At 45.0% G+C, this 56,430-nt stretch carries 62 protein-coding genes and 2 riboswitches (2 of these 64 running past the window's edge); of the genes, 35 read left to right on the plus strand and 27 right to left on the minus strand.

The window, feature by feature from the left end; all coding sequences use genetic code 11:
• From M1J35_RS08790 to M1J35_RS08810, 5 genes are all read left to right on the plus strand, one after another.
• Positions 1-287, plus strand: partial view of a response regulator gene (locus tag M1J35_RS08790; protein WP_254653438.1) — the end only. The gene continues 409 nt to the left of window position 1, outside the view; the window shows 287 of its 696 coding nt (coding positions 410-696); its start codon lies off the left edge, out of view; the stop codon is at positions 285-287.
• Positions 288-540: 253 nt separating this feature from the next.
• A complete protein-coding gene (locus tag M1J35_RS08795; protein ID WP_254653439.1) occupies positions 541-1,518 on the plus strand; it encodes a tripartite tricarboxylate transporter substrate binding protein in 978 nt (325 codons plus the stop codon).
• Between the two features lie 69 nt (positions 1,519-1,587).
• A complete protein-coding gene (locus tag M1J35_RS08800) occupies positions 1,588-2,034 on the plus strand; it encodes a tripartite tricarboxylate transporter TctB family protein (RefSeq protein ID WP_254653440.1) in 447 nt (148 codons plus the stop codon).
• 12 nt (positions 2,035-2,046) lie between these two features.
• Positions 2,047-3,561 (plus strand): tripartite tricarboxylate transporter permease, encoded by a 1,515-nt coding sequence (locus M1J35_RS08805; RefSeq protein ID WP_254653441.1) that lies wholly within the window; start codon positions 2,047-2,049, stop codon positions 3,559-3,561.
• Positions 3,562-3,771: 210 nt separating this feature from the next.
• Entirely contained in the window at positions 3,772-5,133 is a 1,362-nt protein-coding gene (locus M1J35_RS08810) for an SLC13 family permease (RefSeq protein WP_254653442.1), read from the plus strand.
• Positions 5,134-5,189: 56 nt separating this feature from the next.
• Here M1J35_RS08810 and M1J35_RS08815 read toward each other — a convergent pair whose 3' ends face one another.
• Positions 5,190-5,663, minus strand: coding sequence for an acyl-CoA thioesterase (locus M1J35_RS08815; RefSeq protein WP_254653443.1), 474 nt, complete (start codon positions 5,661-5,663; stop codon positions 5,190-5,192).
• A 152-nt stretch (positions 5,664-5,815) separates the two neighbouring features.
• A riboswitch (cobalamin riboswitch) is annotated at positions 5,816-6,007 on the minus strand.
• Positions 6,008-6,240: 233 nt separating this feature from the next.
• Here M1J35_RS08815 and M1J35_RS08820 point away from each other — a divergent pair.
• Complete coding sequence (locus M1J35_RS08820) at positions 6,241-7,755, plus strand: flotillin family protein (protein ID WP_254653444.1); 1,515 nt, start codon at positions 6,241-6,243, stop codon at positions 7,753-7,755.
• A 166-nt stretch (positions 7,756-7,921) separates the two neighbouring features.
• On the opposite strand, the gene ade is transcribed toward M1J35_RS08820, so the two are convergent.
• Positions 7,922-9,667, minus strand: a complete 1,746-nt coding sequence (gene ade / locus M1J35_RS08825) for an adenine deaminase (RefSeq protein WP_254653445.1) — start codon at positions 9,665-9,667, stop codon at positions 7,922-7,924.
• 78 nt (positions 9,668-9,745) lie between these two features.
• A riboswitch (purine riboswitch) is annotated at positions 9,746-9,847 on the minus strand.
• Positions 9,848-9,947: 100 nt separating this feature from the next.
• Between ade and M1J35_RS08830 the strand changes: the two genes are divergently transcribed.
• From M1J35_RS08830 to M1J35_RS08865, 8 genes are all read left to right on the plus strand, one after another.
• Positions 9,948-10,418 carry a DinB family protein gene (locus tag M1J35_RS08830; protein ID WP_254653446.1) on the plus strand — a complete coding sequence of 157 codons (471 nt, stop codon included), beginning with the start codon at positions 9,948-9,950 and terminating at the stop codon, positions 10,416-10,418.
• A gap of 136 nt (positions 10,419-10,554) precedes the next feature.
• Positions 10,555-11,346: a DUF4397 domain-containing protein gene (locus M1J35_RS08835; RefSeq protein ID WP_254653447.1), complete on the plus strand. Its 792-nt coding sequence runs from the start codon at positions 10,555-10,557 to the stop codon at positions 11,344-11,346.
• Complete coding sequence (locus M1J35_RS08840; protein ID WP_254653448.1) at positions 11,346-11,960, plus strand: class F sortase; 615 nt, start codon at positions 11,346-11,348, stop codon at positions 11,958-11,960. Before M1J35_RS08835 ends, M1J35_RS08840 begins: the two co-directional genes overlap by 1 nt.
• Before the next feature lie 129 nt (positions 11,961-12,089).
• Entirely contained in the window at positions 12,090-13,478 is a 1,389-nt protein-coding gene (locus M1J35_RS08845) for a bifunctional metallophosphatase/5'-nucleotidase (protein ID WP_254653449.1), read from the plus strand.
• 137 nt (positions 13,479-13,615) lie between these two features.
• Positions 13,616-14,578: an alpha/beta hydrolase gene (locus tag M1J35_RS08850; protein WP_254653450.1), complete on the plus strand. Its 963-nt coding sequence runs from the start codon at positions 13,616-13,618 to the stop codon at positions 14,576-14,578.
• A gap of 14 nt (positions 14,579-14,592) precedes the next feature.
• Entirely contained in the window at positions 14,593-15,687 is a 1,095-nt protein-coding gene (locus M1J35_RS08855) for a threonine aldolase family protein (protein WP_254653451.1), read from the plus strand.
• Positions 15,688-15,903: 216 nt separating this feature from the next.
• A complete protein-coding gene (locus tag M1J35_RS08860; RefSeq protein ID WP_254653452.1) occupies positions 15,904-17,301 on the plus strand; it encodes an FAD-binding oxidoreductase in 1,398 nt (465 codons plus the stop codon).
• Positions 17,298-18,278: a bile acid:sodium symporter family protein gene (locus M1J35_RS08865; RefSeq protein ID WP_254653453.1), complete on the plus strand. Its 981-nt coding sequence runs from the start codon at positions 17,298-17,300 to the stop codon at positions 18,276-18,278. The genes M1J35_RS08860 and M1J35_RS08865 overlap by 4 nt, the downstream gene beginning before the upstream one ends.
• A gap of 182 nt (positions 18,279-18,460) precedes the next feature.
• Here M1J35_RS08865 and M1J35_RS08870 read toward each other — a convergent pair whose 3' ends face one another.
• From M1J35_RS08870 to M1J35_RS08885, 4 genes are all read right to left on the minus strand, one after another.
• A complete protein-coding gene (locus M1J35_RS08870) occupies positions 18,461-19,489 on the minus strand; it encodes a FecCD family ABC transporter permease (RefSeq protein WP_254653454.1) in 1,029 nt (342 codons plus the stop codon).
• Complete coding sequence (locus M1J35_RS08875) at positions 19,486-20,493, minus strand: FecCD family ABC transporter permease (protein WP_254653720.1); 1,008 nt, start codon at positions 20,491-20,493, stop codon at positions 19,486-19,488. The genes M1J35_RS08870 and M1J35_RS08875 overlap by 4 nt, the downstream gene beginning before the upstream one ends.
• A 69-nt stretch (positions 20,494-20,562) precedes the next feature.
• Positions 20,563-21,489 carry an iron-hydroxamate ABC transporter substrate-binding protein gene (locus M1J35_RS08880; protein ID WP_254653455.1) on the minus strand — a complete coding sequence of 309 codons (927 nt, stop codon included), beginning with the start codon at positions 21,487-21,489 and terminating at the stop codon, positions 20,563-20,565.
• Complete coding sequence (locus tag M1J35_RS08885) at positions 21,440-22,285, minus strand: ABC transporter ATP-binding protein (RefSeq protein ID WP_254653456.1); 846 nt, start codon at positions 22,283-22,285, stop codon at positions 21,440-21,442. The genes M1J35_RS08880 and M1J35_RS08885 overlap by 50 nt, the downstream gene beginning before the upstream one ends.
• Before the next feature lie 182 nt (positions 22,286-22,467).
• Here M1J35_RS08885 and M1J35_RS08890 point away from each other — a divergent pair, with 182 nt between their 5' ends.
• A complete protein-coding gene (locus tag M1J35_RS08890) occupies positions 22,468-23,517 on the plus strand; it encodes an NAD(P)/FAD-dependent oxidoreductase (RefSeq protein ID WP_254653457.1) in 1,050 nt (349 codons plus the stop codon).
• Between the two features lie 33 nt (positions 23,518-23,550).
• On the opposite strand, the gene M1J35_RS08895 is transcribed toward M1J35_RS08890, so the two are convergent.
• The 3 genes from M1J35_RS08895 to M1J35_RS08905 form a co-directional block, all read right to left on the minus strand.
• Positions 23,551-24,255, minus strand: a complete 705-nt coding sequence (locus tag M1J35_RS08895; protein WP_254653458.1) for a DUF421 domain-containing protein — start codon at positions 24,253-24,255, stop codon at positions 23,551-23,553.
• 99 nt (positions 24,256-24,354) lie between these two features.
• Positions 24,355-25,077: a TerC family protein gene (locus M1J35_RS08900; protein WP_254653459.1), complete on the minus strand. Its 723-nt coding sequence runs from the start codon at positions 25,075-25,077 to the stop codon at positions 24,355-24,357.
• 226 nt (positions 25,078-25,303) lie between these two features.
• Positions 25,304-25,588, minus strand: coding sequence for a hypothetical protein (locus M1J35_RS08905; RefSeq protein WP_254653460.1), 285 nt, complete (start codon positions 25,586-25,588; stop codon positions 25,304-25,306).
• Between the two features lie 166 nt (positions 25,589-25,754).
• Here M1J35_RS08905 and M1J35_RS08910 point away from each other — a divergent pair, with 166 nt between their 5' ends.
• A complete protein-coding gene (locus tag M1J35_RS08910; RefSeq protein WP_254653461.1) occupies positions 25,755-26,162 on the plus strand; it encodes a potassium channel family protein in 408 nt (135 codons plus the stop codon).
• A 66-nt stretch (positions 26,163-26,228) separates the two neighbouring features.
• On the opposite strand, the gene M1J35_RS08915 is transcribed toward M1J35_RS08910, so the two are convergent.
• Both M1J35_RS08915 and M1J35_RS08920 read right to left on the minus strand, forming a co-directional pair.
• Complete coding sequence (locus tag M1J35_RS08915; protein ID WP_254653721.1) at positions 26,229-26,666, minus strand: hypothetical protein; 438 nt, start codon at positions 26,664-26,666, stop codon at positions 26,229-26,231.
• Positions 26,667-26,685: 19 nt separating this feature from the next.
• The gene (locus tag M1J35_RS08920; RefSeq protein WP_254653462.1) at positions 26,686-27,024 is read right to left on the minus strand and encodes an ASCH domain-containing protein; all 339 of its coding nucleotides are present in this window, start codon (positions 27,022-27,024) and stop codon (positions 26,686-26,688) included.
• Between the two features lie 186 nt (positions 27,025-27,210).
• Here M1J35_RS08920 and M1J35_RS08925 point away from each other — a divergent pair, with 186 nt between their 5' ends.
• The 5 genes from M1J35_RS08925 to M1J35_RS08945 all read left to right on the plus strand — a co-directional run bounded on the left by M1J35_RS08925 (position 27,211) and on the right by M1J35_RS08945 (position 30,400).
• Positions 27,211-28,149, plus strand: a complete 939-nt coding sequence (locus M1J35_RS08925; protein ID WP_254653463.1) for a DMT family transporter — start codon at positions 27,211-27,213, stop codon at positions 28,147-28,149.
• Between the two features lie 77 nt (positions 28,150-28,226).
• Positions 28,227-28,745 (plus strand): ferritin, encoded by a 519-nt coding sequence (locus tag M1J35_RS08930; protein ID WP_224521129.1) that lies wholly within the window; start codon positions 28,227-28,229, stop codon positions 28,743-28,745.
• 127 nt (positions 28,746-28,872) lie between these two features.
• Positions 28,873-29,409 (plus strand): DUF3189 family protein, encoded by a 537-nt coding sequence (locus tag M1J35_RS08935; RefSeq protein WP_224520661.1) that lies wholly within the window; start codon positions 28,873-28,875, stop codon positions 29,407-29,409.
• Between the two features lie 96 nt (positions 29,410-29,505).
• A complete protein-coding gene (locus tag M1J35_RS08940; protein ID WP_224520660.1) occupies positions 29,506-29,649 on the plus strand; it encodes a hypothetical protein in 144 nt (47 codons plus the stop codon).
• A gap of 115 nt (positions 29,650-29,764) precedes the next feature.
• Positions 29,765-30,400 (plus strand): FMN-dependent NADH-azoreductase, encoded by a 636-nt coding sequence (locus tag M1J35_RS08945; RefSeq protein ID WP_224520659.1) that lies wholly within the window; start codon positions 29,765-29,767, stop codon positions 30,398-30,400.
• Positions 30,401-30,451: 51 nt separating this feature from the next.
• Here the strand turns inward: M1J35_RS08945 and M1J35_RS08950 are convergent, their stop codons facing one another.
• The 4 genes from M1J35_RS08950 to M1J35_RS08965 all read right to left on the minus strand — a co-directional run bounded on the left by M1J35_RS08950 (position 30,452) and on the right by M1J35_RS08965 (position 34,674).
• Positions 30,452-31,726 (minus strand): MFS transporter, encoded by a 1,275-nt coding sequence (locus tag M1J35_RS08950; RefSeq protein WP_254653464.1) that lies wholly within the window; start codon positions 31,724-31,726, stop codon positions 30,452-30,454.
• 31 nt (positions 31,727-31,757) lie between these two features.
• Positions 31,758-33,053 carry an alkaline phosphatase family protein gene (locus M1J35_RS08955; RefSeq protein ID WP_254653465.1) on the minus strand — a complete coding sequence of 432 codons (1,296 nt, stop codon included), beginning with the start codon at positions 33,051-33,053 and terminating at the stop codon, positions 31,758-31,760.
• A 167-nt stretch (positions 33,054-33,220) separates the two neighbouring features.
• Positions 33,221-34,012, minus strand: a complete 792-nt coding sequence (locus M1J35_RS08960; RefSeq protein ID WP_224520656.1) for a polymer-forming cytoskeletal protein — start codon at positions 34,010-34,012, stop codon at positions 33,221-33,223.
• A 26-nt stretch (positions 34,013-34,038) separates the two neighbouring features.
• Positions 34,039-34,674, minus strand: coding sequence for a DUF4004 family protein (locus M1J35_RS08965; RefSeq protein ID WP_254653466.1), 636 nt, complete (start codon positions 34,672-34,674; stop codon positions 34,039-34,041).
• A 208-nt stretch (positions 34,675-34,882) separates the two neighbouring features.
• Between M1J35_RS08965 and M1J35_RS08970 the strand changes: the two genes are divergently transcribed.
• The 3 genes from M1J35_RS08970 (at position 34,883) to M1J35_RS08980 (ending at position 40,235) form a co-directional block, all read left to right on the plus strand.
• Complete coding sequence (locus M1J35_RS08970; RefSeq protein WP_224520654.1) at positions 34,883-36,934, plus strand: catalase; 2,052 nt, start codon at positions 34,883-34,885, stop codon at positions 36,932-36,934.
• Positions 36,935-37,372: 438 nt separating this feature from the next.
• The gene (locus M1J35_RS08975; protein WP_224520653.1) at positions 37,373-37,801 is read left to right on the plus strand and encodes a hypothetical protein; all 429 of its coding nucleotides are present in this window, start codon (positions 37,373-37,375) and stop codon (positions 37,799-37,801) included.
• A 295-nt stretch (positions 37,802-38,096) separates the two neighbouring features.
• Entirely contained in the window at positions 38,097-40,235 is a 2,139-nt protein-coding gene (locus M1J35_RS08980; RefSeq protein WP_254653467.1) for an ATP-dependent Clp protease ATP-binding subunit, read from the plus strand.
• Between the two features lie 146 nt (positions 40,236-40,381).
• On the opposite strand, the gene M1J35_RS08985 is transcribed toward M1J35_RS08980, so the two are convergent.
• Both M1J35_RS08985 and M1J35_RS08990 read right to left on the minus strand, forming a co-directional pair.
• Positions 40,382-40,894: a CBO0543 family protein gene (locus tag M1J35_RS08985; RefSeq protein WP_254653468.1), complete on the minus strand. Its 513-nt coding sequence runs from the start codon at positions 40,892-40,894 to the stop codon at positions 40,382-40,384.
• Positions 40,895-41,008: 114 nt separating this feature from the next.
• Positions 41,009-41,782, minus strand: coding sequence for a Cof-type HAD-IIB family hydrolase (locus M1J35_RS08990; protein WP_254653469.1), 774 nt, complete (start codon positions 41,780-41,782; stop codon positions 41,009-41,011).
• 134 nt (positions 41,783-41,916) lie between these two features.
• On the opposite strand from M1J35_RS08990, the gene M1J35_RS08995 reads away from it, so the two are divergent.
• Entirely contained in the window at positions 41,917-42,228 is a 312-nt protein-coding gene (locus M1J35_RS08995; protein WP_229593603.1) for an MGMT family protein, read from the plus strand.
• An 11-nt stretch (positions 42,229-42,239) separates the two neighbouring features.
• Here the strand turns inward: M1J35_RS08995 and M1J35_RS09000 are convergent, their stop codons facing one another.
• Positions 42,240-42,419, minus strand: coding sequence for a hypothetical protein (locus tag M1J35_RS09000; protein WP_254653470.1), 180 nt, complete (start codon positions 42,417-42,419; stop codon positions 42,240-42,242).
• Between the two features lie 232 nt (positions 42,420-42,651).
• Between M1J35_RS09000 and M1J35_RS09005 the strand changes: the two genes are divergently transcribed.
• Positions 42,652-43,446 carry a cyanophycinase gene (locus M1J35_RS09005; protein ID WP_254653471.1) on the plus strand — a complete coding sequence of 265 codons (795 nt, stop codon included), beginning with the start codon at positions 42,652-42,654 and terminating at the stop codon, positions 43,444-43,446.
• 15 nt (positions 43,447-43,461) lie between these two features.
• Entirely contained in the window at positions 43,462-46,092 is a 2,631-nt protein-coding gene (cphA, locus tag M1J35_RS09010) for a cyanophycin synthetase (protein ID WP_254653472.1), read from the plus strand.
• A gap of 81 nt (positions 46,093-46,173) precedes the next feature.
• On the opposite strand, the gene M1J35_RS09015 is transcribed toward cphA, so the two are convergent.
• A complete protein-coding gene (locus M1J35_RS09015) occupies positions 46,174-47,766 on the minus strand; it encodes an ABC1 kinase family protein (protein ID WP_254653473.1) in 1,593 nt (530 codons plus the stop codon).
• 134 nt (positions 47,767-47,900) lie between these two features.
• Positions 47,901-48,413: a TetR/AcrR family transcriptional regulator gene (locus tag M1J35_RS09020; RefSeq protein WP_254653474.1), complete on the minus strand. Its 513-nt coding sequence runs from the start codon at positions 48,411-48,413 to the stop codon at positions 47,901-47,903.
• A gap of 96 nt (positions 48,414-48,509) precedes the next feature.
• On the opposite strand from M1J35_RS09020, the gene M1J35_RS09025 reads away from it, so the two are divergent.
• Together M1J35_RS09025 and M1J35_RS09030 are read left to right on the plus strand one after the other, a co-directional pair.
• Positions 48,510-48,851, plus strand: coding sequence for a VOC family protein (locus M1J35_RS09025; protein ID WP_254653475.1), 342 nt, complete (start codon positions 48,510-48,512; stop codon positions 48,849-48,851).
• Positions 48,852-49,186: 335 nt separating this feature from the next.
• A complete protein-coding gene (locus M1J35_RS09030) occupies positions 49,187-49,687 on the plus strand; it encodes a DoxX family protein (RefSeq protein WP_254653476.1) in 501 nt (166 codons plus the stop codon).
• A gap of 94 nt (positions 49,688-49,781) precedes the next feature.
• Here M1J35_RS09030 and M1J35_RS09035 read toward each other — a convergent pair whose 3' ends face one another.
• The 3 genes from M1J35_RS09035 to M1J35_RS09045 all read right to left on the minus strand — a co-directional run bounded on the left by M1J35_RS09035 (position 49,782) and on the right by M1J35_RS09045 (position 51,173).
• Positions 49,782-49,967, minus strand: coding sequence for a YfhD family protein (locus tag M1J35_RS09035; RefSeq protein ID WP_060673389.1), 186 nt, complete (start codon positions 49,965-49,967; stop codon positions 49,782-49,784).
• A 103-nt stretch (positions 49,968-50,070) separates the two neighbouring features.
• On the minus strand, positions 50,071-50,196 hold the full coding sequence (locus M1J35_RS09040; protein ID WP_079531092.1) for a YfhE family protein: 126 nt from the start codon (positions 50,194-50,196) through the stop codon (positions 50,071-50,073).
• Positions 50,197-50,267: 71 nt separating this feature from the next.
• Positions 50,268-51,173, minus strand: a complete 906-nt coding sequence (locus tag M1J35_RS09045; RefSeq protein ID WP_254653722.1) for a TIGR01777 family oxidoreductase — start codon at positions 51,171-51,173, stop codon at positions 50,268-50,270.
• Between the two features lie 91 nt (positions 51,174-51,264).
• Here M1J35_RS09045 and recX point away from each other — a divergent pair, with 91 nt between their 5' ends.
• Positions 51,265-52,071, plus strand: coding sequence for a recombination regulator RecX (recX, locus tag M1J35_RS09050; RefSeq protein ID WP_224520641.1), 807 nt, complete (start codon positions 51,265-51,267; stop codon positions 52,069-52,071).
• A gap of 40 nt (positions 52,072-52,111) precedes the next feature.
• Positions 52,112-52,525 carry a hypothetical protein gene (locus M1J35_RS09055; protein WP_254653477.1) on the plus strand — a complete coding sequence of 138 codons (414 nt, stop codon included), beginning with the start codon at positions 52,112-52,114 and terminating at the stop codon, positions 52,523-52,525.
• Between the two features lie 41 nt (positions 52,526-52,566).
• Here M1J35_RS09055 and M1J35_RS09060 read toward each other — a convergent pair whose 3' ends face one another.
• Positions 52,567-53,238, minus strand: a complete 672-nt coding sequence (locus M1J35_RS09060) for an SDR family NAD(P)-dependent oxidoreductase (protein ID WP_254653478.1) — start codon at positions 53,236-53,238, stop codon at positions 52,567-52,569.
• A 101-nt stretch (positions 53,239-53,339) separates the two neighbouring features.
• On the opposite strand from M1J35_RS09060, the gene M1J35_RS09065 reads away from it, so the two are divergent.
• On the plus strand, positions 53,340-53,666 hold the full coding sequence (locus M1J35_RS09065; protein WP_061810819.1) for a YfhH family protein: 327 nt from the start codon (positions 53,340-53,342) through the stop codon (positions 53,664-53,666).
• A 37-nt stretch (positions 53,667-53,703) separates the two neighbouring features.
• Here the strand turns inward: M1J35_RS09065 and M1J35_RS09070 are convergent, their stop codons facing one another.
• Together M1J35_RS09070 and M1J35_RS09075 are read right to left on the minus strand one after the other, a co-directional pair.
• Positions 53,704-53,862 (minus strand): YpzG family protein, encoded by a 159-nt coding sequence (locus M1J35_RS09070; protein WP_079531087.1) that lies wholly within the window; start codon positions 53,860-53,862, stop codon positions 53,704-53,706.
• 31 nt (positions 53,863-53,893) lie between these two features.
• A complete protein-coding gene (locus M1J35_RS09075; RefSeq protein ID WP_034762570.1) occupies positions 53,894-54,058 on the minus strand; it encodes a small, acid-soluble spore protein K in 165 nt (54 codons plus the stop codon).
• Between the two features lie 151 nt (positions 54,059-54,209).
• On the opposite strand from M1J35_RS09075, the gene M1J35_RS09080 reads away from it, so the two are divergent.
• Positions 54,210-54,485, plus strand: a complete 276-nt coding sequence (locus M1J35_RS09080; protein ID WP_254653479.1) for a YfhJ family protein — start codon at positions 54,210-54,212, stop codon at positions 54,483-54,485.
• A 38-nt stretch (positions 54,486-54,523) separates the two neighbouring features.
• Here the strand turns inward: M1J35_RS09080 and M1J35_RS09085 are convergent, their stop codons facing one another.
• Complete coding sequence (locus M1J35_RS09085; protein ID WP_254653480.1) at positions 54,524-55,510, minus strand: metal-dependent hydrolase; 987 nt, start codon at positions 55,508-55,510, stop codon at positions 54,524-54,526.
• Between the two features lie 87 nt (positions 55,511-55,597).
• Here M1J35_RS09085 and M1J35_RS09090 point away from each other — a divergent pair, with 87 nt between their 5' ends.
• The gene (locus M1J35_RS09090; protein ID WP_254653481.1) at positions 55,598-55,906 is read left to right on the plus strand and encodes a hypothetical protein; all 309 of its coding nucleotides are present in this window, start codon (positions 55,598-55,600) and stop codon (positions 55,904-55,906) included.
• A gap of 49 nt (positions 55,907-55,955) precedes the next feature.
• On the plus strand, positions 55,956-56,430 hold the start of the coding sequence (gene mutY, locus M1J35_RS09095) for an A/G-specific adenine glycosylase (protein ID WP_254653482.1). It continues 632 nt past the right edge of the window; the window shows 475 of its 1,107 coding nt (coding positions 1-475); the start codon lies at positions 55,956-55,958; its stop codon lies beyond the right edge, outside the window.

A 56,430-nucleotide genomic window follows, 5' to 3' on the forward strand; every position in this document is an offset into this window, starting at 1 on the left:
ACCAATTCTTTGGGAAGGAAAAAAAGAAACCTGCCGAAAAAAGATACGATCTTCCGCCGGGCATCGATTATTTGACTCTTCATAAAGTGACATCCATCCTGCAAGAGGAAAAAGAAGGGATCACCTCAGAAAGAGTCGGCGAAAAGATGGGGGCATCCCGGACAACCGCACGGAGATATCTCGAATATCTGGTGGGGATAAAAGATGCCACTGTCGAGCATGTCTATGGGATCGTCGGACGTCCCGAAAGAAGATACCGAATTGGAAGTGAGAATGCAGTGAAATAGTTTCCGAGAGAGATTGTGTCTGCCACATCGATTTAAGTGATCACTTAAATCGATGTGGCAGACTTCTTTATTTGCAGAAGGCCAGAAACCGGTGAACAAAATGAACAAAATCCCCACAAGTTTTTTAAAACATAATATTTTGGAAACGTTTACATAAACTCATTCGGCAACTAGGATTAAATTAACGTATTTCACCGTTTTAACAGGGGATGTTTCTGGTGAGTACAAACAAGATAAAAGGGGTGCAGAAAAAATGAAAAGGTTTGGCTTCGTATTGATTATTTGTGTAATGACGTTAATGACAGCTTGTTCCAGCTCTGCTTCGGGAGATAAGGAATTTCCGTCAAAGAATATTGAAATCATTGCACCGGCTTCTCCGGGCGGAGGCTGGGATTTAACAGCTCGTTCTGTCCAGAAGGTTTTGCGTGACAACGACATTGTGGATAAAAACATCAATGTCATCAACAAACCGGGCGGAGGCGGAGAAGCGGGATGGAAGTATCTTGAGAAGAAGGATGCCCATCATCTTGCAATCAATTCAAGTCTGGTACTGACAAATAAATTATTGGGACAAAGCGATCTATCCTACGAACAATTTACGCCGATTGCGACACTGGCAACAGAGTGGCAAGCTCTTACAGTCCCTGTGGATTCAAAGTATGAAACGGCAAATGAATTGCTGGAACAAATGAAGAAAGACCCTAAATCAATTAAAATAGGGGTCGGTCCTGGACTTGGGAACGATGACCACCTGTCGATTGTACAGGCCGCAAGTGAGAAGGGGATCGATCCTACTAATCTTGACTTTCTTGTCTATGAAGGCGGCGGCGACGTCGTGACGGCACTGCTCGGGGGACATGTGGATGCAGTAACGACTTCCCTTTCAGAAGTGAAAGAGCAACACTTGGCAGGGAAGCTTAAAATTCTTGCGGTATCCTCTGAAAAAAGGCTTGAAGGGCTGGATGACGTTCCAACCTGGACGGAAGAAGGAGTGGACATGGTGTTCCCTCACTGGAGAGGCATCATGGGTCCTGGGGATATGACAGAAGATGAAATCGCCTATTGGGATGAAAAAATCGGCGAAATGGTCAAAACGGATGAATGGAAGAAGATGCTTGAAAACAATGACTGGGATGATTTTTATAAGGACAGCAAGGAAACAAAGGAATTCATGAAGGAACAGGAAAAATTATATTCCGATCTAGTGGAGAACTCCGGGTTGAAAAAGTAAAGTAAGTGACGGTTGGGAGACGAATGAGTGTCGCCCACCGGTCTACTCTCTTAAAGGAGGTTGAAGTGCATGAGAGCAATCAAACTCGGGATGCCGATTTTTTTAATTCTTTTAAGCTTCTTTTTTTTAATAGCATCCATCAATTTGCCCAAGGCAAATCTCGGGAATCCAAACGGTCCGCTCTATTTTCCTGTCGGTTTAAGTGTATTCATGCTGGTATTCAGTGCGGTTTACTTATTTCAGGAGTGGAAGAGCCTGCATATCCATAATGAAGAAATAAAGCTCATGCTAAAAGGGAGAACACCGAAATTGATTGCCCTGACTGTTTTATACGGAGCTGTTTATGCGTTCATATTTGAACGGATTGGATTCTTATTTTCTACTATATTATTTTTGGGCGCTTTATTATTTACGGTCAACGGAAAAAAAATTGTCGTCAACGTGTTGGTGGCGATCAGTTTTTCTTTTCTATCATGGTATGCATTCAGCATTTTATTAGGAGTCAGTCTTCCATAGGAGGTGCACTAGATGGATTTTAGCAACTTTATGCAGGGATTAACGACTGCATTGGAACCAATAAATATAATGTGGGTTGTCATCGGAGGATTTCTTGGGACGATCGTCGGCATGCTCCCCGGACTGGGACCGGCAACAGCCGTGGCCGTCTTAATCCCGATTACATTTGGCATGGAGCCCGTCAGTGCCATCATACTGATGGCTGCCATCTATTACGGGGCGATGTATGGTGGGTCGAGGAGTTCGATTCTATTAAATACACCAGGTGACGGTTCAGCCATTGCTGCCACATTCGACGGGTATCCGATGGCTCAGAAGGGTGAGGCAGGACAGGCCATGGCCATATCGGCAGTCGCGTCTTTCATCGGCGGGATGATGGCCGTCATCGGATTTATCTTCCTTGCCGAGCCGCTTGCAAGCTTTGCCCTGAAATTCGGTCCTGCTGAATACTTTTTATTAATGCTGCTGACTCTTTCGGCGATTGTTGCTTTATCGGTAGGGAAAATGGTGAAGGGCTTCATCGCGATGTTCCTTGGGCTGATGCTCAGTACGGTGGGCATTGATACTCAGAGCGGCGTCTATCGATTCACCTTCGGAAGCTCGCATTTAAGTGAAGGAATCGATTTTCTAATCGTGATCATCGGTGTATATGCAGTCGGGGAAGTCCTTTACAATTATTTGACGATCGATCAGGAGAAAAAAGAGAAAAAGAAAGTCGGTAAGATCTGGTTTACGAAAAAGCAGTGGAAACGCTCATTATGGCCGATTTTAAGAAGCGGACCACTTGGATTTGTGGTTGGTGTCCTTCCGGGAGCCGGGGGATCGATCGCATCCATGATCAGCTACTCAACAGAGAAGCAAATTTCCAAACATCCTGAAGAATTCGGGAAGGGTGCAGTAGAAGGGCTTGCAGCACCTGAATCTGCTAATAATGCAGCCTCTGTCGGGGCGATGATCCCGCTGTTGACGATGGGTATCCCAGGTTCGGGGACAACTGCTGTCATGCTTGGAGCCCTGGTAATGCTTGGGATGAAACCTGGACCGCTTTTGTTTGAGAATGATCCCAATACGGTATGGACGCTGATCAATAGTATGTTTATCGGGAATATAGCCCTTGTTATTATTAATATTCTGCTTGTCGGTCTGTTAGTGAAAATACTGGATACGCCTGCAAAAGTGTTGTATCCGGTCATTGTGATTCTTGCATTTATCGGAACCTACACGCTCAGTTACAGTGCAGTGGATTTCTTCCTGTTATTAATTTTTGGAGTATTCGGTTTATTTCTGAAAGTCATGGATTTTCCGATTGCCCCGCTTGTTCTGGCATTGATCGTCGGAGCAGATATGGAGCAGAACTTCAGGATGGCCGTTCTTTCGTCAAATGGCAGCCTCGGTATCTTCTTTGATACACCGATTGCCATCGCCCTGGCTATATTGACGCTGTTATCACTGTTTTATCCATTGCTGATCAAAGCATTTAAAAAGAAAGAGAAGAATCCTGTCGACCCTATTTCAAAAGACATGTAAGGAAGAGGGATATTTTATCACAATTATTCTGAAGGGTCAGGATTGATGTCGGGGACTGTTTATGGGAAACAGCCGGTTCTTCAGCTGCCCGATATGCCCTAGGTAATAAGCAGGATTCAACGATCATTCACTGACAGTTATTGATGAAAAGGAAAAGTCACCCCATCGCCGGTGGCTTTTTCCTTTGATTGAAAGATGGGAGTAATCGTCATGAAAAAACAACTGTTACTGGTTATCACGTTTCTATTATATGCCTTATTCTTTCTCCCATTTTTTGAGTGGGATGAAACATGGAAGGCTATCGCTGCACTCATCATCATTCAGATCCTCTGGATAGGCAAAGTCTTTCCACTTGCATTCAGCTCGCTGCTACTCATTCTGCTGATTTCGTTTCATTTTTTCAGTTATGAACAGACATTGAGTTATTTCAGTTCGGGTATCGTTTGGCTCTTGTTTTCTACATTCATTATCTCAGCTGCATTCATTAAAACAGGTCTGGCAAGCAGGGTATCGCTTTATACGTTAAAGCTCTCTGGAGGGTCGGGGAAAGCGTTGATTTTCATTTCGTTTCTGCTCATGACTGTCCTGTCTGTCCTGATACCGTCGAATGTAGGGAAGGGCAGCCTGTTATCATCGGTACTCGACAGCCTGATGAAAAGTCTGCGAAAAATAGCGGATGTCCATTATCTGGGCAAGTCGCTGTTTATAGGGGTTGCCTATCTTGCTGCCATTTCAGGGGCGTTTGTCGCGACTGGGGCCAGTTCCACTATTTACGCTTTCGGGATCCTGAGCGACGTTTCAAGCGATCTGAATTATATAAGATGGTTCCTGATTTTTGGAATACCGGTGCTGCTTTTTATCGTGATATTGTGGGGAATATTCTTAATGATCTTTCCCCCTGAGAAGATTGACCGAAAGCTGTTATTGGCATTGATCGAAAAAAGAATCGGTGAGCTTGGGCCGGTGAGCATGAACGAAAAAAAAATCATGAGTATAATCGTGGGAACGTTGATCCTGTGGATTTCACAGCCTCTGCATGGATATTCCATTCCTCAGATCGGCCTTCTGGGCGCATGTATGACCGTCATCCCTGTCGCAGGAGTATGGAGATGGGATGAGGCGAGCGAATCAATTGATTGGGATCTGATGCTCTTTTTTGCCTCAACTCTAATGGTATCTGGGATGTTGGTCGAGACAGGCACGATTGAATGGATGGCTGAAGAATTGAACGCTTTGCTTACAGGCCGCCAACCCTGGGTGATTATCCTACTCCTCATTTTATGTACCAGTATCATTCGGATCGTATTCGTCAATATCCTGGGGTTTTTGACCATCATGCTCCCCCTCAGCATCACGATCGGACATACCATCCCGGGTTTATCACCTATGCAAATTGCCATGCCGATGTTTATGGCATGTGTCCCGGGCTTTTTTCTCGTCACCCAGTCCCCGGTTCATCTCATCAGCTACTCGTACGGTTATTTTACCGACAAGGATTTAATGCGGGCAGGAATTTGGTCATCCGCAGCCTGGATCGCCGTCATCATCTGCTCGGTTTTCTTTTACTGGTAAGACACTACTTATTGTTGAAAAAGGGTATGAACAGCGTGCTGTTCATACCCAAAAACTTATTTTATCAATGCCCGGTTTTTTCGATGTTCCTTCCTCAGAACAGCTGATTTGAACAATCTCTTCTCCTCTTCTGTTTCCGGTATCACTTTCGGCACCGGTTTCGGCTTACCGTTTTCATCCACCGCAACCATGGTAAGGAATGATTCCGTCGTCAAGGTTTTGATACCTGTCAATAGATTCGAAGAGAAAACTTTTACGTACACCTCCATCGAAGTCCTTCCCGTGGAAGTTACAATCGCCTCTAGGCTGAGTGCATCCCCGACAGTTGCGGATGACAGGAAATCGACCGAATCGATCGAAGCCGTTACCACCACAGAACTCGAATGCTTCATGGCTGACAGTGCAGCGATTTCATCAATATATGATAGAACTTTCCCTCCAAAGATGGTTTGCATATGATTGGTATCCGGGGGCAGTACCAATCTTGTCTGTACGGTTCGTGAACGCTCAACTGAAAAAGCTTGTTCCATATTTTCATCTCCCTGCTTCCTTTTTGACGAAATAAAAAAGCATCTTCCTTTTTGTAAAAGAAGATGCGGTTACTCCAAGCGAGCGTCCAGGAACCTATGATTTCCTTTGTGACGTTTCATTTGCGCAACACCCTCCTATCTCCCGTAGGACTTTCGTGTTCTTCTCAATTGGCAGGTCTCCTGGCTCAGCGTCTCCGATTTCAAATTCCTTCCCATTTCAAAGTGAAACAGTGGATACATATGAAATCTCAGCTTTACAGTGGCGGGACCGCGTTGGATTTTCACCAACTTCCCTTTTAAGGAAATGACCTGAAATCATTTCCACCAATGAGCAATGATTAAATTGTTGAACGGTTTTATTTTATCATAGACGATCATTTCCTGATGATTATTTATTGTGAAAAGAAGATAAAAGGGAAGAAATAGATCTCCATTTATATAAAAATAGGAGATTCGCCTAATTTATTGAAACTTTTTCGTATTCAGATCCGTATATAGTAGTGTAGCTAGCACTTTTATTTAAAATTAAATCAGACAGCATGCTGGTTTAAACAAATTGTCGAGAGGGGTTGTCAGAATGCTAGGATCATTGAGTGTGATTGGATTTTTCGTTTTCCTGATTCCTGTTCTGGTTATTGCAGCAATTGTGGGGATCGCCTATTACTTCTGGATGAGGTTCCGCTATCGTACGGCGAAATCGAACCAGGCACTGATCATTACCGGACCGAAACTGGGGGATCCTGAGAAGGAATCGAATATTTTCACCGACCAGGAAGGCCGTTCCATGAAAATCATCCGTGGGGGGGGATACAGATTAAGACGTTTCCAGACGTCCACTCCTGTTAACCTTACATCATTCCAATTGAAACTATCGACACCAAGAGTGTACACAAATGGAGGAGTGCCGATCGTGGCCGATGCCGTGGCCATGGTGAAGGTTGCCGATACCTTGAACGGGATCGCAAACTACGCCGAGCAGTTCCTCGGTAAGGATCAAAAAGAAATTGAAGATGAAATCATCGAGGTGCTGGGAAGTAACCTCCGCGCGATTCTTTCAAAAATGACCGTGGAAGACATAAACAGCAACCGTGAAAAATTCAATGCCGATGTGTCGGAAATCGCCCAGAAACAGCTTGATCTGATGGGCTTCAAAATCACGTCACTCGGTTTGACGGACATAAGGGATGCTGACGAACAAAATGGATACTTAGAAAATCTTGGTCGTCCGCGTATCGCTGAGGTGAGGAAACAAGCTGAAATCGCTGAGGCGAACACAGAACGTGAAACGCGTATCCACCGTGCCCAAACCGACCAGGAAGCGAAAGAAGAAGAATACAAACGCCAAATCACGATTGCAGAATCGAAAAAGGAAAAAGACATCAAAGATGCTGCTTTCAAAGAAGAAACCGAACGCGCAAGAGCGAAGTCCGAACAGTCCTATGAGCTTGAAAAAGCGAAACTTGCCAAGGAAGTAAAAGAAGAAGAGCTGACCCTTCAATTCCTTGAACGTGAGCGCGCAGTTAAGCTTGAGGCGGAAGAATCGAAAGTCCGTAAAACGAAAGCAGATGCAGATTATTACGAAACGACTCGTAAGGCGGAAGCGGAAGCACGAAAATCGGAAATCGACGGGGAAGCAAAAGCGAAGATCCGCAGGGAAGAAGGGTCGGCCGAAGCCGATGTCATCCGTGAACGCGGTAAAGCAGAAGCTGAATCCCGTAAACTCCTGGCTGAGGCCATGGAGAAACACGGAGATGTCATCATCACCGAGAAACTCATTGAAATGCTGCCGATATTCGCAGAGAAGATCGCTCAGCCTCTGAACAATATCGATTCAGTCAAGATCATCGATTCAGGTAATGGTCAAGGAGTTCCTTCCTTTGGTAAAAGCATCACAAGAACGATGCTTGACATGCAGGAGCCATTGCGTGAAATGACAGGCATCGATGTTGGGGAATTACTGAAGTCGTATGCAAACAGGACTCAACCGACGCATTACCAGCCTGCCATTTCCGAGTCAGGAGACAAGGAAGCAGCAGCTTCAAACGAAGTGGAAGAAAAAGAGTTTGAAGAAGCGGGGAAGGGAAGTAAATAAGATATTTTAAAAAGGTGCCAGGCACGGAATGAAGATTCTGTGCCTGGCACCTTTTAGTGTTGGAAGTGGATGTCAGCTGCTGAAAACTGCGGGATATTCAACAGACAAACTCATCACCGAATTCAACAGTCAAACAAAAAACAACCAAACCGTCCAACTCCACGTATCATCCTTCCACACTCACCTCGATATGCCGGCAATCCCCCACATCGAACAATCCTAAATCCGTCAGCTTCAATTCCGGGATCACAGGCAGAGTGAGGAAAGAGAGGGTTAAGAACGGATTAAAGTCCCCGGAGAATCCCATTTCAACGAAGGTATCCTTCAACTGATGAATTCCCCTTGCAACGTCTTCATAGTCCCCTTCAAACATTAAACCTGCTATGGCTAAAGGAAGGGAGGCAATGGTCCGTCCGTCCTTCACCATGACAAGGCCGCCGTTCATTTTTTCCAGTGCCTTCACAGCCATCAGGATATCCCCGTCATTGGTCCCCGTTGCCACAATGTTATGGGAATCATGGGCGATGGTGGTGGCGATGGCTCCATCCTTCAGTCCGAAGCCCTTGACGATGCCTAATCCAATGTTGCCTGTGTGATTATGTCTTTCCACGACGACGATTTTAAGGTGATCATGTATGGGGGAGGCTTTGAAGCTCCCGTTTTCTACTTGTACCGTTTCGATTTTTTTATTGGTTCGAAGCTGATTGGGATTAATTTCAATGATATTGGCTTTTTTAGCAGCTCCGATTTTGATTTTCAGATTTTCTTCAGTGATATCAGGAATATGGACGGTTGACGTCAGGGATGGGTCAGAAACCGTTTTGACCATTGTATTTCCAATGTACTTCCCATCTTTAGCAACTGCTTTTCCAGCTTTGAACACATCAGATATGGTCACTGTTTCAAGGTTTTCAAGCAGGACAAAATCCGCTTCGTAGCCCGGTGCAACGGCTCCTTTTTGATGTAGGCCGTAACATTCGGCGGCATGCAGGGATGCCATGGCAATCGCCAATAGTGGATCGAGGCCTTCCCCGATGGCTAACCGGATATTATGATCGATACTGCCTTCTTCGATTAAGTCATCCAGATGTTTATCATCTGTACAAAAGAGGCATCGGCGTGCATTTCTATCATTGACGACACCGATGAGGGACAAGAGGTCCTTTGCGACACTCCCTTCCCGAATCAAAAGGTACATCCCTCTCCGCAAGCGTTCCTTTGCTTCTTGAACGGAGGTACACTCATGATCGGTCCGGATGCCTGCTGATTTATATACATTGATGGCATTCGTATCAAGTCCGGCCAGATGGCCGTCCATATTGTGTGTGAATGAAGCGGTGGCGATCATTTTGTCCACAATCGAGTCTTCCCGTTTTTGCAGAGATGGGTAATCCATCACTTCTGCCAGTCCGAGGACACGTTCATGCTGATAAAAAGGGGTCAATTCATGTGCTGTCAAAGTGGCCCCTGAATGTTCAAAAGGTGTGGCAGGGACACAGGATGGAAGCATGGTGAAGACGTCTAATGGAATGTGTTCCGAATCGTCCAGCATGAACCGGATGCCGTCTTCACCGGATACATTGGCTATTTCATGTGGATCAGTGATGACGGTCGTGACGCCGTGTGGGAGAACGACTTTAGCGAACTCAGAAGGGGTGACCATGGAGGATTCGATATGGACATGTGCATCGATAAAGGAGGGGCTCATATATTTCCCCTTAGCATCAATCACTTGTTTTCCTTCGAATGTCCCGATGCCGAAAAAAATCCCGTCAGTTATTGCGACATCCCCGTCCGTGATTTCCAGGTTGAAGACATCGATGATTTTCGCGTTTTTTATGACCACGTCAGCAGGGATATCTTTATTGGCCGCTGCAATCCGTTTCTTTAGTGATTCTTTTTGTGTACTCATGTGATCCTCTCCTTATCGAATAGAAAAACCCCGGGATTCATCCTGGGTTTGACTTAAAGAGAGAGAAGAGCAGGGACTGCTGTCGCTGCTCTCTCTCGTAGTCAAACCATTTACGGTAGTTTGGTAGAAACTTTTGGACCATATTTCCAATATTATACGAGTATGCGAATATATTTATTTATGAAAAATGATTATTTCACATTCTATATGCACCGAATGGAATGTGTCAATGGGTATCTCCTTGTATAATGAGAGGTAAAAGGTCATAAGGAGAATGAATATGAATGTATATTGTCGAAGCACCCTGCATCAAATCGAAGTAGCCGTAGAGTCAATCATAAAAATCATGGACGGCCTTAAAGAGGAAGACCTCAACATGAGATCGACTCCTTCCAAGCATTCCATAGGGGAGCTGCTTTCGCATATTTCTCTCATCTGCATGGCGGATGACCTCATCGCCGGGGAAGCCAGCCGAGAAGAAATGGACTCTTTTTATAGGAGTAAATCTATCCATACCCTCGATGACATGAGAGTGGAACTACGGCAGAATTTTCACTATCTGAATAAACAGGTGGCGGCTTGGACTGAAGATATGCTGGTGGAAGAGACCACGGCCTATTGGGGAGTGACATATACAAGATTCGAATGGCTGGTGGAGGTCGTAGCTCATCTTTATCACCATCGTGGACAGCTTCATAGCATGCTTGTCCATTGCTATGACAAGGATCCCCGGGTACCTATGTTTGAATGAGGAACCGCCTATTTATAAAGTGGAAGAGTGAATGTGCTGAGTAGTGCAGTTCAAAGTTGAAATCTTTTTCATATGATTATACATTTAATGTACAAGTAAAATACAAAACTTGTACAAAACAAAAGGAGTGGATGAAATGAAAAAGATTTTTACGATTTTTGTAACGGCAATGCTTTTCCTATCACTGGCAGGAGGTGCGTTTGCAGCAGAAAATGATGCGATGGTTCGTATCGTACATGCTTCTCCGGATGCCCCGGCTGTCGATGTATATGTTGACGGAAATGCCGTGGTGGAAGGTGCGGAATTTAAAGCAGCGACGGATTATATGAATCTTCCTGCCGGAGACCATAAAGTTGAAATTTATGCTGCAGGGACCATGGGAAGCGAAGATCCGGTCATTTCTCAAGATCTTACGGTCGAAGCGGGTATGGCATACACTGTAGCGGCTGCTAACACATTGGAAAACCTGGAATTAGTCGTGGCACAAGATTCCATGGACGTGACGGAAGGGATGACCAAGGTACGTGTTGGACATCTATCTCCTGATGCACCGACCGTTGATGTAGGTCCTGTAGGTGGAGATGCACTTTTCAGCGGGGCAGAATTCAAAGCAATCACAGATTACAAGGAATTAGATCCGGGAACGTATGATTTAGAAATCAGAACACCTGAAGGAGATCAAGTGTTGGATCTATCCGGTACGATGCTTGAAGAAAACACGGTATACAGCGTATTTGCCATTAATACGGCCGATCAATTAGAAGTGCTTGTATTGAAGGATTATACGATGATGCCTGGAAGCATGCCTGAAACAGGGATGGGCGGAGCAGCGACTGAACAATCTTCCAATCTTCCAATTGTCCTTGCAACAGTTGTATTAGGTGGAGCGGCTCTACTATTTGTCACACGCAGACAACTGCAAAAATAATGAAAAAACAATTACTGACTATTCCCCTTTTGGCTCTTCTGGCGGCATGTGCTGCCGAAGAGCCTAAAACCGTTCCGGATACCGTTGTTCAATCATCCACCGTTGAACAACCTGTTCAAGCCAAAACGCCTGAAGCAGTAGAAGAAGAGAACAAGATCAAACCATCTGTCCTGTCGATCCCTAAGCTAGGACTTGAGGCGCCGATTAAGGAGTTTGGGCTTGATAAGAACGGGAATATGGAGCTTCCGAAGAACGGAAAGGATGTAGCGTGGTTTGAACCTGGCTTTCAACCGGGCGAAAAAGGGAATGCCGTTCTTGCAGGACATGTAGATGATGAGAAAAAGACGGCTGTTTTTTTTGAGCTGAAGACGCTTGAGCCCGGTGATAAGATCCATCTTCAGGGGGAATCTGGAGAAACCCTTACATTCGTGGTGAAGGAAAAGGTCGCCTATGATAAAGATGATGCACCGCTTCGAAAGATTTTTGGACCGAGTGAGAAAAGGATGCTGAATCTGATCACATGCACAGGTTATTTCGATCATGACATTCATAACTACGTTGAACGACTTGTTGTCTATACAGAGCTGGTAGATGATCAAACTGAAGAATCTTAAGTGTAGAGCTTACCTCCCATTGCATGGAAGATAAGTTCTCTTTTTTTCCATAAAAAGCCTTTACACAATCATAAATTCCTATACTATTAAATAGAGAGAGTTTTCTGACAAACATTGGTGGGGGTAAAAATGAAACTGAAAATATTACATACAAATGATGTACACAGCCACTTTGAGGCATTCGCGAGAGCAGCGACACTGATCAAAGAATATAAAGATGAAAATACGATTGTGCTGGACGGGGGAGATTTTGCCGATTTCAAAAGCATCGAGCTTCAGGGAACAAAGGGGATGGCTGCAATTGAACTGCTTAGAAGTGTCGGCTATGATGCATTGACCATCGGGAACAATGAGATGTTCAACGGCTTCGATACCCTTGAACATATGGCGGGTAGTAGTCCGATCCCTTTTATCAGCAACAATCTGTACAGAAAAGACAAAGCACCCATCAGCGGAGTGAAGTCAAGCGTCATTCTAGAGAAAAACGGCCTCCGAATTTTCATAACGGGTGCATCCCCTGACTTGCAGGGTTTCAATGAGGGTCTCGGGGTATATATTACGGATTATAAAAAAGCCATCAAGGAGGAACTCGTTCGTCACCGTGGAACATATGACGTCTGTATTCTCCTGAATCATGTGGGTACAGAAATTGACGAGGAACTTGCGAATGAGCTGGATGAAGTGGATATGATTCTGTCAGCTCATGATCATCAGCTTTATGCGCGGGCAAAGAGTGTGAATGGTACTGTGTTGAACAGTGCGGGCTGCTATGGGGAATATGTGGGTCTGATCGAAGTGGATGTAACAAATGAGGGAGTTGAACTGATACGCGGTGAAACGATCTCGACTCAGCCCTATCCACCTGATCATGAGGTAATCGATATTATGAAAAGAAATAAAGAAAAAGCGATCGAGGTGTTAAGCAGGCCGCTTTACACACTCGACCGGCCCCTTTGGCATGATGTGATGGAAGAGAATCCGATGACGAATTTGATTGCCGACGGTCTGCAGGACATGCTGAAATGCGATTTCGGATTAATCAATAGTGGTATTGTGAACGCCGGGGCATTTCAAAATATCAGTCATAAGAAACTCATCGAGATTTGTCCATCCCCATTGAATCCGACCTCCTTCGAAATCCAGGGAAAGCATATCCGGAAGGCGATCGAGGATTCTATGGATGCCCAGGTCTGCTTGGCTGATGGAAGAGGTCCGGGGTTCAGGGGGAAATTCGTCGGCAGACTTCATGTGTCCGGTGCAGAAATTATTCAAGAAGGACGGCGAATCTCTGAAATCCTCATCGGCGGTACGCCCTTGGAGGATGAGAAATGGTATTCCGTTGCCTCTTCTGATTATTTACAGCGGGGGTCCGGTTATGAATCCCTCGGTCACGGCCGAAATGAAAAATACTTGCCTGAAGAAATTCGTGATGTGATCCGGATATACGCTGAACGAGCAGGGTTCATTGAAAAAGCGCAGATGAACAGGTGGAGTGAAGGCAGTAATGTCATGGCTTAGGCTTCAACAGAGACGCTCAGTGAACCTGGGCGTTTTTTTTTTCAGTGAAGAAACATGTAAGCAGATCTTTTTTCTGTGAAACTTAGGCAGCCTTCAAGTAAAATAGAGATAACTACTTGTATGAAGGAGAACGTGCCATGAAAAAGAAAATTCTGTGGATTGTCAGCAGTTTGATGTTGTTTCTACTCATTGGTCTGACTGTTGCCGGCAACTACTTTTACGATGTAGCCATCAACCGCAGCAATGAAGCAGTAGAGCTTTACGGCGGGACGGAAGAAGCGGTCGAGGCAGTCAGTGCATTGGAGGAAGAACAGGAGAGGTTGGAAGAATTAAGAAACTGGACAAGTAAACGGGATTTTCAAACGGTTGAGGTTGAATCGGAGGATGGGTTGACCCTTAGAGCCCAATACCTCGAGAACGAGTCGCCAAATGGGAAAACGGTGATCCTTGCTCATGGATATAAAGGAAACAGTGAGCAAATGCCGGAGATCACCAGATTCTATTATGAAGAGGGATACAATATCCTGAAGCCTGACGCACGGGGGCATGGAAAGAGTGAAGGGGACTATATCGGATACGGCTGGGACGATCGACTGGATGTGAAAAGGTGGATTGATTTGCTGATCAATGAAAAAGGGCAGGACACCATCTTTCTCCATGGCTTTTCAATGGGAGCTGCGACCGTGTTGATGACGAGTGGGGAAGACCTTCCTGATGAGGTAAAGGGAATCATTGCAGACAGTGGATATACTTCAGTGGACGAGGAGCTTGCCCATCAGTTGAAATATCTTTATCGGTTACCTGCGTTTCCGATTATGAACATCACGGGTGTGGTGACAAAAGTGAGAGCAGGATATTCATTCAAGGAAGCATCGGCATTGGAACAGGTGAAGAAGAACCATTTGCCCCTCTTCATCATTCACGGCGATCAGGATGAACTGGTCCCGACGGAGATGGCCAATCGATTGTATAAGGCTGCGAAGGGTCTGAAAGAATTATGGATCGTACCAGGGGCAGGACATACAGAAGGGTTCACGGTACAAGAAGAAGAATACAAGAAACGGATCAAGGGATTCATTGCCGAGGCGATGAAATCATAGAAGGGGGAATCTTGATGGGGGAAAAAACGTTATATGAAGCGTATAAAAATGCTAAACATCCTTTACAGGGCCATGGGAAAAGGGATCTTCATGTCCTGAGGGAGGCACTTGAGGGTTTCGATGGTGATTTGGACAGCGATATATATGGATCAGGAAAAATCATAGAAGACTTTCAACAAAAGATGGCGGAGAGCCTGGGGAAAGAACAGGCCGTCTTCTTTCCGAGCGGGACGATGGCCCAGCAGATCGCCCTCCGCATTTGGTGTGATCAAAAAGGGGTGCAGAGAGTGGCGTACCATCCATTATGCCACCTGGAAATACATGAGGAGGATGGATTGAAGAAATTACACGGGATCGAGCCTATTTTATTGGCGGATAAGGACTCATTGATTACTCTTGAAGATGTTGTTGGTTTGAAAGAAGAGATTGCATGCTTATTATTGGAGCTGCCTCAACGGGAAATAGGAGGACAGCTGCCTGAGTATGAAACCCTTGTTGCCATTTCTCAATATTGCCGGGGTAAAGGGATCAAGCTTCATTTGGACGGGGCACGACTCTATGAAGTGCTCCCTTTTTACGGGAAGAGTGCTGCAGAAATCTGTGAGTTATTTGATAGTGTCTATATTTCTTTCTATAAGGGATTCGGAGGTATTGCAGGAGCGATCCTTGCAGGCGACGAGGAATTCACTGACGAATCCAAGGTGTGGAAAAGGCGCCATGGCGGTGATCTGATCAGTCTTTATCCATACATCATCAGCGCAGACTACTATTTCGATCAACGTGTCGATAAGATGGATCAGTATTATGAAGGAGCGAAGGAACTGGCTGCTTATTTGAATGGTTGTAAGGGGATCAGGACCCTGCCTGAAACGCCTGTTTCGAATATGTTTCACGTCTTCTTCCACTACCCTCAAAAGCAGATCGAAGCCATTCTGATCGAAGTGTATGAAGAAACGGGGATCGGCTTAACCGGCTACGTGAAAGAAGTAAGCAAAAATGAATGTGTATTTGAAGCAAGCATCGGGGACCAATACAAAACCGTACCCAAAGAAAACCTCGAAAAAATGTTCACCCTCCTGAACGAAAAACTAAAACAAGAGCAAAAATGACAAAAAAGTGGTATCGGAACTCTTCCGATACCACTTTTTTTGGAGGGACGGACCTTGCCAAAATCCCGGTATGATAAGGATTCCTCTGTAAAATGACCGCTTTTGGAGGTCCGTCCCTCAAATGGTTACCTTTAAAAGAATCCCAATTTACTATTGAAATATTCTGATTATTAGGTATAATTCGATACATTATACATTTTGAAGGAGAGAGGGCTTATGAGTGTGAAGGATAGTCGTTTGTTGGATGAATTAAGGGAGGTTGTTGGCGAAGGCCAGGTGACGATGAATGAAACGATTTTGGATCAGCATGGGAAAGATGAGTCCTATCACTCTCCAAGTCCGCCGGATGTGGTGGTGTTCCCCCGTAGCAGTGAAGAAGTGAGGGCGGTCGTGAAAGTGGCATCCGATCATCAAATCCCCATCATTCCTTTTGGACTTGGTACCAGTCTTGAAGGGCACGTCATCCCGTATGACAAAGGGATCACGATCGATTTTTCCGAGATGAATAAGATTCTTGAGGTAAGGGAAAGGGATTTCCTTGTAAAGGTTCAACCCGGTGTGACGCGCACCCAGCTGAATAAAGAATTAAAGAAATATGGCCTCTTCTTCTCAGTGGATCCCGGTGCAGATGCGACCCTCGGCGGGATGGCTGCGACGAATGCGAGTGGGACGACTTCGGTTAAATACGGTGTCATGCGTGATCAGGTACGTGATCTCGAAGTGGTACTCCCCGATGGAGACCTGATCCACACCGGGAATATGGCACAGAAGTCCTCCTCGGGTTATCACTTGAATAGCTTATTCGTAGGGTCGGAAGGGACGCTGGGATGCATCACGGAATTGACCCTCCGCGTATATGGCATCCCTGAACACATCGTGGCAGCACGTGCTTCTTTCAAAGATGTGGATGATGCAGTGGAAGCCGTTGTTTCAATCCTGCAGGCGGGAATCCCGATTGCCAGGTGTGAGCTTGTAGATGAGCCGTCCATGATTCAAGTGAACCGGTTCAGTGATACGGACTATAAGGAAAAACCGACTCTGTTCCTTGAGTTTCATGGAAATGAAGCGGGTCTGAATCAAGACGTTGAATTCACGAAAGAAATCGTGGCCGATCATCAGTGTGAAGACATTGTCTTTGAAGAGGATACGGCAGCAAGGAACAAATTGTGGGAAGCGAGACATAATCTCGCCTATGCTTATGTGCATGGGCATCCGGGAAGGAAACTCATGGTGACGGATGTTTGCGTACCCATTTCAGAATTATCGGGAGCTGTTCAGCATGCACGGAAACAGCTTCAAGAATTAGAGCTCATCGGAGGGATTCTCGGGCATGTGGGAGATGGGAATTATCATACCTCACTCATGATTGACTTGAATGATCCGGAAGAGGTGAAGAGAGCCGGCATCTATAACGAACTGATCGTTGAATACGCCCTTGAACGGAATGGCACATGCACAGGCGAACATGGAGTGGGTGTAGGGAAGATGAAATATCAAGAGCGGGAACACGGGGGAGCCTTGAAGGTCATGGAGAAAATAAAGCGGGCACTTGATCCCGATGGAATCTTCAACCCTCATAAGCTGGTACATAAAAAGAAGGAGGAAGCCAAATGAAACTACTTGAAACCATCAGTAATCTGGCAGGGAAGTACTTTGCAGTATGGGTCATCCTGGTAGCGGCTGTCGCTTATTTTATTCCTGCTCCCTTTCTATCTTTAGGAGCATATATTACGATTCTATTGGGTGTTGTGATGTTTGGAATGGGGCTCACTCTGAAGCCCGTTGATTTTGAACTGGTACTAAAAAAACCTCTTCCTGTCATCACTGGGGTCCTGGCACAATTCCTCATCATGCCACTGGGTGCATTTTTAATTGCTTACATACTTGGTCTGCCGGCTGAACTGGCTGCCGGTTTGGTATTATTGGGGTCTGTTCCCGGCGGGACGGCATCCAACGTCATGGTCTATCTTGCGAAAGGGAATCTGGCGTTATCCGTCGCCATGACTTCACTGTCGACTCTTTTGGCGCCGATTGCCACTCCACTCATCCTTCTCGGTCTCGCTGGTCAGTGGCTCCCCGTCGATCCCGTCGCCATGTTTCTTTCAATCGTGCAGGTAATCATCCTGCCGATCACTTTTGGGTTAGTGATACGAAAGCTATTCCCAGGTACCGTGGAAAAAAGCCTGAACGTCATCCCGCTTATTTCAGTTCTCGCAATCATCATCATCGTTTCAGCCGTCGTTTCTGCAAATGTTGAAAATATCGCTTCTTCCGGCGCGATCATTTTCACGGCTGTGATCCTTCATAATCTATTTGGACTTGGCTTGGGATACGGAACCGGTGTCCTGATGAAGCTTGATGAAGGAACGAGACGCGCTATCTCCATTGAAGTGGGGATGCAGAACTCCGGACTCGGGGTTGCCCTTGCCACTGCCCACTTTGGTCCCCTCGCTGCCCTGCCGAGTGTCATTGCCGCTGTATGGCATAATATTTCAGGACCGATCCTTGCAACGTTTTGGAGTAAGAAGCCCGTGGAGGTCGAGGTGGAGGAGGAATATAGTAACAGAGCTGTTACTCCAACAGCGAGGTAGGGAATTCCGAAAGCTGAAACTAAGCGTCAACAAAAAAGTGGCCATGCGAAAACTCGATCGATTGATCGCCACTCATATCCTATAAAGAAAAAGGCAGATCCCCACATGAAAGTGGGGGATCTGCCTTTTTGTGGAGGGACGGACCTACCTTTTTTAAGCACGAAGCCCGTCATAATCACATTTTAACTTGAAAAGTGAGGTCCGTCCCTCCTTAGTAACAGGTACATAAAGTAGGGGGCACCGATGAGGGCGATCATGATGCCGGCGGGGATTCCGTCGGGTTGGAGGATGTTCCGGCCGATGGTATCGGCGAGGAGCAGGAGCCAGCCTCCGAGTAATATGGCGATGGGGATGAACAGTTGGTTCCGTGGCCCGACCATCGCTTTTGCCATATGAGGGGCCATCAGACCGATAAAGGCGATCCCTCCTGTAACGGAAACGGCAGAGGCTGCCAGGGCAACTGCCACGATCAGCATCAGGAACCGCTCACGGTTGATCGAGACGCCAACCCCCACAGAAACGGGTTCACTCAATCCCAGCAGGTTAAGCATCTGGGATTTATAAAGGGCAAATGGAATGAGGACCACAAGCCAAGGGAGAATCGCCCATATGAACGGCCAGTCGGCACCCCATATATTCCCCGCCAGCCATTTGGCAATGAAATCCACCTTTGCCCGTTCAGCACTCGAAATCAGAATGACCATGAGCCCCGACATGGCCATTGAGAATCCAACTCCCACTAAGATAAGCCGGACAGGCTGTATCCCGTTTCTCTTACTATATGAAAATAAGTAAATCAAGCAGGCTATAAGGAGTGCCCCGCAGAAAGCCACAACCGGAAGCAGATAAGCAAATGACCCCGCATCGATTGGGAAAAATAAAAAGAAGATGGCAATAGCAACACCTGCACCTGAATTGATTCCGATGATACCGGGATCGGCCAGGTCATTCCGGGTCATCCCCTGCAGGATGGAACCGGATAAGGCAAGGGCCATCCCAGCGAGAATCGTGATGATGATCCTCGGTAAACGTATGGAGAAAAGGATGAATTCTTCTTTGAATGTCCCATCACCCAACAGAGTGGGGAGTAGTCTGCCATACGATACGGAAGAATAGCCCAGTCCGATGCTGATAAAGGCTGTTGTGACAATAAGGATGAAAAAAGCTATAAGCAACCATCGTTGTTTTTTAATCAAGTCCGGATGTATCATGAGAATCCTTTCCCTCCTTTATGTACGATGAACAGGAAGAACGGAAGTCCCATCATCGCGACGATCGCTGCCACGGGTGTTTCGTATGGAGCATTGATCGTGCGTCCAAGTGTGTCGGCCATTAGCATGAAAGAAGCTCCAAACAGGGAGGAGATCGGAATAATGAAACGGTAATCTGTCCCGACAACCGCCCGGACCATATGGGGAATCATCAATCCTATGAACACCATATTCCCCACCAGTGCAACGGCGGCACCTGCAAGCAGGACAATCACAATGAACAGGACACTTTTCACAACCGCCGTCCGCTGTCCCAAGCCTACCGCCACTTCTTCATTCAAACTCAAGATTGTCAACTGCCTGGATAAAAGTAAGGACACTAATATACCAATCATGATGAACGGAACGATCACTTGCAGCTGAGACCAGGTAGTACCGATCATTCCACCTGCTGTCCACATGGAGACATCTTTCGATAGCTTGAAATACAAGCCGATCCCTTCTGCAATGGCAAATAAAAAAGCAGATACGGCAGCTCCTGCCAGTACGATCCTAAAGGGGGAGAAACCGCCCCTTTTCATGGAGCTGATCCCGAATACCATAATGGCCCCTGCGGCAGAACCTATGAAGCAGGCAATCATGATCCCGACATAACTGATGGAGGGGAGGAATGCGAGGGCGACTGCCAATGAAGCATTCGCTCCGGCTGTCAAGCCGAGTAAACCGGGATCGGCCAGGGGATTCCGTGTCATGCCCTGCATGATGGCCCCTGATACGGCCAGGGCCGCCCCGACCACAATGGCGGCAACTTCCCGGGGGAAGCGGATCTCTTGGAGGATATTAATCTTATCTCCCTCGGCTGAGAAGGTGAGGGCATGAAAGACATCCCTCACCGTTGTTTCAGCAGCTCCGAATGTAACAGATACCAAGAAGGCAGCTGCAAAAAGAAAGGTTGTACCGATCAATTTAAATATAAATGGAATTCGTTGATTTTGAGTGAGCATCATCCATCATCTTTTCTTTTTAAAGTATGGAAAAGGGGAATTCTCATCATAAGAATCCCCCTTTAAGAATTAATTACCTAGAAATTTGTCTTTGAAGAAGTCCAACTGGTAATCCAGTGTAAGAGGATCATTAAAGTAAAATTCCATCATATTCACTTCAAATACCTGGTTGTTCTTCACGGCAGGAATGTTTTTGTATGTTTCGGTTTCCATAAAGGAGTTATCCGCTTTAGGATCTTTACTTATAATCAGGTAGTCTCCGGCAAACTCAGGCATCACCTCAGTCGAAAGGGCAAAATATCCCGGTTCCAACGCCTGTTCTTTTACTTTTTCAGGCATCTTCAAATCCATTTCCTGATAAAGGATTTCTGTACCGCGTCCCCAGTTGTTGCCGTAAACGTATAATTGCTTATTGAAACTTTCAATGACAGAAACAGTCGCGTCTTCACCGATTTTTGCTTTGATATCATCTCCGGCAGCTCGAGCACGCTTCTTGAAATCATCCACCCATTTCTGAGCTTCTTCTTCCTTGTTTAATAGTTTCCCAATTTCAATGTGCTGCGTTAAATAGTCTACTTTTCCATATGTGTATGTAACCGTAGGAGCGATTTCTTTTAATTTATCGACATTCTTGATATTGGATAAACCGATGATCAGATCGGGATCCAGTTCGATGATCTTTTCGAGACTTTCATCGGTTACTTCTTCCACGCCTTCGAGTTCTTTATCCCATCGTGGATTCAATTTGGACCAGGAGTCGACGCCGACCAGATTCACATTAAGTGCCATCACGTTACCGGTAAATGAGGATAGGACGACGACACGCTGTGGGTCAGCAGGTACTTCTACGGGACCATTTTCTGATTGATAGGTGATGGTATCGGATTTACTTTCCTTTTCCTTTGATTCTGAACCTTCTTCTTTTGTTGCACCATTGCTGCAGGCACTAACCAATAACACTAATATCAGAGTAAACGGAATGAGCCATTTTTTCATGTTGATCTTCTCCTTTGAGTAAATTGTATGTGATGCACATTGGTTTATTTGTTAGGGGATCTCTTCCAATTTCGGCATCAATGTGAAATACCTTTTTCAATACGTCATGGGTGATGACTTCTTCGCAACTTCCGGATTGGACGATTTCACCTTCTTTTAACGCTACGATATAATCGGCAAACCGGGCTGCCTGGTTTAAATCATGCAGGACCATTACGATGGTGCGTTCCTGTTCCAGGTTGAGCTTTTGTAACAGTTCAAGTACTTCGAGCTGGTGGGCCATGTCTAAATATGTAGTAGGTTCATCGAGGAAAATGATGTCCGTTTCCTGGGCAAGAGCCATGGCGATCCACACACGTTGGCGCTGACCGCCTGATAAGGCATCGACTTCTCTATACTTGAATTCGAGAGTCCCAGTCACTTCAAGTGCCCAGTTGATTACGTCATAATCCTTTTTCGTCAGCCGTCCCATTCCTTTTTGGTGGGGGAACCGTCCGTACGACACCAACTCACCAACCGTCAAACCACTTGCACTTTCAGGTGTTTGCGGGAGAATGGCCATCTTTTTTGCCAATTCCTTTGTATTTCCTTTTGAAATGTTTTCACCATCCAACAGGACAGTGCCGGAGTGGTGGGGGATGATGCGGGTAATCGCTTTCAACAGGGTGGACTTTCCACAACCATTGGATCCGATGATGGTTGTGATCTTTTTATCCGGGATGTCGACGCTGAGATTTTTCACAATCAGGCGGTCCCCGTAACCAATGTTTAATTCGTCTGTACAGAGGCGAACCATATTATGACCTCCATTTATAAAAAAATATTGATAATGATTCTCATTCTCGAACAATTTCAATACTATAATCCTTTTTTCCCAATGTCAACAGAAAATTTGGTTGTCAAGTGGATGAAAAAGAGATAGGATTTAATTGAGAATGATAATCAATTAAAGTTTGGTTACTCAAGGAGTGAACGGAAATGGAGAAGGAACTATTTGATGTAACGGTCATCGGTGGAGGGCCGGCTGGCCTTTACTCAGCTTTTTATAGCGGTCTTAGAGAAATGAAGACAAAAATTATTGAATTTCAGCCTGACTTAGGTGGAAAGATACATGTATATCCCGAGAAGATGATTTGGGATGTAGGGGGAATGACTCCTGTACCGGGTGCAAAACTTATTGAGCAGATTGTTCAACAAGGGCTGACATTCGATCCGACTGTCGTCCTGAATGAAAAGGTTGAATCGATCACACGCAATGAAGAAGGAATCTTTATTCTTGAGGGATGTTCCGGTAAAAAGCATTATTCAAAAACGGTCATCGTCGCAGTGGGAAGCGGGATCATAAATCCTCAAAAGCTAGACATCGAAGGAGCTGAACGTTTCGAAATTACCAATCTACACTATACGGTGAAATCACTGAAACGATTCAGAGGAAAGACCGTCATCATCTCAGGTGGAGGCAACTCAGCAATCGACTGGGCAAATGAACTCGAGCCGGTGGCTGAGAAGGTATACATTGCCTATCGAAAAGACGCCCTCAAAGGACATGAAGCACAATGCGCACAGCTCATGAACAGCTCGGCTACCTGCTTACTAAATACGTCCATTTCTAAGTTGATTGCAGGTGACGACCATGATTCGATTGAAAGGGTAGAGTTGACGAATCACCAGACAAATGAAGTTTCCTACCTGTCGATCGATGAAGTGATCATCAATCATGGATATGAAATCGATACATCTTTACTTAAGAATAGTTCACTCGATATCGACATGATCGATGAGTATTATATAGCAGGCACGGCAACGAGCGAATCCTCCATAGAAGGACTTTATGCAGCAGGCGATATCCTGAAACATGAAGGGAAAGTGAACCTGATTGCCGGGGCTTTCCAGGATGCAGCAAACGCGGTCAATAAAGCCAAACAATTCATTCAGCCAGGCGCCAATGAATTCGCCATGGTCTCTTCCCATAACGAAGCATTCAAGAAAAGGAATAAAGAATTGGTTAAGCAGATGATGAAATCATAAAGGTAATGCTCCCCCAGAGGATAGAGGGATTGTTCATTTATACAGATAGATTTTTATCTGATCCTGCTTATCTATCGTTGCCAGCAAGATGTCATGTACTGTTGCATCATAAGAATTTCTTAATTGATCGTGCAGCCAGGATTCGTCTTTATTCAGCTTCATTAATTCCGATTGATTGACTCTGCCATCCTCAATAATGGGGATGGGGAGGTCAAATGTTTTAATAGGGAGTGCGACATCCAGATGTGTAACGGGCTGATACTGTGGTTTGAGAAAAAATGAAATCTCTCCTCCAGGCTCCCACAGGGCGATCGCAACTTTATGAACTTCTTCGATTTGCTGCTTCCTTAATTCAGATAACAGGCTTTCTATAGGAATCCTTGCTTTCTTAAGATTTTTATATAAGATTTCCCCATTATGTATTATAGAAATAGGTGAAGGATCGAGTATTTTTCGTATGAAGGTTGAATGAAGACTGAGGTAAACCCCAAGTAGATAGAGAATCACCAATGTTCCCATAGTGAGCATAGATCCCTTCATTCCTAACCCTTCGTCAGACAAGGGGTGAGCCATAATATTCCCGATTAAAAGTGCCATGACAAAATCAAGGAATCGCAGCTGAGAAATGGAGCGTTGTCCCATCAATTTGGTTATGATAAGTAAAAAGATGAATCCTATAGCAGCACGGGAAATCCATTCCACAGCGGTTAGTGAATCCTGGCTCATGAAGAAATCCAATACGCACGTCCTCCTTCTTTCTTAACTGACAATTAGTCTTTCCAGAAAGTACTTTCAAGAAACAAAAAAGATGCCTGCAATTGCAGACATCTTCGAGGGTTATGCATTATATTGGTGAACATTTTTGTGATCAGATTGAGAACGTTTATTTGCCAGGAACCCACCAATAAGAATCGCGGCGGTCAGTACGATGGTGATGATGGTAGTAATCAGTCCATGTTCGATATTGATCAAGTCTAAGAATTTTTCATCCGACACGATCATTTCACCTGCTGTGTAGGCAAGGATCCCTGCACCAAGGTAAGCGATCCAGCGGAATCTTTCAAGGATTTTCACAATGGCTTTCGATCCGAATATCATGATCGGAATCGAGATGAAGACGCCTAGGGCGATCATACCGATATGTCCATGTGCGGCACCTGCAACAGCAACGACATTATCAAGACTCATGGCGGCGTCTGCGACAATGATGGTCATGATGGCCTGTCTAAGTCCGGTGTGTGATTTGATATTGGCTTCCTCTTCATCTTCAACGAGCACCTGGTAGGCAATCCATAGTAACAGGACTCCTCCTATGAGATGCACATAAGGAATCTGAAGTAAATAAACGATGATGGCAGCAAAGAAAATACGCAGGATGACGGCGCCCGCCGTTCCCCAGAAAATGGCCTTGTTCTGAAGGTCCTTCGGTAATCTCCTTGTTGCCATGGCAATGACGATGGCATTATCTCCAGATAAAATGATATCGATGGCTATGATTTTTAAAAGGGCAATGATTGCACCAGTGGATATGGCTAGTCCAAGTGGAAATAACAAATCCATATTGCTTCCTCCTTGTGTATACGAATCTATGAATAATTTGATAACTAATCTATTATACCACATTTTTTCAATAGAAAAACGTCCAGCAGTCGCGTGAGCCGTTAACTCTATTCCATGGGAGGAATTTCATGGTTAATAGAGAATACATGCTCATCTTCTATGCGATCAAAAAATCCAACCACCAGAAAATCCCCGACTCCACTCAGGATCGGGGATTTTGGTTTGATTATGATTGGGGATAAGGCAGTGGATAGGGATAAGGGTAAGGATACGGATAGGGATAAGCAGGAACCGGCACCGGGTAAGGACCGGGTGACGCGGCGGCCCCAACCGCTAAACCAGTCACTGTCCCCGCAGCAAATCCGGGGTAACCCCAACCGTGATATCCCCAGGTTCCCCCGTGATTCCAATTGCCTCCCGGGTTCCAGCTTGTTCCGTGTCCCCAAGTCGCGTGGCCGTGCCCGTTTCCCCAACTTGCATGCCCTCCACCGCCGTGAGCGGGTCTATACATAGTGTATGGCAGATTCAATGTCATTCTCACCTTTCTTAAAAAGAGGGTTGGTACATCATATGTGGATTTTGTGGATGAGGAATAAGAATTTGAAGTCTTAAGTTTTAAACAAACCGAACGTGGTAAATGAAACATACTACATTGACAAGAGGAGGATTCACACGTTTTGGCAACCATCGTTACAGTAGGAGCCATTCTATTTATTTTGGCCAACTTAATTTATTTCTTTAAAGATAAGCACTTTAAGTATAGTTATTTCAGTACAGCACTTTTTTTGAAGCTGTTCTTTGTGCTTCTCAGTATCATGATCGCGTTTGCTGTCCTCTACTATGCCCTGTCGTTTGACAATCCTATGCTCAGGATAAGCTCGCCGAGTGGGGAGCCGGTGGAGCACACATTCCTTAACTATCTCTACTATAGCGGAGTGACGATTTTGTCGGTCGGTTACGGGGATTATATCCCGACGGGTCATCTCAGGTTCTTTGCGCTGCTTGAAGCGGCGATCGGTCTGTTACTTCCGACGGCCTACTTTATGAAGGTTTTGGATTCGAAGAGTAATAAGGGGAATGAGTAGGATTCGAACCTAAAAAGCGTGTACCAGGTACAATCGTCCCCGACTGTACCTGGTACACGCAAAAAATTACATCCACATCCCCGGTTTCACCACCATAAACCACAGCATGGCCAGGAGGAGAATGAGATAAATCCAAACGGTCCGATGTAACTTTCCAACAAGCTTTTCCCTGTCCGCATCTTCCTCTTCGAATTTCCTTAAAGTCGGCGAAAATGCCCGTGCCAGAAAGAAGAGAGAACAGAGCATGATGACGAGGGTCATGACGATCCACGGCGTCGTCCATGTCCATGGTCCCAGAAGTACGAGGAGGATCCCCGTTCCGACAAGGACGTGCCCTGAATGCTTGGAAAGCTGCACGGTGAATCGGAATGTATCCAGGTACGAAGGCAGGATGGACGGGGACGCGGTCCGTAACTTGTTCATCGTCAAGAGAAGTAAGAAGAATGGCCCGATGGAAGCCACGACACTTATGACATGAAGATAGATCAATGTTCTATATAGCAGTTGCTCCATGTGAAGTGCTCTATTCTGTCACTAAGCTAAATTCGTGGACCCATACTTTCATGCCGGGGTGCCACGGCATTCCTGGATGATAAGAGAGGATGGCATTTTTATAATCCTCCACTGTTTGAAACCCTTCTTGCTTGGCGTGTTCGTCTGTCAGTTCGCCGAGTGACTGTGAATAGACGCTGTTCACTATGTATTTCGTTCCTTGAAGCTCCATGATTTCCCCGACATCCGCGTATCTTCCGTTTCGGCGGGTCGCCGTTTTCGTTCCTTGAAGCACTTTTTCGACGTCTTCCGCTTTCGTGACTAAACGCTCGATGGAACATGTTTTTGGTGGCAGTTCTTGATTTGACATGTTAAAAAACCCCTTTCGACCTATACTATAGCATAGTCTTGGGTCGGGGAGAAAAAAAGGTGCTGTCTATATCAGGGCTGAAATGTCCCTTTTGTTTCCAAAAAAGGATTTCTATCTCTAGTCGTAATGGCTTTCGGGTGCTATGATTGGATGAAATATCCGATATAGAAAGAAGGCTCCGACGTATTGAAAAAATGGCAAACGTATATCATCCTTGTGTTCATCATGCTCATATGGGGCTTTAATGTGCCGGCGTTAAAAACGCTTGTAAGCGAATTTACACCTGTTACGATCACCTCGCTTCGCATTTTCACAGCAGGTGTTACAGTATTTATTCTCCTTGGCCTGATGGGAGAGATCAGGAAGCCGACAGGAAAGGAATTTCTGTTCATCATTACCGGTGGTCTGTTAAATGTGGTCAGTCATCATTATTTTTTATCAGTCGGGTTAACGGGAACATCGTCTACAAATGGGGGCCTGATCCTTGGAACGGGGCCATTATTAACGGCTCTAATGGCGACGATCATCCTCAGGAACCGGCCGACCATGATCAAGATCATAGGGTTTCTTTCAGGCAGTGTCGGTGTGACGATCATTGTATTGTCGGGAGGAGAAGGAATCGGTGGTCTGAAGATGGGAGATTTGTTCATTTTCATCTCCATTTTTTCTCAGGCGTTGAGCTTCATCATCATAAGCCGTGCCGCCAAGACGTTGGATCCCCGGTTGTTGACGGGGTATATGCTTGTGTTCGGTTCTGCCATTCTGTTTGTCATCAGCCTGATCACTGAGCCGGGAGGACTGAAGCAATTAGGTGATGCACCGGTCGAAATATGGGTATTGTTTTTTGCCTCAGCCATATTGGCCACAGCAGTTGGACATATGATTTACAATCATTCGATTGGTAAAATAGGGGCTGCCGAAACATCGATTTTCCTGAATCTCAATACCTTTTTCTCCCTTCTTGGAGCGGCGATTTTTCTTGGTGAAACCGTGACAGTCTATCACCTGTTCGGACTGGTGTTCATCGTTCTTGGAGTCGTGTGTGGTTCCGGGACCCTCGAAGAATTTGTGGTTAGAAGAAAACAAAAGCGGTTCCTCGAGGGGAAACAACATCACCATATGTAGGTTTAATGAATCCATCATAATTATTACTTTCCTTCAATAAAATGAAGAGTCAATATATTTTAAGGAGGAAGGGTATGCTGAACGAACAAATTCAAAAGCTCTTAAATAATTTGATTGGAATCGAGCACGTGTCTACTACTCTCTATCTTGCCATGTCCGCCTATATGGCGAATCAGAATTATACAGGGATGGCCAGTTGGCTGAGACTACAGTCGGAAGAAGAGCGAACACATATGTTGAAGCTTATCGACTATGTGACAGACAGGGGAGGGCTAGTCGAGCTTCAGCAGCTCCCTGCGCAGCCGAAAGAGTATGGCACCCCTCTTCAAACGTTTCAAAAAGTGCTGGAGCATGAGCGATTCGTTACCAACTCTTATCAACAAGCATACAATTATGCCGCCCAAAATGATCAACAGACTGCTGTCATCATTCAGGAATTTCTGAGAGAACAGATTGATGAAGAAGCTCAGGCGCTGACGATTGTCGATCGGTTGAAACTTGCCGGAGATAATCCCGCCGCTCTACTCGTACTGGACCAGGAACTTGGTCAGCGTACAGCAGCACCTGCAGCCGGTCCCGCTCCTGCGGGTGGTTGATTCAGGCAGTGAATTCCTGCTTTCCCATTTTTGGGAGCAGGTTTTTTTTATTGAATCAAGATGAAAAGGGATACTCTCTACCCCGACCGTTCATACTGAAGAAAACGAATCTCTTAAAGGTGATCAGATGATTTATATTTACAACGATTTCGGTGGGACTCATACCACGTCCATGGCTGCAGCCTATCATTTACAAATACTGAAACCGGGGAAGTTGACGAAGGAAGAGATCCTTTCTGTTCCATATTTTAACCAACTTACAAAAAAAGACACGGGGCATATTCTATATCACGGAACGGACGAAGAAGGGTGTCCCGTCTATACGATCGGACGAAGGAATTCCAAGTATGTGGTCCCTGCCTTAACCGATCTAAGTGATATCTTACTTCGTCGATACGGACAAGAGGAGAAGATCATCATTTCCAACACTTCGCCAACCGTCCCGCCAGCTATGACAGCGGGAGGTTTCTTCTCAAGGGAACTGAAGATTGATTGGATCGGCGTGCCCCTCCTTGTGAAAGGGGCGGAGCAGTGCCATGGTCTCATTCAGCATCTAGTGGAGGAAACAAAGCGTGTGGCAACAACATCCCATGAACAGGTCGTAGTATTAGAAAATAAAAAATATCAATATAAAATGGGAAAAAAGGATATCTTCTGGAAGTAAAGCATATTATAATAAGTAAATACTACTGGGTAAAAGGTCTGTTCTGTATGGGCCTGTACATAATGGTCATACTACAGTAAAACGGAGGTGTCGACATTGGAAGGTAAACCATTTCACTTTGATGGCAGTCACCATTTCGCAGCAGGGGAAACACAAGAAAACACTCCATTTGAACTAACAGACGAAATGAGAAAACATATCGGGGGGAACCCGTTTGAAGTACCAGGAGAAGAAGAGTAAGCATCGAATGCTGTCCTACAGGGCAGCATTCTTTTTTTACAGTGAAAAAGGATAATTCCATTCATATCTTCACAAAATACGATTGTGAGTTAATAGAAGAAAGGATGGATGATGAATGGCAAAGGTGTTATACATTACCGCGCATCCCCATGACGATACCCAATCGTACAGCATGGCGGTTGCGAAAGCATTTATGGATACGTATAGGGATGTGAACCGGGAAGATGAGGTAATTCACCTCGATTTGTACCGGGAGCATATTCCCCATATCGATGCGGATGTCTTCAGCGGTTGGGGGAAGCTTCAATCAGGTAAAGGATTTGAGGAGCTTTCCATGGAAGAGCAGAAGAAAGTAAACCGCCTTAATGAACTATCCGATCAGTTCATCGGGGCTGATAAATACGTATTTGTGACCCCTTTCTGGAATTTTTCATTTCCACCGGTGATGAAAGCATATATCGATTCCGTGGCAGTGGCAGGGAAATCATTCAAGTATACGGAGCAGGGGCCGGTTGGATTATTGACGGACAAGAAAGCGATACATATCCAGGCCAGGGGCGGTATTTACTCTGAAGGACCGGCAGCAGGCATGGAAATGGGGCATCGTTATTTAAGCCTTATCATGCAATTCTTTGGTGTACCTTCCTTTGAGGGAGTTTTTGTGGAGGGACATGCGGCAATGCCGGATAAAGCACAGGAAATCAAGGAAGATGCGATTGCGCGCGCGAAAGATGCAGCACATACTTTCTAATTGAAAAGCTTAAGAAAGAGCCTGAACATAAGCGTTCAGGCCCTTTTTTCTTTATACGATGGCTGACTTCTCGACGTCAGCCTCTGTCGGTTCGGGTACGAAAGCAAGGATCACAATCCCTATGATAAAGAGGATGACAAGGCTGAATACTCCACTGTTGGACGCGCCGGTCATTTGTGCGGTGACAGCCACTAATAACGGTCCGAGAATCGATGCAAACTTACCAAAAATATTATAAAACCCGAAGAATTCGTTGGCGTTTTTCTTCGGTATCAGCTTTGCAAAATAAGCCCTGCTCAGTGCCTGGATGCCCCCTTGAGAAGATGCGACGAGCATGGCCAATATCCAGAAATCCATGGTTGTCTCTAGAAAATAGGCGTATATGCACACGATGATATACACGGAAATGCCCACATACAGCATCTTTTTACCCGTGAATTTTTCAGCCATCCTTCCATAGAGGATTGCGAATGGTCCAGCCACCACCTGGGTCACAAAGAGGATGATCAAAAGGTTGGTGGAGGTGATACCAAGATCCGATCCGTACGCCGTGGACATGGTAATGATGGTGCCGACACCGTCAATATAAAAGAAGTAAGCAAGCAGGAATAAAAAGAGTGCCCGATATTTCCTGATTTCTTTCATCGTTTTGCCAAGACGTTTGAAGCTGTTCGCGACTGGGCTTTTTTCCCGTTGGATGAAGTAGCGCTGATGGACATTCTTTAATAACGGTATAGAGAAGAGACCCCACCATAAAGCGGTGATCACAAAGGCAATCTTACTAGCGACGGTAACGGAGATGGGAATGGTCCCGTTCTGGGATAAGATGATGATGGCGATGCTTAGGATGAACGGTATCGTGCTCCCGATATACCCAAATCCAAATCCCCGTGATGATACACGATTCATCCGTTCTTCCGTCGTTACGTCGGTCAAAAAGGCATCGTAGAAGACGTTCGACCCGGCGGATCCGACTGCTGCCACTGTATAAAAGACTAAAAGAAGCAGCCATTGATCGCTCGGGACGAAAGCGAGGAGGAGGGTGAATGTCACACCCAGTGCAAAGAAGAAGGAAAAGAACCTCTTCTTATATCCCTCATAATCGGCGATGGTACCAAGGATGGGACCAATCATGGCCAGGATGAAGGTCGCAATGGCAATGGTGTATCCCAAATAAGCCGTTGAATTAGCGGCACTGACACCTGCATTTGTAGCGGCCGCTTTATAAAAGAGCGGAAAGACGGCGGTGGAAATGATGATGGAATACGCTGAATTGGCCCAATCATAAAAAATCCAGCTGCTTTCTTCTTTTGAAAAACGTTTCATGGTTTTTCCCCCTAAGGAAACAGAATCTTCATTAGATATCCAATACTTCTTCAATCGTTTTTCCGTCAATATCTTCTAAGGTGAGTCCGAGCAATCTGGCAAATGTCGGTCCTTCATCAATGAGACCCATGGAAGAAATCTCGAGGTGAGGACGAATTCCTTTTCCCGCCGCCATGAAGATCGTGGAGTAGTTCTCCTTTTCCGGAGAATAGCCGTGGGAGCCGTACGTGTAACGCTTTTCCTTCACATCTTCCGGAGTGATCGTATGGATGAAGGAACCATCCAATGCATCTTTGAAATAAAACCCGAGTCTGGCTTCGAGCATGAACGAACACTGTTCATCGGCCCCTTTCCCGGCAGCTTCCTCTCGAGTGAGGATGGATTCGATTCCACTCGCTGGATCAGGTTGTATTAGCTCCAAAAGGTCCTTCACTTTCTGCTTTGAATCGGGATCCTTTGTATACACATAGGCAGAACCATCACACCCTTTGCAATACGCTTTCCAGTCAGTGATCTTCCCGCGCCGGTTTACGGTGATGAACCCCTGTTCCTTTAGGAGGGTGTTGAGTTGGACGGCCTTCGATTCATCGAGGGCACTATGATCACCAAGGGCTACGATCGTCGACTTATCATAGATGCCGTTGTCCCTTAACGCTCCTACGATCCTTCCCAATCTGTCGTCATGGCGGCGGAGCGCTGCATTTGCTTCGTCTGAAGAGAAACCGTGGTAATGCCGCTTGGTATCAAGATCCGTAAAGTGTACAAGCAATAAGTCTGGTTTCCTTTTGATTGTTTCAAGCGTCGATTCAAGGACGAAATCATCCAGCTCAGGTTGATTCAGGCCATTGCGCATATGGCCAAAAAGACGATTCATCTGCAGTTGGAAGAGGGGGCTCCCATTCAAAAGTGAAACGAGGATTTGATTATGCCAGGAACGATTGGCGAAGATTTCCGGCATATTATAATCGATATCCGCTTTGGCTGTCACCGGCCAAAGGAGGGCAGCGGTGGTCATCCCCGCCTTCTTTGCTTCGTCATAGAGGGTGGTACCCTTAATGGATTTCCGATGCCAATGCCAGTCCGGCGAGTCCCTGCCAGGCTGGAGGAGTGTATTATTCACTATACCGTGACGATTGGGGTACTTTCCGGTGACAATTGTGGCGTGACAGGGATACGTGACAGAAGGATAGATGGTTTCAACCCTTTTGCAGTAAGAACCATGTGAAAGCAGCTCCTGGAAGTGGGGGAGTCCTTTTAGAATCGAAAAATCCAAGGCAGATAAACAATCGAAAGAGATGATGATGAGGTGATCCGTCAAACGTTCCATAAAGTCCTCCAATATCCTAGCAGGATTGTACTATATACCTATTAATATAGCAGAACATTCAGAATAAAAATATGAAATTTCGATTATGTGGAGATGAAGGGGATGTAATGAGTGTGATGAAAATTGAAAAAACAGGGATGGCCGAGCCATACCCTGTCACTGATCCGTCAGATTTTCACTTTATTTCTGATCGAGCTATCCTTGTGTACCTCGATGGTGCCGGAGTATTCTACCGTATCGATTTCACAATTCTCCTTGATCACGACGTTTTTTCCGCGAACGAGTTTTGCCTTCGTATTTTCAAGATAGACTTCGTCCCCTTCGATTAGTTCGGAAGATAAGTAATCTTCCTTTTGCAGAAAGAAGTTGACTACCTGTTTGAGTAGTTTGCTTGAATGGTGGTGAGTCACTGAAATTTTTTCGCCGCCGATTTCTTTAATGGAAGATTCATGGTTGATTTCAATCTGGACATTGTCGGCGTTCAGCAATCCATCAATGTGTACAGAGCCTGAGGTTGAGAAGGTTTCGACTTCACAATCCTCTCCAACCGTTAACGATCCGCTCGCCCTGATCAATCCGCCCTGAATTTTCCCGCCTACCTTGCATGAGCCGCTCACCTTGAATTTTTCAACGATCAGATTCCGGGTCACCTTACTGGATCCACTTATCGTCATTTCGGATGCCATCACGGACCCTTCATATTTGGAACTCCCGCTGGTTGTAATCGTTTCGGCTTTCGTGTCTCCTTCGATGGAGGAAGAGCCGCTGGTTTTGATCAGGCCTGCTTTTACATCACCTGCAACGGTGCCGGAACCCGATATTCTCATTTCACGGCAGTCGATATCCCCTGCGATTTTTCCACTTCCACTGATCTTCACTTCATCAAATTGGCCACCGCCGGATGTTCCGGACCCGCTGATCTTCAAATCATGAAGCTTTCTCTTTTCCACTGTATTCATGCATTTCTCCTCCAATTAAAGGGACGTCAGATCCCCTTCGTATTCGTTAATGTGATTTTCAATTCTTCCATCATTTGTTGCAGATCGAATCTCAATACGACTTGAGCCGTATGGTCCAGAAGGAAATCTGAAGGGAGGGGCAGGAGCATCCACATATACGCCTCACCTTTCCGGATACCGATCAGCTCAAGGGAAGATTCTTTCAGTGGTGTAAACGTCTCATGAAGAAAAAGATAAAGGGTTTGCTGAGCTTCTTTAGGAATCTCTGTCCTATGGCATTTTTCGATGATCACCATATGCAGGATGTCCTGGAATTCGTACGCTTTTTTTATTGGTAATAGGGATGTACAGAAAGCCATGGTGTGTTCTGAAAGAATGTTGAGCGACGATAGTTCTTCTTCACTGACTTCGATCCTCGCGGGATTAGGTGAAAAGAAATCCGAGAGCTCATCCAGGGAGTAATCATCTTTCATTTCTTTGATTGCATCGATCCGGGCAAGCATCTTCTCCCTTGGGAAGAACGTCTCCTGACCGGTGTAACTGGATTTCTTGATGAACCATCCTTCCGGGATGATATTCTTACGTTTCCAGCGGTAAAGCTGTCCGTAGGATATCCCGGTCAGTTCCAGTACTTCCTTTTTAGAAATAAAATCGGTTTCCATTGGGTCTCCTCTTTTCGAAACAAAACATTGTTACGTTACTGTAATTTCAGTTTAGCAGAACAATGTTACGCAGTAAAGGAAAGAATGAAAAAATTAAAAATCATAAATCCCGACCTTCCAATAAATGTTTACATCAATCCATCAAGGGTACTAGATAATCAGAATGTTTTACATAGTAAACATTAATAAACATGAGAGGGATGAAAGAATGGGAGACGAGCGTCATACGAAGGTGAATGGTAAAAGTAAAGATGAACAGCTTGAACAGTATAGAGTGGATGACGAAGGAAAGCATCTGACAACCAATCAAGGGCTGAAGGTATCAGAGGATGAGTTTTCACTGAAAGCCGGAGAGCGTGGACCTACTTTAATGGAGGATTTCCATTTCCGTGAGAAGATGACCCACTTCGACCATGAACGCATCCCTGAAAGGATTGTCCATGCCCGGGGATTTGCGGCACATGGGGAGTTCGAACTTTATGACTCTATGAAAGAATATACAAGGGCTAAATTTCTTCAGGACACGTCGACGAAGACACCTGTATTTGTCCGCTTTTCCACAGTGGCGGGATCCAGGGGTTCTGCGGAGGCTGTGCGTGATGCCCGGGGATTTGCCACTAAATTTTATACAGAAGAAGGGAATTATGATCTGGTCGGGAACAATATTCCGGTATTCTTCATTCAGGATGCGATCAAGTTCCCGGATCTAGTTCATGCTCTTAAACCTGAGCCACATAATGAAATGCCTCAGGCTGCATCTGCCCACGACACATTCTGGGACTTTATTGCAAACAATCAGGAGTCCGCTCATATGGTGATGTGGGCCATGTCCGATCGGGCGATTCCCCGCAGTTTCCGTATGATGGAAGGCTTCGGTGTCCATACATTCCGTCTGGTGAACGAGGAAGGGAAAGCCCATTTCGTGAAATTCCACTGGAAACCTGTACTCGGAGCACACTCACTCGTTTGGGATGAAGCACAGAAGATTAACGGGAAAGACCCTGATTTCCACCGCCGTGATCTATACGAATCCATCGAGGGAGGGGACTATCCGGAGTATGAACTGGGTGTTCAGCTCATCAAGGAGGAAGATGAGTTTAACTTTGACTTTGATGTCCTTGACCCTACGAAGCTATGGCCGGAAGAGGAAATCCCTGTGAAGATCGTCGGGAAAATGACGTTAAACCGCAATGTGGACAATGTGTTTGCCGAAACGGAGCAGGCGGCATTCCACCCTGGATCTGTCGTGCCTGGAATCGATTTCTCCAATGATCCGTTGTTGCAGGGACGCTTATTCTCCTATACGGATACACAATTGATCCGTCTTGGGGGACCGAACTTCCACGAGCTTCCGATCAATAGACCTGTGTGTCCTTTCCACAATAACCAGCGTGATGGATACGGCCGCCATACGATCAATAAAGGACAGGTCAGCTATCACAACAATTCACTGGCTCATAATACACCGGCCCCCGTTTCGCAGGAAGAAGGCGGGTACACCCACTATCAGGAAAAGATGGAGGGTAGGAAAGTACGTACAAGAAGTGAAAGCTTCAAGGATCACTTCTCTCAGGCAACACTATTCTGGAACAGCATGAGTGAGCCGGAGAAAGAGCATATCGTTCAAGCCTTCAGCTTTGAACTCGGAAAAGTGAAAAGCAAATCGGTTCAGAAACAGATCGTCGATATGTTTGCAAATGTCAGTATGGACCTGGCAAAAGGTTTTGCGGAAGCGATCAATATAGAAGTACCTGAAGGAGAAGGATCGAAGGTAACGAAATCTTCACCGGCTTTAAGTCAGGAAAATACGAAAAAGAAGCCGGCCACCCGTAAAGTCGGTGTCATCGTAGGAAATGGCTTCAAAGGGGAAGAAGTGAGCCGTGTCCTCTCTGCCCTTAAGGAAGAAGGGGTACAGCCTGAAATCATCAGTGATAAACTGGGGACAAAGAAAGGTGATGACGGTACAGAGCTTGAAGTGGACCATACATTCTTAACAGGAGAATCGGTCTTATTCGACAGCCTGTACGTTGCAGGTGGAGAAAACGTAGATAAGAAATTCTCTCAAGATACCACCTATTTTGTTAAAGAAGCGTATTCTCACTTTAAACCGATCGGTGCCACCCATGAAGGTTTACACTGGCTGGAGGAAGCAGGTGTGAAGGGTTCAGGTGTTGTAACCGGGGAAGACATGAAATCATTTGCAGAGGAATTCACCGCAGCCATCGCAGCACATCGTCATTGGGATCGTGAATTAGTATAAGGATAGTAGATGAAGTAACGTGAAAATGCTAGACCTGCTCTTTAGGTCTAGCATTTTTTTATGGTTTAAATAGCCCTTTTTACTAGAAAATAGACGTTTATATCATTCGAAACTAGCAATACGTACATAAGATAGCCATGTAAGGTGATTTAAAAGTACTGAATAGGTGAGGTGATTATGGATGGGGGCTGGTCATTCTCATGACGAATTTGATTTTTACAGCTTGCTATTAGTTCTGTTAATTGTGGCTTTTCTAGTACTACTTGCAATCAACCCTCTAGCAGCATTGATTGTTGGAATCGCTATTTTGGTTCTACTTGCCGTTAGTGCCATTAGCTAAGATGTAAAGATTGATCTTTCCTTGGAAACAAGAAGAGGAATCTTGTTTTCAAAGAATACCATTACATTGAAAAACGTAAATAGATGGAGGGGAAATGAATGAGTGAAAAGAACAATCCACTGGAAGGACTGATGGATTTAATCCATCAGTACACAAAAGAAGATGGAAGTAAACTGGATTTGGAATCAGCAAAAGAAAAATTAAGTTCATTACTGGATGAGGATCATCTTAAAGGGCTGTTAGATTCTAAAGGCAAGGGTTCTCTGGATGCACTTGGTGCACTTGGAAACTTAGGGGGAATGGCCAGCGTGATGAATATGATCCCAATATTAGAAAAGGTGGTGAATCAGCGTATGTATAAAAAACCATGTGAATCCTACAAGCATGATGAATGTAAAAAAGACAAGGATCAAGATATCAAAGATCTTCTAAAAGACATTCTGGACGAACTGAAGAAAATTAAAAAATGCACATGCCATAAAAAGAAGCATGAGTGCTACAAAGACAAATGGGAGCATTGGTATTAATAGAGTCGGCGGACATGCCGGCTTTTTTTTGTGTATTTCAGGAGTGGAATATCCATAAATCAATTAGTTGATTTCTCTATTCCACCCTATTATACTCTTCAATCAACGGGAAAGTAGAATCCAAGAAAAAATTCCCATAAGCAAAAATGTTGAAAGTCAAAAAAGGTCAAAGTATACTATGTTTATAAGGTCAAAAAAAGTCAAAGTCAAACATAGTCAAATTATAGTATGACCTTACCTATAAACCAACTAACAAACCATTTAATATATAAGAAGACAACAGGAGGTCATGTTCATGAAATGCCAAGTATGTCATCATAATCAAGCAACAGTTGAAGTCTATACGCAACTGAATGGTAAGAAATCCAGTATGAAAATGTGTTCTGCTTGCTTTCAAAAGCAGCAAACCCCTTCTGGCATTCACGGAGGTTTCCCGTTTGATGAATTATTCAAAGGTATGAGCATGGGCGGAAGTCCCGACCATGGATTCCAAAGCCAGCATCAGCCATCTTCATCAGCTCAAGCGAAAGAGGGGAATGGCGGAAACGGCATCCTCGACCAGTTCGGGCGTAATGTCACTGGAGCAGCTAAAGCCGGCTTGATCGATCCGGTTATCGGTCGTGACAAAGAAGTGGATCGTGTGATTGAAATTCTGAACCGCCGCAATAAAAACAATCCGGTACTGATTGGTGAGCCCGGCGTCGGGAAAACGGCCATTGCGGAAGGATTGGCACGTAAAATCGTAGCAGGAGATGTGCCGTCAAAATTATTAAACAAAGAAGTATATGTGATGGATGTTGCTTCCTTGACAGCAGGTACAGGTGTACGGGGATCATTCGAGGAACGGTTGAAAGCCATCATTAACGAATTGCAGAGTCGAGAGAACGTCATGCTATTCATCGATGAGATCCATCAATTGGTGGGAGCAGGTTCTGCAGAAGGATCCATGGATGCAGGGAATATCCTAAAACCTGCGCTTGCCCGCGGTGAACTACAGGTAATTGGGGCGACAACCCTTAAAGAGTACCGTCAAATCGAAAAAGATGCGGCACTCGAACGTCGTTTCCAGCCTGTCATGGTCAATGAGCCTACACCGGAAGAATCCATTGAAATTCTTAAGGGTTTAAAAACCCGCTATGAAGACTATCATGGGGTGGAATTCACAGACGAAAGCATCGAGGCATGTGTGAAATTGTCACACCGTTATATACAGGACCGATTCCTGCCGGATAAAGCGATTGATCTGATGGATGAGGCAGGTTCAAAAGTGAACCTTCTATCTGAAGGCAAGGATAAAACGGCCCTTCACAAAAAATTACATGAAGTAAAAGTAAAGAAAGAGCAGGCAACGAAAGAAGAAAACTATGAGCAGGCAGCAATCCTAAGGGATGAGGAAGCGTCCTTGGAGAAACAGCTTGGCCGGGAATCATCTGATTCAAAGGCACTTGTAGAAAAGGACTTGATCCAGGCGATCATTGAAACCAAAACAGGCATCCCTGTAGGGAAGCTTCAAAGTGATGACCGTAAGCGGATGAAATCCCTTGAAGAAAACCTTGCCCATAAAGTGATCGGACAGGATGAAGCCGTGAATAAAGTGGCGAAAGCCATCAGACGCAGCCGGGCAGGCTTGAAAGCGAAGCACCGTCCAATCGGAACATTCCTATTTGTGGGACCGACGGGTGTAGGGAAAACAGAATTAACGAAGACATTGGCAGAAGAGTTGTTTGGATCTAAAGATTCCATGCTTCGTTTGGATATGAGTGAGTATATGGAGAAACACTCTGTGTCTAAACTGATCGGATCCCCTCCTGGCTATGTGGGTCACGAAGAATCCGGACAACTGACGGAAAAAGTAAGAAGGAATCCTTACTCCATCATACTTCTGGATGAGATTGAAAAAGCGCACCCCGATGTTCAGCATATGTTCCTTCAGATTCTTGAAGACGGTCGTCTTACGGATAGTCAAGGCAGAACGGTGAGCTTCAAAGAGACTGTGATCATCATGACAAGTAACGCCGGGGTGACGGATAAGAAGGAAGCCGTCGTCGGTTTCAATACCGGAGGCACAGATGCCATTAAAGAAACGAATATTCTACAATCACTGGGTGCCTACTTTAAGCCTGAGTTCCTTAACCGATTCGACAGTATCATTGAATTCGAATCACTCGACAAGGCAGAGTTACTGCAAATTCTTGATCTGATGCTGAATGAGTTGCAGGATGAGCTCAAGGAGCAGGGGATTACAGTGAAAATAGACGGAGAAGCGAAGCGCAGACTCGTGGAACTCGGATATCATCCTGAATTTGGTGCAAGACCATTGCGCCGGGTGATCCAGGAAAGAGTGGAAGATAAGATTGCCGACTTCCTTCTTGATGAGGAAGGCGTAACGGAACTGATTGTATCAGTTGAAAATGATGAGATCATCGTGAAATAAAATGGGAAAGGAGCATCCGGGATCGGATGCTCCTTGCTCTTTATTCTTTTCGCTTCAATATGGCGATATAAGTGGCCATCGTTATATACACGACGAGAATCGAGACTATGAAAATAGGTGTAGAAAAGGAAGTCATCAAAACACCCTCACTTTAGTTCATGAAAAGATGGATGGAAAATCAACAAAAGGATGCCGATGATGGGAACAGAAAGGATGAGTGCAAGCAGCGGTTTTTTGTGATGCAATCCCAAAATGGTAAACATGATGATGTTAAATACAGCAGACCATCCTAAGTTCCAACCATTTTCGTAAAGGAACAGCCCTTTTTTATGAAATAAATACTCGAGAAACGTAAAGTAAACAATCCAGCTCGAGACGTAAACCGTCTTCTTTTTCCGATAGGGAAAATAACGGAGGTAGATCATAATCACCACAGGAATGATGAAAAAGGTAAAAACAAGATCGATCAACGTATGATTCAGCCAGTCCACCGTCACCGCTTTATACTTCCATAAGGTGTGGTTATAAAATATCATGTTATACGTAAGGTTGCAGATAATATAAAACTGAACCGTTGGATAAAAATCCTTCCAGCGTTTCCAATCAATAAAGAACTTTGCGAAAAGTAAATAAACGACGACGATCAGTATTAGGTACATAGTGGGGTACAATCCTTGTTTTTTCCATTAGTATAGACGTAACAGGAAAGGAATAGACCCAGTGGAAAGAGAAAGTGCCTGATTCGATAGAGAATCAGGCACTTTTTTAACGAGTTAGTTTTTTTCCTTCAGTACTTTATCGATTGCCTGAGCGACACCGTGATCAGTATTGATCCCTGTCACCCAGTCCGCTGCTTCTTTCACTGCTTCCTGAGCGTTGCCCATCGCCACACCGAATCCTGCTTCCCGGATCATGGCGATGTCATTCATACTGTCCCCGACTGCCATGACTTGATCCATTGAAAGGTCCAGCCACTTACACACCTTCACCAGGGCAGCCGCCTTATTGACCCCTGCTGGATTGATTTCGATATTGGTGGGTGAGGAGTTCGTAATTTCGAGTGCTTCATTCTTCACCAGTTCGTCCCACATGACTTTGCGGACATCATCATCCTGGATATCAAAGCCAAACTTCAACCAATCATACGATTCGATATCCTGCTCAAAAGGTTTCCTGCTATTGAATAAGCCTTGGGAAGTGGAAGACCAGAAATACACATCATGCTCTTCTTTAAGCGCCCATAACTGCTTTACAAGATCGATATCAAGAGGGATGCGGTCTACAAGATTGTATTCATGATCGTAGATTTCTCCGCCATTCACGGTAACGAGGTACGATGAGCGACCAAGCTCATCTGAAATGTCCCTGCAAGTAAAAAGAGAACGTCCGGTACTCAGTACAACGTGAATCCCCTTTTCCTTTGCCCGCTGAATGGCTTGTTCGTTTTCAGGGGATACCTCGCCCTCATGGTTGACGAGTGTCCCATCCATATCCAATGCAATCAGTTTAATATCCATAATTCTTATCACGTCCTTCTTTTCATTCATCTACAGTTTAATATAAAGGGAGCGAATCTTCTAGGAAGGTGACTTGCTGAAGGTGCGATTTCCTTTATGGGGGGGGCTTCCTATTACAATAAGGGTGAAACAAAATTGAGAGGAAGAAGGAGAGGTGAACAAGCATGAAGCCGTTTACCGAACGTGCGGTGAACATCATAGCCGGAATTCCTCCGGGAAAGGTCATGACGTACGGACAAATTGCTGAGCAGGCAGGAAGTCCGAGGGCTGCGAGGCAGGTCGTGAGGATCCTGCACTCCATGAGTGAAAAGTATAAACTCCCCTGGCACAGGGTTCTAAACAGCAAAGGGGAAATCGGATTTCGTGATGGGGAGCAAATGATGACCCAAAGGCTGTCCCTGGAAGCGGAGGGAGTCCATTTTATAGGGAATAACCGGATAGAACTGGGGGAGTATCAGTATCACCCTGAATCATAAAGGAACAAATTTCAATCAAACAAGCCGAAAATAAGGACAGTTAAAGTCATAAGGCCCGTGAACCCAATGATTACATAACCGATAATCCGGATCCCAAGTGGAAGACTGCCCATTTCGGGATCCACGGGTGCCCCTTCGATTTTAGACATATGGTCGATCACATCATTAAATGATTCTTTACGATTTGTCATGGTATCCCTCCTGTAAATATTTTACTATATATTTAAAATCGAAGAAAGTGATCTTATAGCAGGATGGCCAGGTTTTCATCTTTATTAAAGGATGGACCTGGTCTTTTTCTATTTTTATATAGGTTTAATCAATGGTAAACAAGGGTATAGATGCTTTGTTGAATACAAAATATATTTTTAATTTTCTGAACTATTTTTGGAAATTAAATGAGAGCGAAGAGGTTGATGGAGGATGGCAAAAGGTGATTTGCTGATCATTGGGGGCAACGAGGATAAAACGGATGAGAAGGTCATCTTATCGAAGTTCACTTCATTATGTCAAAATAGACAAGGTCCGATTGGGATCGTTACGACTGCTACAGCTTATCCGGAAGAGGTAGGAAATGAATACGCAAGCTTGTTTCAGACGCTACAAGGAACAAAACCACTATTGCTCCATCTGGATTCCCGTGAGAAAGCGGATGATCCTGAATTGATCGAGCAGCTTTCTTCCCTGTCGGGGTTATTCATGACAGGCGGAGATCAACTCAGACTCACGAGCCTGCTGGGGGGGACAACCTTCTATAAACACTGTATCAAGGAATGGAAGGAAGGTCTGGTCATAGGCGGGACCAGTGCCGGGGCTGCCGTCATGAGCCGGCTGATGATCATTTCATCCAAAATCTCAAAAAAGCAGGATGTATCTATCCTCGAAATGGGCTCTGGCTTCGGGTTTCTCGAAGACGTCATAATAGATCAGCACTTTTCCCAGCGTGACCGATTTTCAAGGCTGATGAGGGCGATTGCATTAAATCCTCAAATTATCGGGGTGGGGATCGATGAAAATACAGCGATTTGGGTCAACAGTGAACGGAATCAATTTGAAGTGATCGGTGAATTCAATGTGAGCATTTTCGATGGGAAAACGTCTTCCTATATAGATGTTGCTGAAAATAAAGAGAACATGACCATATCAGATATTCGTTTTCACACATTGGGTGAGGGCGCGATCTTTGATTTAACCAAAAGGGAATTAATTTTATCTTAAGGAGAGAACAATTAAATGAAAATCAATCGCGTCAACTACTTATCCGGTCCTAACTTATACAGCTTCAAGCCGACGATCTGCATTGAGCTCGACATAGAGGAGTTCGAAGAGAAGCCCTCCAATCGATTGAAAGGGTTTACCGACACATTGCTGAAGGTCATGCCATCCCTGTTCACACACACCTGTTCAAGGGGGTATGCAGGGGGATTTGTGGAACGCTTGCATGAAGGGACGTGGATGGGCCACATCCTTGAACATATTGCACTCGAAATCCAGCATATGGCGGGAATCACTGTAAAACGCGGCAAAACGATCACGAGCGAACGGAAAGGAATTTATTTCGTGACATACGATTATGTGGAGAAGAAGTCCGGATATTATGCGTTTACAGCAGCCATGGAAATCGTAGAAGCCATCCTCGAACATAAAGAGGTCAGCGCCGAACCTTACATATCAGAAACTTCCGATCTATATCATCTGCATAAAATGGGGCCGAGTACAGAGGCCATCTTCCAAGCTGCCAAAGCCCGTAAGATACCAGTCGAAAGAACGGGAACAAACAGCCATTTAAGGCTCGGGACAGGTAAGAAACAAAAATTCGTACAGGCGACCATTTCAAGTCAATCCTCTTATCTTGCTGTAGAGGACTCCTGTGATAAAGATGCGACGAAAATGTTATTGAAGAGTGCAGGTCTGCCAGTTCCTGAGGGGGATGTCGTTTCAAATGAATACGAGCTTCTTCAGTCTGCGGGAAAGATCGGATTCCCACTCGTAATCAAACCTGTCAATGGGCGCCAGGGACAAAATATCGTAACGGATATCCAGAATGAACTTGATCTGTTAACGGCCTTCCGCTGTGTATACAGTGAAGGGACTGACTATATCATTGAACGTTACTATAAAGGAAAGGACTACCGTTTCCTTGTCGTGAATAATGAACTCATTGCAGCAAGTCTCCGCCAGCCTCCAACGGTAATAGGTGACGGGAGAAAAACAATCAAGGAATTAATTGAAAATGAAAACAAAAATCCTTTGCGTGGAGAAGGACATGAGAAAGCCATGAGCAGAATTCCACTGGATGAACGAACCGTTGTACATTTGGAGAAGGAGGGACACTCCCTGGATACGGTCCTTAAAATGGGACAAAGTCTTGAGGTACTGGGGAATGCGAACCTTTCAACCGGTGGTTCAGCCATTGACGTGACGGATGATGTTCATCCTCATTACCGCAAGATGGCAGAAGGAGCTGCGGTTGCCATCGGTCTGGACATTGCCGGAATCGATATCCTTTCAACAGATGTAACCGTCCCATTCGAAAAGGGAGCTGCTGCCATCCTTGAAGTGAATGCTGCGCCTGGGATCAGGATGCACCATTATCCTTCAGAAGGAAAAAGCCGGGACGTCGGGGGAGCAATCGTTGACTATTTATTCGAAAATCGCGAGGAAGCGGCCATCCCGATAGTCGCTGTGACAGGAACGAACGGTAAGACAACGACTTGCCGGTTGGTCTCTCACTTATTACAAAAGGAGGATGTAACCGTCGGCTTTACTTGCTCTGACGGCGTTTGGATCGCCGAACAACAAATCGATGAAGGCGATTGCAGCGGTCCAAAAAGCGCCAGGAAAGTCCTCTCCCACCCTGGTGTAGACGTTGCTGTACTTGAAACGGCCAGAGGCGGCATGCTGAGGGAAGGTCTCGCTTTCAGGCACTGTGATGTGGCCATCGTTACCAATATCAGTGAAGATCATCTGGGATTGAATGGTATAGATACGCTGGAGGATTTAACAAAGCTGAAGCAGACAGTAGCTGAAGTGGTTTTACCAGGAGGATCGTGCGTATTGAATGCGGATGACCCGCGATGTGTCCAAATGGCCACTCAAACGTATGGAAAGATTGTCTATTTCTCATTATCTCTTTCAAATCCAGTGATACAGAAGCATATTGAAAATGGGAATGAGGCTTGGTACATGGATGAAGGATGGATCATGCATACATGTGAGGGGAAGACGGAACGGTTTTTGCCGGTCTCTCATATTCCCATCACCATCAATGGTGCTGCCAGGTATAATGTCTTGAATGTGCTTGGTTCTCTTGCCGCCGCACATTCCTTAGGGCGCCCACTCTCCGAACTTCGGAGCAAAGTGATCAGTTTTCTGCCGACTGAAAATCAGAATCGTGGACGATTCAATGTTCAAATCGTACAAGGAAGGACCATCATTGTGGACTACGCCCATAATCCGGCAGGCTTAAGGGCATTATACGATACCATTGCCCATCTGAAGGATGGAAGGGTCATCACGGTTGGCTCAGCTGCGGGAGATCGAAAAGATGAAACGATTCAGGAAATGGGAAGGATTTTTGGAAAGCATTCTGATATCTTCATTATTAAGGAAGATCTGAATTTAAGGGGAAGGACCCCGGGAGAAACCATCCATTTGCTGACCAGAGGGGTGGATGAATCCAAAGGACATCCAACGATTCATGTGCAACCGGAGGAAATCCATGCCTTGTTCATGGCGTGGGAGATGTCACAGCCGGGTGACACCTTACTGTTTCTGTATGACGACTACGCATCGATTCAAACCTTTATGGATTCTGTGATGAAGAGTTCAGTATCAAAGAGTGAATTTCAGAGGGCTGAATAGAAACGTACTTAGAAAGTATATTAATAAAGGAAAAAAGCTCAGAGTCGACTCTGAGCTTTTCATTTAAATGGACAACTCTCACTACAGTTGTCCATTTTTGAGTTTTTTCAACCAGTTTCGTTGCCTTCTGGCAATAATCCAATACCCTGCGACACCAAAAGCGGCTAGGCCAAAGCTTCCTTGCCAGATGACCTCCATACCGAGCGCAAGTCCTGTGAATCCCCCGATGCATCCTGCAAGTAAAAGGACAAAAGCCTGCTTCTTTTGACTTTGAAATAGTTTAAATTGAAACCCGTTTAGCTGATGATGATCCTTTTGTTCCAGTGCCTTTTCAGGTAGATCCAACAACTGCCTTACTTTCTGAACGGTCTGAAAAAGAGGTTGGGCGCTGACCCATTTCATAAGAAGCTCCCATTTGTTCGTGTTCCCATCCCTCACCCAATCCATAAAGGCTGGTTTAACGACATCAAGGGTTTCTTCATCCGGGCTCAATGTGTGGACAAGTCCTTCGATGGTGGCGAAGGATCGCCCTAAAAAGATAAAGCGGGTCGGAACCTGCACAGGAAGTGATTTCACCATTTCGTTGATTTCCTTCTTTACTGATATCAGGTCCATCTGTTTAAACTGCTCCATATCAAGGGTGACAAATTCCTTCAGCACAGGCTCAATCGTCTTCGGGCTGGCGTCTGGAAGCAGGAACCCCAATTCGGCAAGAGCTTCTGATGCTTTCCGGAAATTCTTTAGAAGAACACCTTCGAGGAGAGCTTGGAAATGGGCCGAGTCCCTTTTTGAAATTTCCCCGATCATCCCGTAATCCAATAAAACGAAAGTGCCATCCGGCTGAAGCAGAATGTTCCCGGCATGGGGATCGGCATGGAAAATTCCGGGCTCGAGCCACTGAGGGAGGAAGAGACGGAATAGTTCCTGTGCAAGATTCTGGCCATTCAGTCCATACAAATCAATCGCTTCTCTATCATTCAATCGAACCCCATCGACCCATTCCATCACCAATACTTTATCTGTACAGAGTTCAGGATACATAGTTGGGATCTTCACATTGGCATGATCTTTAAACCTCTGCTTAAAAGAAATGGCGGTACTCATTTCTTTGGAAAAGTCGAGCTCCTGCTCGATGACCTGCTTCAATTCTCTATATAGCATTTTAAAATTAATGAACCCCTTCGGCACGGGAGCAAAATGCCGGGCAAACCAGATGATGATGGACAATGTCCGGAAATCGGTCTTCACAAGTGAGGGGATCTCCGGTCGCTGCACCTTGATGGCCGCTTGCGTGCCATCAAGCAGTGTCGCTTTGTACACTTCCCCGATAGAAGCGGAAGCGATGGCTTCCTGGTCGATGCTCTTGACTTTGGAAGTAACGGTAGCATCCCATTCCAGTTGAAGAACCGATTCAATTTTCTCCCAAGGTGAAGGAGGCACATGGTCAACCAAGTCCTGAATTTGATTAATGAACCCTTTCGGAAGCAGATCCTCCCGTATACTTAACAGTTGTCCAACTTTGATCAACACGCCATTCAGTTCAAAAAGGGTTTCCTTGAACTCTTTCCCGATTTGTTCCCAAAGCTTTTCTTTTTCCCATTGGGACTTACCCCGCAGCCGGTACCAGTAGACCCTGACCACTATGGATAAGGCGAGTGATAATACCTTCCACATTCTCCAAAGCTTGTTCTCTGACTTCATCATTTCATCCCCCGTAAACGGATATCTATCTCTATTATGTAGTACGTGTGGGAAATTAGAAAGTTTCGGTTTTTAGTTTGGTGATGTAAAAGAGGGGGGCGACACTTTTACATCTTTTTGTGAAAAAGCCACATTAATAGCTTCCTTCCATGATCTTGGTCAATTTTATTATTTTCTACAGCTTCTAATATAGAACGCCAGGAAGGAAGGACAATGAATTCCAGTCCAGTGATGGTTTCTTCAAGAAGATGAAGTACAAATTCTTCTATTTTATCAATTGAATGGGGATTTTCCTCGCTTAATAGTAGGCAAACGTTTAACTTAATGGAGGCATCGAGCCCTGCTAATAAGGCAGTTTCAAGTTTTTTGACGGGATCGATGACTGTGTCTGCTGCCCCTTCCATCCGGTCTATAATTCGCTGTTCAACATCATGTCTGATCACGGTATATAACTGTGCTTTCGAACCAAAATGATGATAAATCACCCCGGTCGTCATATTCGCCTCCTTCGCTAAATCCTTGATATTGACCCCTTCATACCCTTTCTCTTTAAATTGTTCCAGTGCTAATCTAATAATCGTTTCCTTTTTACTTCCTGGTACAGGTATCCAATTTTTCATATATGTATCATATCATATTGACAATAATTTGTAACTAAGTTACGTTATACATAACCAAGTTATGTTTTGGTAAAAATATCAATTGAGGTGGAGTATATGAAACTGGCTTTTCTATGTCATCCTGTAACAGATTTAAAGAAATCCCTTATTTATTATCGAGACACATTAGGGTTTGAAGAGGCCTGGAGGGAAGGAGATCATACCCTTGCCCTTAGGCTGCCGGGAACGGATGTTCAACTAATGATCGAAAATGATGAGCCTGAATTAGGTCCAGGGGGAATTTTTATTGTAGACAGCGTAGATGAATATTATGAAAAACATCAGGAAAAGCTCCATTTCATTAAAACTCCATGTGATATTCCACCAGGAAGATATGCCATTTACCAAGATGATAGTGAAAATTTAATCCGAATCATTGATTTGAGTCGAGAGCGTTAACTACAGACTCCCGCTTGTTCACCTGTTAAAATTCCGTTGAATTCTGACAGGTGAAGATTGGCTGAACGTTAACAGTCAAATAAGAAAGGAAATTCAGCTGCTGATTTTCGCTTCAATTTCAGCAGCTGAACTCTTCCTAAACTCCAGGATTTTGACACCTTTGTGAACGACACGAAAGCCTATTGTATTAAGGGGGGAGAAGAGGTATATTAAGAGTGTAAAGAATATGTGAAACATTTCACAATAACACGATATAAATCACAACAGGTCATCTTAACGTAAATATATTTGTGAATAGTTTCACAAATTATACATCCAAAAGGAGATGATCCATCATGAGATGGTGGGAAAATCAAAAAGTTAGCGCGGTTTGGACAGTGTTGAGGATTTGGTTGGGAGTTCAGTGGCTTGAAGCTGGGTGGCATAAGGTGAATGACGGTTTTGATGCAAGCGGCTTTTTGCAGGGGGCTTTGGCTAATGCGACAGGAGATCATCCAGCCGTACAAGGCTGGTATGCAGAATTCTTGAAAGGATTCGCTTTGCCGAACGTAGAACTGTTCAATGTCTTGATTCCTTGGGGAGAAATGTTGGTAGGGGTAGGGCTGATTGTCGGCTTCATGACGCTGCCGGCCCTTCTCGCAGGTGCATTTATGAACCTGAATTTCTTACTGGCAGGGACTGTCAGCACGAACCCCATCCTTTACACAGCGGCCATCATCCTCCTCTTTACAGGTAGGGGCGCCTACTATTGGGGAGCTGACCATTGGATGATTCCTTACTTGAAACAAATGATCACTCAACATGACAGAAAGCACAAAAAGCCGATTGTTGTATGAGAACGTTTGGAAATGAAAGAGCCCCATGCTGTCACAGCGTGGGGCTCTTTAAAGCTGAATTCCTCAAACCCGACTTTTTAACGAACGGGATTCACTATTGGTTTTTCTTCACTCGTGCACGCTGGTTTGCAGCGTTCGCCCGGGCTTGTGCTTCCATATCTGCCTGATCGGCAAGTTCTCGTGAGAACTCTTCGTCAACACCATCAGATTTGAGCTGAGCGGGTGTTTGTGGCAGGCTGTTTTTATTTCCTCTTTTGCTATGGCCGCGTGATCTTCCCAATATCAACATCCCCTTTTGGTTAAAAAATAAAGGTACAGGATCCTGTGGGACCTGTACCTTTATCTTTCTTCAAAGTAAGGGCTTTTAGTTAGGTAATAATTGTCTATCTGTGGGCTTTGGAACTGAAACCGCCTGCACGATCTGCTGCTTTGAACTCCCTTGAGTACGTGACTTCCTGAGCACTTGATAGAACCGACTTGTTTTTGTCTTTCTTTTTCTTATTATCCATTTCTATGTACATCCCTTCTTTTCAAGATTATTTCTATTTTTGCCGTGAAAAGGAAGGGACATACCTGTGACTTACTGATAAATATCAATGAGGGCACTTTTCAATTCCGGATATTGAAATTGAAAACCGTGTTCTGAGAGGACAGCCGGTAAGACTCTTTGTCCTTCCAGTACGAGTTCGCTCATTTCACCCATCGCCACTTTTAAAGCAAGGGAAGGGACCGGTATCCAGTGTGGCCTGCCAAGGACCGTCCCGAGTGTCTTTCCGAATTCTTTCATAGTGACGGGAGAAGGAGCGGTGACATTAACAGGTCCTGCAATCCCCTCTGTTTCGGCTACAAAATGCACGGCTCTAGCGATATCGTTGATGTGAACCCATGACATCCACTGTTCACCAGAACCGACAGTCCCTCCGACAAACATTTTATAGGGAAGGGCAATCCGTGGAAGGGCACCTTCCCCCTTGCCGAGAATGATGCCGAATCGTGTATAGGCTACCCGTATGCCGATTTGGGTGGCTTTGGCTGCTTCCTTTTCCCATATTTGAACGGTTTCCCCAAGGAAATTGTCAGCTGTCTCGGTTGAGGCTTCCGTATACGTATTCGTCTTGGAAGAAGGGTAATAGCCGATTGCGCTTGCATTGATAAGGGAGGCAGGCTTGTCTTTCAATGCTTTTATAATATTGATGACTTCCCGGGTTGAGTTGATCCGGCTGTTGATGATCCGTTTCTTGCGTTCTTCGGTCCATCTTCCGCTATTGATGGATTCTCCCGCAAGATTAATGAAGGAGTGAATTCCTTCGAGCTCCTCTTCGGGTCTTGCCCCATCGGAGAGCCATTTCACATACGTCACACCTGGCCGAGCATCGTATTTATCCGGATTTCGGGTCAGGATCATCACTTCATGTTGGTGTTTGAGAAGTTCCTCAGTCAGAGCCTGGCCGACAAAACCTGTTCCACCTGTTATGGCAATCTTCATCATCATCCCTCCAGTTATACTTATTATTTTACCTATCTTCAGAATAAAAAACATATGTTGAATGTGTTAGGATTAAGAGGAGGTGGAAAATATGGGTAAGATTACGAAAATAACGAAGCAAGTGAAGAACGATGAGCGTTACAATTTATTTATAGATGGAAAATATTCTTTCAGTGTCGATGAAGCGATTCTTGCCAAGTTTCAGCTCAGAAAAGGGCTGGAGGTAGATGAGCTCGAGATTTCGGAGCTTCAATATGAAGACGATGTCAAAAAAGCATTTAATAAAGCCATTCAGTATCTGGCCTACCGGATGAGAACGGAAAAGGAAATCCGTGATCACCTGCAGGAAGGGGACCCGGAGGAAGGGATCATCCAGGAAGTCATTCATAAATTAAATGAGATTAAATACATCAATGATTTAGAATTCGCCCACGCGTTTGTCGGGACCCAAATGAATACGGCTGATAAGGGGCCGACTTGGATCCGGGGGGAATTGAGAAGAAAGGGCGTGGGGGATTCCCATATTGAAGAAGCCCTGGCCGCTTTCACACAAGAAAAGCAGGTAGACAAAGCGGTAGCCCTGACAGAAAAGCTCCTTCATAAGTATCGGAAAGATTCCAAGATGATTGCCAAGCAAAAGATTGAACAAAACATGATGAGGAAAGGGTATCCTGGCTCAGTCATGAAAATCGTCTGGGAAACGGTCGAATCCGATCGGGATGATGATGAGAGATGGGATGCGGTTTATCATCAGGGGTTGAAGGCTCACAGAAAACTCAGTTCAAAATACGATGGATATGAGTATGTACAGAAAATGAAGCAAACGTTGTATCGAAAAGGGTTTTCAATGGAAGACATTGAAAGGCTGTTGGAAGAATTAAAAGAAAATGAAGAGTGATTTTTTTCATTACTAAAAGGATGGGGAAAGGGAGAGTTCAGTGGAGATAGCCGCGATCCTGTTTGTTGTTGTTACCCTGCCTCTTATTATTGGGACAGGGAGAAAATTCAAGCTTTACACTGGAGGAATAGTGATAGGCACCGCCCTCTTATTTCTCATCGGTGAATTGATTATAAAAGTGCAATCGGACTACTTTTCATTGGGCAGGCAGGAGTGGTTCAACCATGGGTTTGCTGAGGATATGGGGAAATGGGTCGTTCCATTCTTCCTTCTGGGAGTGGCAATCTTCTTGATCCTGGTCAATATCAGGATGATTCAGCAATTTTTAAAACGAAAGGATGGCATCCGCTGGGTATGGATCGCCTTTGTCGTGGTCATTGATGTATTCGCATTGTTTTTGGTTCCTATGCTATTATTTTTTGTGGCCTTTATGTTTTTCCCGTTTGCTCCTTAAATCCAGGCAGCCTTCGATCATCGATGGCTGCCTTTTGCTGTTTATTTTTTTGATTCGATGACGATTTCATCTTTTTCCTGAAATTCATTTACGATCGTCTCTGCTACTTCTTTAGGAGAGCGGAGTCTTGACGGGTCACTGATATGGTCACTGTTTTCCCAGAATGGAGTATCCATTCCACCCATATAAGCATTCACGATGCGTAGGTCCGTGGCTTCGTATTCCTTTTGAAGGCTTTCGCCGAACCCTCTTAGGGCGAACTTGCTTGCTACATACAAGGACTCGTTTTTCTTTCCTCTAAGGCCGGCTGTAGAAATAATATTGATGATGGTGCTTTTCTTCTTCAGTTGAGGCAGCAGTGCCTTCGTTAACCGTATTGGCCCAAGGGCATTGGTTTCAAACATACTAATTAACTCATCGTCACTTGACTCCTCTAAAGGACCGAAATAGCCTACTCCTGCGTTATGTATGAGTAATTCAACCTTACGATCATTAAGGTGATCCCTGCAGAATTGGTGAATGTCATGAGTGGAGCGTATATCCAACGTGGCATATGAGACTTGTCCGCCTATATGTTCAATTTCTGTTCCAGCTTCCTTTAGACGGTCTTCTGTTCGACCAAGCAGGAGGATATGATATCCTTGCTGGCTAAAGAGTTTCCCCAATTCTTTCCCGAGGCCAGAGCCTCCACCTGTGATGATGGCTGTCTTCATGTTTAATCATCCTTTCTTATGTTTGTCGGGGCTGACCAAGCCGCTTGCGCTTTTCTTATTGTATCATTTTCTCTATACTACTATTAGTAGAGGTGATGAGAATGGAACAAGAGAGAAGATATAGTGAGATGACGGAGCATGAGTTGAAGCAGGAGATTGCTTCGTTGAAGGAGAAGGCTAGAAAGGCTGAACAGCTTGGGATTGTGAATGAGTTTGCCGTATTGGAGCGAAAGGCCCTTATGGCGCAGGCTTATCTCATGGATCCAGATGCTTATAAGCCTGGTGGGATTTATGGAATTGAAGGAGATCCGGGCACTTATTTTAAAGTGGACTATCTGAATGGAGTTTTCGCCTGGGGATACCGATTGGGCGGAGACGGGAAAGAAGAAGCTTTGCCCATTTCCCTTTTAGCCGGGGAAAAGAAATAATGAAGAGGTCCGTCAAGATGGACGGACCTCGGAAGATCTAGGAACGCTTACGTGTCTGGTTCTCCAGAATGATTAAGTCTTGAGTTTGTGTGGTTTGTCCATTTGCCTGAGAATGGGCATGCTTCGGATTGTAGAATGCCTTGTTAAATGGACTGCTGTACTTATTTCGGTAGAAGTTGTTTTTCATGTTTCCCATCGTGACTACCCCCTAATCAAATTTCACTGTATTAAAGTGAGTCGTGATCTCTTTGTCCAGAAGATTTCATGCGTTCTTGAGGATGGGTGTTGATGGTGCCGTTAGCCCTTTTAGATGCATATTCCGCCTTTGCTCTCGGTTCACCTTCAAATTTATTGTTGTTCATGTTGGGGAACCCTGTCGATTTATTTCGCATAATGTGCCTCCTAAAAGGTGAAATGTACTGACTTATACCGTGAAGAAGCAAAGATTCACAACTAAGCTTAACCACGTACCTTTAGTATGGGTGAAATGGTCGACATTATCATAAAAGTACAAACTAAATATTTGGAAAAGGAGGAGACAAAATGGAGTCTACATTCCACGAATTAACACAATTGTTAGTTGAAAAAAATAATAAGCTTTCGTATGAAAAAGCGAGGACCTGGATTGAACTCGTATGGGAAGATTTCGAAGCAACATACGCAAAAGCAGGTTACGATTACAAAGGGAAAGCAGTGACGGAGAAAGTCGTTCGACAATGGGTCAATACATACGGTGAGCAAATCCATGAATTCGCCGCACAAAACCCGAAATACAAACACCTGATCGACGATAAAGAAGATGATGATTTAGTACATTAAAGTAGGGACGGACCTTTTAAGGTCCGTCCCTCACTGCTTTAATCAATTAAAATGTCGATGTCCACTTTTGAGCGGAGTTTTTCTTCGCTGAATACCCATCCTGTGTACGAGCTGACGATGTTCAGGTCTTTATCGAGCTGCACGAGGGCGACGAATGGGTAGTGTCCGTTATTTCGATATCGCAGATCGATGAAACGTACTTCATAATGGTCATCGTATTCATCCACTTCCCAGCGGTAAACCGGGGAAAAGGAAAGGAATGCTGCCAGGTTTTTATCTTTCCTCGCGGCTTTGATGATTGGACTGTCAGGGATCTCCACGCGTTGAAATTTATCAAAGATCGTAATCGACCGCCTGAATGCCCGTGCTACATAATAATGTTCCTTCGTAACGATCGCCAGGCGCCACTGGAAAAATCGGATCGTCGGTGAAACGATGATCTTTTCAGCCTGGGGGATTCTTCGCTTCACTGCATTTTTCACGGCTTTTTGAACCTGAAATCTCAATACATAGTAAGCAAAAATGACAATGTACATGACCAAAAAGGTTTTTCCCGGTGGAAAACCAAGACCCCACAAAATCAAGCCGACTACATGTATGGCGAATATGATCGCATCAAACGTGTTAATGACCCCTAAAGCGACCCATTTCGACGAGATCGGCCTGATGGCCTGGGTTCCATACGCGTTGAAAATGTCGACAAATACATGAAGGAATACGGCCACAAATGTCCAAATCCATAGATGAAGCAAATCAGCACCTGGAAAAAACGGATAAAGACAAGCAACAATTAAGAGCGGCCAGAGAACGACCGCAGGAATACTGTGGGTGGCCCCCCGGTGGTGACGAATATAAACCGCATTATTGCGCAATTTCAATACGGTATCGATGTCAGGAATTTGAGAGCCGATCACGGCTGCGACCAACACACTTTGAGAAGTGGCTGCGCTTTCAGCTACGACGGGATCTAAAGTAGCCAATCCGCCGAGAGCGAAGCCCATGACGATATGAGTGCCTGTATCCAAAAAAAGTCCTCCCTTGGCTCGCATTTCTAAGATTTGTTTATGACGTTTCATTGGTGAACATGATATGGTTAAAAGGAGATTATTTCAATGAAAAACACTTTGCACATACATTTGGAATATGAAATCAAGCAGAATTCAAACCCTCGATATAAGCAAATTATGACCGATATCGCAGAGTCATTACCACATTATGATGCTCTCAACTTCCATTGGGAGAAGGCTGAAGATGATTCGAATCGCTATATCGAAACCTTTGTGGTTCCGACAGAATCCCATTTCCATGCGTTAAAACGTTTACGGATGTCCCGTCGTCATTTATTATTTGGATTATTGGACGAATGTATTTGTGGTGGGTTACAAGAAATAAAGCTTGTCTGTTTAAAAACAGAGTACTAATTATTTATTCCCTATTCAATGCAACAATTAACATCCTGGAGGTACAAAATTGATAGAAGAGCCACTGAAACACTTACAGACCATAAACCGTGAGGAATTTCAGAATGATTTGATTTCATGGTTTTCAAGAGAACAACGCGATTTGCCGTGGAGGAAGGATCAAGACCCATATAAAGTTTGGGTGTCAGAGATCATGCTTCAGCAAACGAGGGTGGATACGGTCATACCTTATTTTAACCGATTCATCGAGAAATTTCCTTCAATAGCTGCCCTTGCCTCTGCAGATGAAGAGGATGTGCTGAAAGCGTGGGAAGGCCTCGGTTATTATTCGAGAGTCAGGAATCTGCAAACAGCTGTGAAAGAAGTGAATGAAAAGTATGCAGGAGTCGTTCCGGATACGCCGAAAGAAATTTCTTCTTTAAAAGGGGTCGGTCCATACACGGCGGGAGCGATTTTAAGTATTGCTTACAGCAAACCTGAGCCTGCAGTGGACGGAAATGTGATGAGGGTATTTTCACGTATTT

The sequence above is a fragment of the Rossellomorea sp. KS-H15a genome (assembly GCF_024195245.1).
Taxonomy (GTDB): domain Bacteria; phylum Bacillota; class Bacilli; order Bacillales; family Bacillaceae_B; genus Rossellomorea; species Rossellomorea vietnamensis.

Excerpts from the sequence above, each read along its gene's own strand:
- M1J35_RS08795 (WP_254653439.1), top strand. The coding sequence starts at position 541 with ATGAAAAGGTTTGGCTTCGTATTGATTATTTGTGTAATGACGTTAATG.
- M1J35_RS08800 (WP_254653440.1), top strand. The coding sequence starts at position 1,588 with ATGAGAGCAATCAAACTCGGGATGCCGATTTTTTTAATTCTTTTAAGC.
- M1J35_RS08805 (WP_254653441.1), top strand. The coding sequence starts at position 2,047 with ATGGATTTTAGCAACTTTATGCAGGGATTAACGACTGCATTGGAACCA.
- M1J35_RS08810 (WP_254653442.1), top strand. The coding sequence starts at position 3,772 with ATGAAAAAACAACTGTTACTGGTTATCACGTTTCTATTATATGCCTTA.
- M1J35_RS08815 (WP_254653443.1), bottom strand. The coding sequence starts at position 5,663 with ATGGAACAAGCTTTTTCAGTTGAGCGTTCACGAACCGTACAGACAAGA.
- M1J35_RS08820 (WP_254653444.1), top strand. The coding sequence starts at position 6,241 with ATGCTAGGATCATTGAGTGTGATTGGATTTTTCGTTTTCCTGATTCCT.
- ade (WP_254653445.1), bottom strand. The coding sequence starts at position 9,667 with ATGAGTACACAAAAAGAATCACTAAAGAAACGGATTGCAGCGGCCAAT.
- M1J35_RS08830 (WP_254653446.1), top strand. The coding sequence starts at position 9,948 with ATGAATGTATATTGTCGAAGCACCCTGCATCAAATCGAAGTAGCCGTA.
- M1J35_RS08835 (WP_254653447.1), top strand. The coding sequence starts at position 10,555 with ATGAAAAAGATTTTTACGATTTTTGTAACGGCAATGCTTTTCCTATCA.
- M1J35_RS08840 (WP_254653448.1), top strand. The coding sequence starts at position 11,346 with ATGAAAAAACAATTACTGACTATTCCCCTTTTGGCTCTTCTGGCGGCA.
- M1J35_RS08845 (WP_254653449.1), top strand. The coding sequence starts at position 12,090 with ATGAAACTGAAAATATTACATACAAATGATGTACACAGCCACTTTGAG.
- M1J35_RS08850 (WP_254653450.1), top strand. The coding sequence starts at position 13,616 with ATGAAAAAGAAAATTCTGTGGATTGTCAGCAGTTTGATGTTGTTTCTA.
- M1J35_RS08855 (WP_254653451.1), top strand. The coding sequence starts at position 14,593 with ATGGGGGAAAAAACGTTATATGAAGCGTATAAAAATGCTAAACATCCT.
- M1J35_RS08860 (WP_254653452.1), top strand. The coding sequence starts at position 15,904 with ATGAGTGTGAAGGATAGTCGTTTGTTGGATGAATTAAGGGAGGTTGTT.
- M1J35_RS08865 (WP_254653453.1), top strand. The coding sequence starts at position 17,298 with ATGAAACTACTTGAAACCATCAGTAATCTGGCAGGGAAGTACTTTGCA.
- M1J35_RS08870 (WP_254653454.1), bottom strand. The coding sequence starts at position 19,489 with ATGATACATCCGGACTTGATTAAAAAACAACGATGGTTGCTTATAGCT.
- M1J35_RS08875 (WP_254653720.1), bottom strand. The coding sequence starts at position 20,493 with ATGCTCACTCAAAATCAACGAATTCCATTTATATTTAAATTGATCGGT.
- M1J35_RS08880 (WP_254653455.1), bottom strand. The coding sequence starts at position 21,489 with ATGAAAAAATGGCTCATTCCGTTTACTCTGATATTAGTGTTATTGGTT.
- M1J35_RS08885 (WP_254653456.1), bottom strand. The coding sequence starts at position 22,285 with ATGGTTCGCCTCTGTACAGACGAATTAAACATTGGTTACGGGGACCGC.
- M1J35_RS08890 (WP_254653457.1), top strand. The coding sequence starts at position 22,468 with ATGGAGAAGGAACTATTTGATGTAACGGTCATCGGTGGAGGGCCGGCT.
- M1J35_RS08900 (WP_254653459.1), bottom strand. The coding sequence starts at position 25,077 with ATGGATTTGTTATTTCCACTTGGACTAGCCATATCCACTGGTGCAATC.
- M1J35_RS08905 (WP_254653460.1), bottom strand. The coding sequence starts at position 25,588 with ATGTATAGACCCGCTCACGGCGGTGGAGGGCATGCAAGTTGGGGAAAC.
- M1J35_RS08920 (WP_254653462.1), bottom strand. The coding sequence starts at position 27,024 with ATGTCAAATCAAGAACTGCCACCAAAAACATGTTCCATCGAGCGTTTA.
- M1J35_RS08935 (WP_224520661.1), top strand. The coding sequence starts at position 28,873 with ATGATTTATATTTACAACGATTTCGGTGGGACTCATACCACGTCCATG.
- M1J35_RS08945 (WP_224520659.1), top strand. The coding sequence starts at position 29,765 with ATGGCAAAGGTGTTATACATTACCGCGCATCCCCATGACGATACCCAA.
- M1J35_RS08950 (WP_254653464.1), bottom strand. The coding sequence starts at position 31,726 with ATGAAACGTTTTTCAAAAGAAGAAAGCAGCTGGATTTTTTATGATTGG.
- M1J35_RS08955 (WP_254653465.1), bottom strand. The coding sequence starts at position 33,053 with ATGGAACGTTTGACGGATCACCTCATCATCATCTCTTTCGATTGTTTA.
- M1J35_RS08960 (WP_224520656.1), bottom strand. The coding sequence starts at position 34,012 with ATGAATACAGTGGAAAAGAGAAAGCTTCATGATTTGAAGATCAGCGGG.
- M1J35_RS08965 (WP_254653466.1), bottom strand. The coding sequence starts at position 34,674 with ATGGAAACCGATTTTATTTCTAAAAAGGAAGTACTGGAACTGACCGGG.
- M1J35_RS08970 (WP_224520654.1), top strand. The coding sequence starts at position 34,883 with ATGGGAGACGAGCGTCATACGAAGGTGAATGGTAAAAGTAAAGATGAA.
- M1J35_RS08975 (WP_224520653.1), top strand. The coding sequence starts at position 37,373 with ATGAGTGAAAAGAACAATCCACTGGAAGGACTGATGGATTTAATCCAT.
- M1J35_RS08980 (WP_254653467.1), top strand. The coding sequence starts at position 38,097 with ATGAAATGCCAAGTATGTCATCATAATCAAGCAACAGTTGAAGTCTAT.
- M1J35_RS08985 (WP_254653468.1), bottom strand. The coding sequence starts at position 40,894 with ATGTACCTAATACTGATCGTCGTCGTTTATTTACTTTTCGCAAAGTTC.
- M1J35_RS08990 (WP_254653469.1), bottom strand. The coding sequence starts at position 41,782 with ATGAATGAAAAGAAGGACGTGATAAGAATTATGGATATTAAACTGATT.
- M1J35_RS08995 (WP_229593603.1), top strand. The coding sequence starts at position 41,917 with ATGAAGCCGTTTACCGAACGTGCGGTGAACATCATAGCCGGAATTCCT.
- M1J35_RS09000 (WP_254653470.1), bottom strand. The coding sequence starts at position 42,419 with ATGACAAATCGTAAAGAATCATTTAATGATGTGATCGACCATATGTCT.
- M1J35_RS09005 (WP_254653471.1), top strand. The coding sequence starts at position 42,652 with ATGGCAAAAGGTGATTTGCTGATCATTGGGGGCAACGAGGATAAAACG.
- cphA (WP_254653472.1), top strand. The coding sequence starts at position 43,462 with ATGAAAATCAATCGCGTCAACTACTTATCCGGTCCTAACTTATACAGC.
- M1J35_RS09015 (WP_254653473.1), bottom strand. The coding sequence starts at position 47,766 with ATGTGGAAGGTATTATCACTCGCCTTATCCATAGTGGTCAGGGTCTAC.
- M1J35_RS09020 (WP_254653474.1), bottom strand. The coding sequence starts at position 48,413 with ATGAAAAATTGGATACCTGTACCAGGAAGTAAAAAGGAAACGATTATT.
- M1J35_RS09025 (WP_254653475.1), top strand. The coding sequence starts at position 48,510 with ATGAAACTGGCTTTTCTATGTCATCCTGTAACAGATTTAAAGAAATCC.
- M1J35_RS09030 (WP_254653476.1), top strand. The coding sequence starts at position 49,187 with ATGAGATGGTGGGAAAATCAAAAAGTTAGCGCGGTTTGGACAGTGTTG.
- M1J35_RS09040 (WP_079531092.1), bottom strand. The coding sequence starts at position 50,196 with ATGGATAATAAGAAAAAGAAAGACAAAAACAAGTCGGTTCTATCAAGT.
- M1J35_RS09045 (WP_254653722.1), bottom strand. The coding sequence starts at position 51,173 with ATGAAGATTGCCATAACAGGTGGAACAGGTTTTGTCGGCCAGGCTCTG.
- recX (WP_224520641.1), top strand. The coding sequence starts at position 51,265 with ATGGGTAAGATTACGAAAATAACGAAGCAAGTGAAGAACGATGAGCGT.
- M1J35_RS09060 (WP_254653478.1), bottom strand. The coding sequence starts at position 53,238 with ATGAAGACAGCCATCATCACAGGTGGAGGCTCTGGCCTCGGGAAAGAA.
- M1J35_RS09065 (WP_061810819.1), top strand. The coding sequence starts at position 53,340 with ATGGAACAAGAGAGAAGATATAGTGAGATGACGGAGCATGAGTTGAAG.
- M1J35_RS09070 (WP_079531087.1), bottom strand. The coding sequence starts at position 53,862 with ATGGGAAACATGAAAAACAACTTCTACCGAAATAAGTACAGCAGTCCA.
- M1J35_RS09075 (WP_034762570.1), bottom strand. The coding sequence starts at position 54,058 with ATGCGAAATAAATCGACAGGGTTCCCCAACATGAACAACAATAAATTT.
- M1J35_RS09080 (WP_254653479.1), top strand. The coding sequence starts at position 54,210 with ATGGAGTCTACATTCCACGAATTAACACAATTGTTAGTTGAAAAAAAT.
- M1J35_RS09090 (WP_254653481.1), top strand. The coding sequence starts at position 55,598 with ATGAAAAACACTTTGCACATACATTTGGAATATGAAATCAAGCAGAAT.